Raw genomic sequence first — 57,087 nt, 5'->3', positions numbered from 1 at the left:
GGGGCTGGTTTACCATGAAGGATACCTGTATGAATCTACCGGCCAGTACGGAAGGTCAACACTCAGAAAGGTGCGGCTCGAAACAGGAGAGGTGCTGAGAAGCCTGAATCTTGACAGGCAATTGTTCGGTGAGGGGCTGACAGTTTTAAACGGCAAGCTTTACCAGCTCACATGGCAGTCGCGCGTAGGGTTCGTTTACGATCTGGAATCTTTCAGGCTGCTGAACAGGGTTCACTATGAAACTGAGGGATGGGGCCTTACCAATGACGGTATAAACCTCCTCAAGAGTGACGGGTCACATTATATCTACATCCTTGATCCGCAATACTTCTCCGAAACCGGGAGAATAGAGGTTTATGATAATAACGGCAGGGTTGACGGGCTGAATGAACTGCAGTATATCGACGGGATCATCTATGCGAATGTTTTCGGGACCGATGAGGTGGTTATGATTGAGGCGGCCTCAGGCAGGATTACCGGCGTGATTGATCTTACAGGACTGCTGGACAGAAGATATCATCATCCCAACCTCGACGTCCTTAACGGAGTTGCATGGGACAGTGAAAATGAAAGGCTTTTTGTAACAGGCAAAAACTGGCCAAGGCTATTTGAAATTGAGCTGACCAGGATGCAGGCGAACATGCAATGAATATCCGGGCCGTTGGCCGGGAATTGCTGGTCAGGCTGATCTTCCAATAAGGACTTTAATGCTTTTTGGTATTATATCAAATGTGAACGGACTGTGGCCCAGTGATTCGCCATCAGTCTCAAGGTGTATCAAAGGTTTGCTGTCGATGTAAACCGATCTGCCCCTGTAGGTTTCAACCATTGGGTGTTTGTTGATTGTCCCGTTATACAGTCTTTTTATATTGAGAATAACATCGTGTTTCTTGATCTTGTTTATGACCGTGATATCAAAGAGTCCGTCATCAGGAACTGCATCGGGAAGTGACATCATTCCTCCCCCATTGTATTTGCATATACCGATACTTATATTGAAAATGTTGTTTCGGATTTCGTTCGAATCTATTTTTATAGTCGTTTTGGTGTGACGGTATTTCAGCAGGCTGGTCACTATACTTTTAAGGTATGCCCATGAACCTCCTTTACCGGCTTCCTTAAGCTTGTTGGTTTTGCTTACTACAAGTGCATCAAACCCTATGCCTGCTATATTTACAAAATATCTCCTGTTCTCGGTACTGCCGCTGTAATACTTCACTACACCTGCATCCTGGATGAACCCGTTGTTCATTTTTATTGTGGAGATCGCCTGTTCATAGTCCCGCGGAATACCGAACATTCTTCCCCAGTCATTGCCTGTTCCAACGGTAATCATCCCCAGGGATATTTCCGGTGTAGGATATCTTTTTTGCATGAAGATCCCGTTGACTACCTCATTCATGGTCCCGTCTCCGCCTACCACGATTAAATTCTTAAAACCTTCTTCTATGTGCGAGACTGCAATCTCAATAGCATGCCTGGGCGACGCGGTGAATTCCGCTTTATAGTTCAATCCGGCCTGATCCAGCAACGATGATATCTTTTCCCAGTCTTTCTTCCCTCTTCGTCTGCCCGCATTAGGGTTCACTATAACGAGCCAGGTATTCTCAGATTCTGCTCTCATTTTTATTATTTACAGGGAGCTGCGCTGGTGCCCAGCATATTTAAGCCCTCAAACCTATACTTTTTTTATTTATTACACAAACGCCGGGCTGTTTTCCGTCAGGCAGCAGCAGTAATAATTGAAGGGCCCCATATTTATAAACAAAAACAAAAATGTTATTCTATACCGTGTGGTGACAGGATATTGCTAATGAGTTATTTCCAAGCACAATGTTGATAAACTGTTGAAAAGCCCGGTTTCATTGTTAAAAACTAGGGTTTGGCTAACCTTATCAGTTCTCCTATTTAAGTTGTAATTTTGGTCTTTCTGAGATTTTTTTAACTATCATTGTCCAGTTTTTAAACTACATTATAGAATGGCCAAAATAATTGCACTAGCAAATCAGAAGGGGGGGGTTGGTAAAACAACTACAGCAATTAATCTTTCAGCAAGCCTCGCGGTACTTGAGAACAGGGTTCTGCTCATAGATGCTGATCCGCAGGCAAATGCAACATCAGGTATGGGATTCGATATCCGTACAATTAAAACAAGCATTTATGAATGCCTTATCGATGATGTTGATCCAAACAGCATTATCCTTAATACAGAGGTAGACAGGCTTGACATTATACCTTCACATATCGACCTGGTAGGTGCAGAGATAGAGATGACAAATATGCCGGCCAGGGAGCAGATCCTTAAGTCTGTTATATCCAGGATAGAGGACAGGTATGATTTTATTCTGGTGGATTGTTCTCCGTCACTCGGACTCATAACGCTCAATGCACTTACAGCTTCAGATTCTGTTCTGATCCCGGTTCAGTGCGAGTATTTTGCACTCGAGGGCCTTGGTAAGCTGCTTAACACTATCAAGATAGTGCAGAGCAGACTCAACACATCGCTTGAGATCGAGGGGTTCCTTCTTACTATGTATGATTCGAGACTTAGGCTGTCTAACCAGGTAGTGGAAGAGGTCAAAAAACATTTCCAGCAGATGGTTTTTGAAACGATTGTGCAGAGGAATATAAGACTCAGCGAAGCTCCCAGTTTCGGCAAGCCTGTTCTGCTTTATGATGTGAATTCAACGGGTGCCGTAAATTATCTCAATCTTGCCAGGGAGCTGCTGCAGAACAATGACAAGACAAAAATGAGCGATGCTGAGAAAGTTATAGAGTAGTACTTATAAATAAAACAAGAAAATCAGGATAATGGCTGCAAAGAAGAATGCATTGGGACGGGGCCTCAGCGCACTGATTTCCGAAGAGGAGCCTTCGCGCAGGCGGGAAGGGTTGCCCTGGTATGATGAGATAAGCCTCAGCATGATCGAGGCAAACCCGTTCCAGCCAAGGACCAGGTTTGAGGAGGAGCCTATCCAGGAGCTTGCCTCTTCGATTCGGGAGCTGGGTGTAATCCAGCCCATTATTGTCAGGCAGAAGGATGATGGAAGGTACCAGCTGATTGCGGGAGAGAGGCGTATGAGAGCTGCCGGAGTTGCCGGCCTTGATACAATACCTGCCTGGATAAGGACTGCTGATGACCAGGCATTGCTGGAGATGGCCCTTGTTGAGAATATTCAGAGGGAGGACCTTGATGCCATTGAAATAGCAATAAGTTATCAGCGGCTGATGGAAGAGTGCAGCCTTACCCAGGAAAACCTCAGTCAAAGGGTAGGCAAAAAGAGGTCAACAATATCTAATTATATAAGACTGCTTAGGCTGCCTGCTGAAATACAGCTTGGCATAAAACACCGGCAGATAAGTATGGGCCATGCAAGATCCCTTATCAGTATTGATAACCCTGATGCACAGCTTGAGATTTACAATAAGATAATCTCCAACGACCTCTCGGTCAGGAAAATTGAAGAGATGGTCAGGAAAATGGAGACCACTGAGCCTGCAGATACTACTGATGAAAGGCAGACAAAGAGTGAGCCTGACAGCTATGAAACGCTTCGTGACCACCTGGCAGGATATTTTGGCACCGATGTTCAGTTCAGGAGAAATGAAAAGGGAAAGGGTAAGATAGTCATTCCTTTCAGCTCAAATGATGAACTGGAGCGGATAGTGGGATTGCTTGACAAGCTAAATACTTAAACTCTCACGCAGTACGTTATTGAGAGGTGCCCGAATATTTACCGTTTTGATAACAAGATCCCGAAACTTACATATCTTCAAGCTGGTACTGTTGCTTGCAATTGTATCCGGCCGTCAGGTTTATGCCGGCCATACCGGACATGACAGCCTTGTGGCAGGATCAGAACCCCGGTCACAAACTGCAGCACTGACCCAGGAAGATACCCTTTATACGGGTGTCACAGTTTTTGAAGGTGATGACCGGTTTATTCCCGATCCGCGAAAAGCAGCTATCTATTCGGCGGTTCTTCCCGGACTCGGGCAGGTTTATAACCGCCGGTACTGGAAGGTGCCTATTGTATATGGCGGTTTTGCCGCCCTCTCATGGTATGCGATGTTTACCCATGATGAGTATGCCAGATACAGGAATGCGCATAGTTTTCGTACTGACGGCAATCCGGAGACAATAGATGAGTTTGCAGGTGATTTCAGGTATACCGAAGATGTGCTCAGGAGGTTCAGGGATTACTATCGCAGGCAGCGTGACCGCACCTATATCTGGATCGCGGCCTTTTACGCTCTCAACATTATTGAGGCCACCGTAGATGCTCATTTTTTTGAGTTTGATGTGAGCGAGGATCTTGGGATGAAGGTCAGTCCCGTTATGACATTGCCCGGTCATCCGGTTGCCGGAAAACCGGGATTCAATCCCGGAATGGGAGTCAGGTTCAGTGTGAAATTTTAATATATTTGCAGCAGATAATTGTGAGCCTGATATGAAGAGACTGCTATACATTCTGTTTTCGGCCCTGGCAGTTCTCTCCCTGATATCATTCAATGCACGGGGAGCTGAAGCTGATACTATTCCTGTTCGAACTGCTGTGCATGAAAACGACACTCTGCCGGAAGGCATTATCACCACTGCAGAGGCGACCATACCTGAGATAACTGATCCTGTTGAACTGGATTTTGAGAGTAATCTTGACAGCCTGCTCAACCTCTGGTACGTCAGTAATGCACCCCGCCGGGCCAGGACCGGGCCACTGGCCGACAGCTCGGGTTTTGTCATTCCCTCTTTTCCGGATTCGGTTTATATTGAGAGGCTTGCAAGGCTACCGTCTGTGATTGATCTCTCCTTCAACAATGTTGTAAGGAATTATATCAATGTCTATACCGTCAACCGCAGGGAGCAGATGGAAGTGATGCTTGCCCTGACTGAGTATTATTTTCCGCTTTTTGAGCAGATTTTGGACTATTATGATATTCCGCTCGAACTGAGGTATCTGCCTGTCGTTGAATCTGCCCTCAATCCGAGGGCGGTATCAAGAGTCGGTGCCACGGGCATCTGGCAGTTTATGTTCGGCACGGCAAGGATGTATAACCTGACAATGAACTCTCTTGTGGATGAGCGTCGTGACCCGTATGCTTCGACACATGCAGCCGCGAGGTACCTGAAAGATCTTTTTGGGATATACAATGACTGGACACTTGCTCTTGCCGCCTATAACTGCGGCCCGGGTAACGTTAACAGGGCCATAAGGAGGGCAGGGGGCTCAAGGGATTACTGGAGGATCTACTATTTCCTGCCAAGGGAAACAAGGGGTTATGTGCCTGCATTTATTGCTGCAACATATGCAATGAACTACTACACGGAGCATGCCCTGAGTCCGGCTGACCTGGAACTGCCTCTGTTTACCGATACTGTAATGATAAACAGGAACCTCCATCTTATGCAGGTTGCAGAGGTACTCGATATCCCGGTCAGTATGATAAGGGACATGAACCCGCAGTACCGGCGCGATGTGATCCCGGCAGATGAAAGACCTTTTCCTTTAAGGCTGCCGGCAGGGGAAACAACCAGGTTTGCCGGACTGGCCGACAGTGTTTATGCATATCGGGCAGATCATTACCTGAAAAGGGAGAACCTTGTTGTTACGCCCGGTCGTCCCGGAGTGATGCCTGATCCTCCGGCGGGCCGCTCCCAGGTGAACTATACGGTCAAAAGCGGCGATAATCTCGGATATATTTCACAATGGTTCAATGTCAGGGTGTCTGACCTGAGGCACTGGAACGGTATAACCGGCAACCTTATAAGGACAGGACAGCGGCTTGTTATATACGTGCCTTCAGATCAGACCGGTTATTATAACCAGGTCAATAATCTGAGCTTTGCTGAGAAACAGGCACGGGTCGGCAGGGCTCCATCTGCCAACCGGGCTGATGTTATTGTTGTTAGTGACGATTCGGGAGAATTTCTCTATTATACGGTTCGCCGCGGAGATACTCTTTGGGGTATAGCGAGGCAGTTCCCGGGAGTCAGTGAGCGTGACATACTGAGGCTTAACAGCCTGAGTAACGCCAACCGGATATACCCGGGCCAGCAGCTCAGGATCAAGCCGTCAGGATAGAAGCGCATACTCCAGATACCTGGTTCTTCGCATCTTTGACGGCATTGCTTGGCGGTTATGTCAAAAAGTCGTATGAAAAACCAGGTTAATCCACTTACCGTATTGCTTTTTATCTCTGCCGTACTCATTGTTCTTGCGGCTATATCGCTGTTCTTTCCCCCTGAAGGCATAAAGATCAGCGATGATTTCAGGATCAGGTTTCCCAGCCTGAATTCAGTGCTGCAGCCTGATGTACCTGAGTATGCTGATATATCCCATTTAACGGAACGGTACCGGCCGGATGAAGAGTTTACCGGCGAAGAGCGGACGGTCAGGGATACAACCATACCTGGCACAGAATCCGTTCCCCCTGGTAAAGAGCCTGACCCGCGTAGTGAAGAACCTTCTCCCCCTTCTATAGAGTTTGAACCGCATAGTGAAGAACCTGTCCCGGCTGAAGAGGAACCTGCCCCGGCCGATGAAGGCAGTCTCAGGGAGGTCATATTCCCGCTGGAGTTGCCGGATGATGAATTCAAAGTGCTTGATCCCTTTTTCGGCCAACTTCATAATGCCGGTGAGGGAGGGGGTGCTCTGAGGATAATTCATTATGGCGATTCGCAGATTGAGAACAACAGGATAACCTCTGCATTTAGAAACAGGATGCAGGCAAGGTTTGGCGGAGGTGGCACCGGCATGTTCCCGGTTATTTCACCTGCTCCGCACAATGCATCTGTCAGGGTGGTGACCGGTGGAAACTGGGTCAGGTACACACCATTGGAACGGGCCAGGGAGAGCAGGGAGACCTTCCGTTACGGTTTGCTGATGTCGTTCTGCTCGCTTGAGCCTGCAACAGAAGGCAACACTGAAGGGGCTTTTACGCTCAGGCCAACGGGAATGGGTCCGGCACGCTCGCGTGAGATGGAGATGCTGACGGTTTTTACGGGGTTTAACAGCAGTCCGTTTACTGTTGAGTTGCTGTCGGGGGAGCAGAGAATTGATGCAGACCTGATCTTCCCGTCCGATTCACTTATGTTTGCAAGGTGGCCGCTTCCGCACGGAAGTGCAGAGTATACTGTCCGGTTTGCCGGTCGGGGCAGTCTTCCTGTTTTTTCGGTGTCGATTGATAATTACCGGGGAGTAGGCATTGACAATGTGCCTATGAGGGGAAGCAGCGGACTGGAGTTTTCCCGGAGCAGCCGGGAGCCTATGGCAAAGATGATGGAGTTGCTGAATGTCCGGTTACTTATCTTGCAGTTTGGTGTAAATATTGTTCCGGATATTGCCGATGACTATACATGGTACGAGAACTCACTGGTCAGGCAGATAAATTACCTGAAGTCACTTTCGCATGACATTTCAATAATAGTAATTGGAGTATCTGACATGTCGAGGACAGGGCCCGGAGGATATTATGAATCATTTCCCAATATAGGACTTATCAGGGATGCCCAGAGGCGTGCCGCCTTCCGTTCAGGCGCGGCTTTCTGGGATCTATACGGGGCAATGGGGGGAAAGAACTCCATGCCATCATGGGTGAATGCTGATCCGCCGCTTGGACAGGCTGACCATATTCATTTTACCTTCCGGGGTTCGGCGCTTATTGGTGATCTGCTTTATGATGCATTAATGTATCAGTACGAAGCCTGGCTTGAAAATAAACGGTTCTGAGATGTTGGCCGGCCGGGCCGTTGGAGTCGCAGTTTGAATATTTATTTTTAATTTCGGGCATAACCTGCATGTTGATGGACCTGTTCCCAGGAATTTTAAAATATTCGGAAGAGACACCCATGCTTTTTACACGTCTCTATTTCTGGGGCTTCTTCCTGGTGCTGCTTGTGGGGTACAGCCTGGTATACAAAAAGAAGACCCTGCGCAATGCCTGGCTTTTTGCAATGAGCCTCTTCTTCTATTACAAGTCGGGCGGCTATTTCTTTTCGCTACTGGTCTTTTCCACCATAGCAGATTTTGTTCTGGGACATCTGATTTTCAATGCCGGCAACAGATTTCGGAAACGATTGTGGCTGGCAGCAAGCGTAACAGTGAATTTAGGTCTGCTGGCATATTTCAAGTATGCCTATTTCCTGACCGGACTGGTCAACAGGGTTGCCGGAACCGATCTCGAGGTTGTCAATTTTTTATCACTGCTCTACAACAGGCTGGCCGGCGGAAGTATGGATGTGTCGGTAATTGTGCTGCCTGTGGGAATATCCTTCTTCACCTTTCAGACCATCAGCTATACAGTCGATGTCTACCGGGGCAAGCTCCGCCCGGTTGGCAACATCATTGATTTTGGTTTCTATGTTTCATTCTTCCCCCAGCTTGTGGCGGGGCCTATAGTACGCGCGGCTGAATTCATGCCCCAGCTTTATGCCTCCTTCAAACTTACCATGCAACAGATGGGCCATGCAATTTTTCTGGTGCTGAGCGGACTGGTAAAGAAGATGGTGATATCCGACTATATTTCGGTGAATTATGTTGACAGGGTGTTTGACAATCCGCTGGCATATTCGGGATTCGAGAACATGATGGCTGTTTACGGGTATTCGGTGCAGATATACTGTGATTTTTCGGGCTATACCGATATTGCGATAGGAGTGGCCCTGCTTTTGGGCTTCAGGCTTCCGGTTAACTTCAACTCACCCTACAAGGCTGTAAACATAACGGACTTTTGGCGGAGGTGGCATATTTCGTTATCCTCATGGTTGAGGGATTATCTTTATATCCCTCTCGGGGGAAGCCGGAAAGGGATCTTACGCAGGTATGCCAACCTTATAGTGACTATGCTGCTGGGCGGATTGTGGCATGGCGCAGATCTGAGGTTCATCATCTGGGGCGGACTTCACGGTGTTGCTCTTGCCGTGCATAAGGCCTGGCAGGGGCTGTTCCCCGGCAGCAGGACAGGAACGCGCATGCCGGGTTTAAGGAGGTTCCTTTCGGTTTTCATCACATTCCAGTTTGTCTCCTTCGCCTGGCTCTTTTTCAGGGCTGAAGGCATGTATGAGGTGAATGCAATGGTTTCGCAGATGATCAGCAGTTTCGGAGGCGACCTGGTTCCCGGAATGACCATCGCTCACAGAAACGTCTTTTCGCTTATGGCGGTTGCCATGATAATACACTGGCTTCCTGCCAGGCTGAAGGAGTATTACAGGGGGGCATTCATAAGGTCGCATCTTCTTATCAAGATTGTGGCGGCCGTTTTGATTGTATTTGTAATATACCAGGTACGGTCGGCCGACATACAGCCTTTTATCTATTTCAGGTTCTGACAGACCCTGTCGGTTCTGCTGGTGCAGATGTACGCCTGTTGTACGGTTCCGGACAACAGGCGGGTGCCCGCGGCATTTCTGATATTTGCTTTATGGGCATATATACAGGGATTTATTGATGTTGGCACGAACATTGATCGAAAAGCGGGTAAAGTGTATTGGAGTGTATTGTTACGTCAGTTGATCATGTCGGGGAAGATAATAAAGTATGCCCGGACCGACACGATCCAGAAGAATGATAAAAAATAGTTTTGTATTATGAAGAAGAATGTTTTTGCCCCGATCCTGGTTTGCCTATTTTTGACAGCATTTCCTGTGAGCGCGCAGAATGACGAGGTTCCTGAATCCAGGCCTTTCCAGTTAAGTGTTTTTCCGTTTGTCGGCACAGAGGGTGTAAACAGCCATAAATATGTATATGATGTATCGCTGAACCTGTTTGGTGGGGTAACCGGTGGAGTTGATGGAATTGAATTCGGAGGTTTTTTGAATATCAACAGGTATTCGGTTACCGGACTTCAGGCTTCAGGATTTGGAAACATAACGGGCGGAGAGGTCGATGGAGTGCAGTTTTCAGGTTTTTTTAACCTAAGTGGTTCGAATGTAAAGGGAATACAGGGCGCAGGCTTTCTGAACATTGTAAATGGCGATGCCAGGGTACTTCAGGGTGCCGGTTTTGGTAATATTATTTCCGGTAATTCAAGAGGCTTACAGGGTAGTGGTTTTGCCGGGATTACTTCAGGTAACTTTGAAGGAGTCCAGGCTTCAGGATTTAGCAGTGTTACCGGCGGGAAGCTATCAGGGGTACAGATATCTGGTTTTGCCGGAATTGCCGGAGAAGTTGATGGTGTTCAGGGCTCCGGATTTGCAAATGTGGCCGGCAGGGTTGAAGGTATACAGGTGGCCGGTATCGTTAACGTGGCCGGAAATGTAAAGGGAGTGCAGATAGGTGTTGTGAATATTGCCGACTCGGTTGACGGGTTCCCGATCGGACTGGTAAGTATTGTAAGAGACGGTTACCAGAAGGTTGAATTTTGGGGGGGAGATGCCATGAACCTTGGTATCGGAATAAAGACAGGCGTCAGGCGATTTTATAATTTTTTAACATTAGGGGCTCAATTTTTGCATGACAATACAGTTATTAGTTACGGATATGGTATTGGTTCGGAGTTTATCCTCCGGGATGAGCGCTACCTGAATGTTGAGATTATTTCGCATTACCTTATGGAGAACCGGTGGTGGGAATATGACAGGATCAATGTACTTAACCAGCTTCGGGTAACATATGCCACGGATATTGATAACAGGTGGCAGTTTTTTGCGGGCCCGGTACTGAATGTTCAGGTGGTAAGAGCGGGCAGTGAAGGAAACAGCGGGACCAGGGTTGCACCATACCATATCTTTGAGTTTAGCAGCAGGCATACTGACACCTGGGTTTGGGCAGGCATAAACGCAGGATTCAGGTTTTGGTAGTTTTTCATAATTTAGGTTAAGTTTTAGGTTTACAGATGGGTTAATTTGGTTCGGTGGGGGAGTACGGAAGTGCTTCCCCACCGATATTTTCAGGGGGGTGCAGATGGTTACAGATAGTCAGCTTCACCTTTGCTTCCCCCGGTGAACGGGGCGACGGCCCGTTTGTAAATGCCCTGCACCCATGCGATTGCCATGCCGTAATTGGTTACGGGAACCCCGGCGTCGGCCGCCTGCCTGATCCTGTTAATGAGCTGCCTGCGTGTTATCACGCATCCCCCGCACTGTATTACCAGCGCATAATCAGTTACCGGGCGGGGCCACTCAGCCAGTCCACCGACCACATCAAACTCCAGCTTTTTGCCGGTAAAGGTGCTTATCCACCTGGGAATCTTGACCCGGCCGATATCATCGCACGACACATGGTGGGTACATGATTCAAGTATAAGGATGCGGTCACCGTCTTTCAGGCCTGATATTGCAGGCGTTCCTTGCAGATACAGCTCAAAGTCTCCTTTCTGCCTTGCAAGAATGATGCTGAAGGATGTCAGCATGATATCAGGTGGTATAGAGGCATCCGCTTTTACAAAGATCTGGCTGTCGGTTATAGCAAGTTTGGGTCTTATACCTGTTTTTCTCAGGAAGGCATCAACCTCCCTCTCCTTGAGGACCACTGCCACACAGTCATTGTCAATTATATCGCGGATAGCCTGTACCTGGGGCAGGATAAGTCTTCCTGCCGGTGCCTGTACATCTATGGGTGTAATGAGAAGGACGATGTCACCATGGCTCAGAAGATCGCCAACCAGTCCCGCGCTTTTCCATGCCGACCCGGGAATTGACGACCTTATTGCTGAGATTATCTCTTCAGGGTAATTGCTGTCAACACTGCTGAACTCAATTACACCGGTCCCGGTATATTCTTCAATCCGGTCTCTTGTTCCGGATGAAAGCTTTTCAAGGTCGGACTTGCTGTGCACAATTATGAAAGGCAGCAGGAGCTTCCTGAATTCTTCCACCAGTCTCTTTTCCGGTTCTTCAAAGTTGTTCCGTGTAATGACCAGGATTGCAAGGTCGACAGTTTGAAGGGTATGCAGGGTTTTGGCGATGCGTTTTTCTCCAAGTTCGCCGGTGTCATCCGATCCGGCCGTATCAATAAGAACTACTGGTCCGAACCCTGTAATCTCGAATGATTTCCTGACCGGGTCGGTCGTTGTGCCTGCTACTTCACTTACTATTGCTATTTCGTGACCCGCCAGCATGTTTATAAGGGTGCTTTTACCGTTGTTTCTCCTCCCGTATATGCCAATATGGGGCTTGGTGTCTTTTCCTCTCTGCATGGTATACCTGGTTATTATAATGCTAAATTAAAGTTTTTTACGATTTTTCGATGCCTGCCGGCAGTAATTAACTTTCCGGATAGATACGGTTTTAGTATTTTTACATTATAGCAGGATTCAAAATTATGGTTGTTATGGAATATTATCCTGAGAAAATAGCATTGTCAGTTAAATCTGCAAAGCTCCTGCGTCGCCTGTTAAATGAGAATCCGCGACTGAAAAGGATCTTTTCGGAATCGACTACCGAGGATGAGGCAAAGAGATCAATACGTATCTGGGCTGAAGAGGTGCTGGGCACCAATGCTGATGCCCTGTCATATTACAAAAAGGAAAAAGAGGGGCTGGAGGCTTACGGCAGGCTGCGCTGGCATGACCTTGCTGCTATACGGATCCTGGATTATCTTGACAATGCAGGCCGGGAATTTCCGAATCCATACAGGAGTGGGGAGATCACGATAAGTGATCCATTCAACCTTATATGGCTTGGGGCCAGGAACGGTACAGGAGGAGCCAAGCCCCTTTTCTTTGAGGATATGATCAATCTTTTCAGGCAGCTGACGGGACAGCTTCCCAGGGAACGACCCGACAAACAGAAGGTGGAAAAGTGGATGAAGCGCTGGAGGCACGGACTGGAACAGGAGATAATCAAGGAACGCGGGGAGAACAGGGAAAGGATCATAAGAGTGCTGGTGGAGAGGATTGAAAGCTGCGAGCAGGGTGATTCCAGGTATTTTTTCGAGGAGGGATTGAGTTACGACGAGAAGGTTGAAAAAGTTAAAGAATGGTGGTCCGACTATATGTTTCACCTGAGGTTTGCTGTCAGGTCACCAGCACTGCTTAACGAGCTGCTGGACCATTCTCTCGATCTTGACACACAGAAACTGCTTGAAAGAGCTGAGAAAAAGGGTATACCTTTCTTTGTCAATCCCTATTATATATCCCTGCTGAGTACCAGGTCCCCTGGATTTACAGCCGGAGCGGATCTTGCAATAAGGCACTATGTGATATATTCCAAACCGCTGATTGACCAGTTCGGAAACATTGAGGCATGGGAGAAGGAGGATAAGGTTGAACCCGGCAAGCCGAATGCTGCAGGATGGATGCTTCCTTCCCGCCACAATGTGCACCGGCGGTATCCTGAAGTTGCCATTATGATACCTGACACAATGGGCAGGGCCTGCGGGGGACTATGTGTATCCTGCCAGAGGATGTATGATTTTCAGAGGGGCAATCTTAACTTCAACCTTGACAAGCTGAAGCCCAAAGAGACCTGGGATGAGAAGCTGAAAAGGCTGCTCGATTACTACGAGAGTGATACACAGCTAAGGGATATCCTTATTACCGGTGGAGATGCACTGATGAGCCGCGACAAGTCTCTTGAAAAGATACTCGACCAGGTTTATGAGATGGCTGTCAGGAAGAGGGAGGCCAACAAAAAGAGACCTGACGGTGAAAAGTATGCCGGGATAGTTAGGATAAGGCTTGGTACCAGGCTGCTGGCCTATCTGCCCCAGAGGGTTACTCCCCACCTTCAGCAGATTCTCGCTGGCTTCAGGAGGAAGGCTGCGGAAGCGGGCATAAAGCAGTTTGTCATACAGACCCATTTTGAAAGCCCCATGGAGGTGACACCTGAAGCCGAAATTGCTGTAAGGAGGCTGATAGATGCCGGATGGATGGTTACCAACCAGCTTGTATTTACCTCCGCTGCATCAAGGAGGGGTCATACTGCCATGCTGAGAAAGGTGCTGAACGACATCGGTGTGATAACCTATTACACATTTTCGGTAAAGGGATTCCTTGAAAACACATTTAACTATGCCACCAACGCGCGTGCCGTTCAGGAGCAAAAAGAGGAGAAGTATATAGGTATCTTACCCGGCAGTTACCGTGAGAGGATCAGGAGTCTCTCTGACGAACCGGAGAGGATGAAGGAGAACCTTGAATCTATCAGGGAAGAAAACGGTATTCCGTTCCTTGCGACTGACAGGAACGTGATCAACCTTCCGGCTGTCGGCAAGAGCATGACGTTCAGGACTGTAGGCATAACAAGGTGGGGGCGCCGTATACTCGAGTTTGACCATGATCACAACCGCTGGCACAGTCCTATTATAAACAAGCTCGGGAAGATGATAATAATAGAGAGTAAACCCGTGGGTGAGTATCTTCATCAGCTTGAGGACATGGGTGAGGATATTAAGGAATACCAAAGCATATGGGGATATTCGGTAGGTGAGACCGAACCGAGGATGCCGCTCTTCGAGTATCCTGAATACCCTTACAGGATCACAGAGGAGATATCAAACCTTGAGATCGGGTAACACAATTACTGGTAAATATATTATGACCGGCTGAACAAAGCCAAGGGCAGGTTTGTTTAATTCATAAAGCCCGCATGAAAACCTCATCAGCCTTCAGCAGACAAAACGGTATTCGTATTAAAACCGTTTTTGCTATACTTGCCCTAACCTCTGCAATGGCTTTTTCCGGGATTGCCCAAATCAATCACTTTACCCGCGAAGGGACGATCTCTTTTTTTTCTTCCGCACCGCTTGAAAATATAGAGGCTGTAAACGACAGGGTGCATGCCATTCTTGACAATGGATCCGGAGAGATCGCCGTAAGAATGAGGATTGAGGACTTTCAGTTCAGAAGGTCTCTCATGCAGAAGCATTTCAATGAAAACTATATGGATTCGCATGATTATCCCGAAGCCCGCTTTGAGGGATACATACAAGGTTTTGATGAATTTACCGATAATGCGTATCCTGATGAAGTAACAGTTGCCGGAAATATGACCATCAGGGGTGTAACCAGGGAGGTGGTGGTTAAAGGATCGTTCAGAAGGTCGGGCCCCCATTATGTGTGCCATGCAGTTTTTCCCATAAGGCTCGAAGATTATAATATCAGAATTCCCAGGATGCTGGTCCGTAACATAGCCGAAGTGGTTGAGGTTACAGTGGATTTAAGGCTGGCCCCTTTAAACTGACCATCAATATGAAGACATTAGCTGTATTAACCTTGATGCTGACTGGTTCAATGGTCATGGCCCAGATAACCGATGACATGTTTGATCAGCTGGGGGGATGGGATGATACTGTAAGCCTGCCCATTAAAACTTTCAGGAGTACCCGGGTTGTCAATATGCAATCGGTTGAAAATCCTTATGCCGGCGAACTTGTATTTACTGTTGGACACCGTTTCGGGAATGTTCGTTCGGGTTTCTACGATATGTTCGGGCTGGATATTGCAACTATAAGGCTGGGACTGGATTACGGCATAAATTCATGGCTGGCTGCAGGTACCGGGCGCAGTACATTCCAGAAAACCTGGGATGGTTATCTAAAGGCGAGGTTAATCACACAGGAAGGAAGGCTCAGTTATCCTTTCAGCCTTACATATTACGCCGCCGCCTCGCAGCCGACAATACGAAACATCTACCCCGAAGAATATGACAATTTCATTGACAAAATGAGTTTTGTTCATAATCTGATGGTGAGCAGGAAATTCTCAGAGCTCTTTTCACTTCAGATCAGTTCTATTTTCTTAAGAAGCAACTATATGCCTGAAACCATGGGGCCGGTCAACCATCTTTCATTGGGAGCAGCTGCACGGCTGAGGCTGACCCCCATGACACACCTTAACATCGAATATATCCACCCGGTCGTTAAGGATGGTGTCAACCGCACCAACCCACTCTCAGTAGGTTTTGACATCGAGACCGGAGGTCATGTCTTTCAGCTCTTCTTCTCCAATACACAAGGGATATCAGATAAGGCCTGGCTTGTAAATACAAATAGGCAATGGCAGGATGGGGATATGTTTTTCGGGTTTATGATTACCCGTGTTTTTTATTTATGATGTTTTGCGGTGCATTTTAACGATATGTGAAATAAAAATATAATTTATGGAAAGAAGGGAGTTTTTGCTAAGAACCATGAAGGCGGGTGCCGCAGTTATAATTCCCGTCACTGTTGTGTCGTGCAGCAAGGATGATAATAACGATCCTGACCCGCCTGGTGGTAACGGGAATGGAAACGACATAGTCATTGACCTGGCTGACCAGGACTATTCGTTGTTAAATACAGCAGGCAATGCCATTATTATCAATAATATAATCATTGCCAACACCGGGGATGACCATTTTGTGGCATTGTCTTCGGTATGCACCCATGCCGGCTGTCAGATAACCTACAACCACTCAAACGGCAATTTTCCCTGTCCGTGTCACGGGTCGGTATTTTCTGCAGATGGTGCGGTAGTCACAGGGCCTGCGACAACTGCGGTAAGAAGCTATTCAATTACCCGGGACGGGAGTGTGCTCACTGTTGAACTTTGATAAAAGGAACCCGGGAAATCCGGCAATGCAGACCGGTTTTTGGTTTAATCCTGATTGATGTTCTTATCGGGACAATTTTACGCTTGATTTTCCTGAGCTTAAGGCTTTAAGGGAGGCGGCAAGAAGAAAAATGAACACTTCGCCCGTAACGAACCAGAATCGTGAGATGACTGAGAATGTTACTGCACCCTGGGGTTCCATCCCCCCGGCGACCAGGAATGAGACCAGGATTCCTTCCCTGACACCCACTCCGGCCGGCAGGAATACCACCACAAAACCGTAAGTCATGGCTGCGGGCCAGGCAAGCGCTGTAAGGGGGCCCGCAAATCCGGCAGTTCCCGGGCCCGCAATTCCGTGTAATGAAAGCAGCAGCAGCCAGAACCCGGCTGACCAAAGGAGCCAGAAAATCAGTACAGGAATGCTGACCCGCATAAAGAAAGAGAATTTCATCGGCCTGAAACTGAACTCCTTTTTCAGCACTTTTTCCAAAGCCCACCCGGAGTTCCTGTGGAACCACCCTGAGAAAAGCAGGAATGACAACAGCAGCAGTCCCCCGAAAATAACGACACCGATCCATGGCCTCTGCAGGAGAAAGAATGTAGGCGGCAGGCTCAGTATCATACCCCACCATACAAACAACAATTGCTCCTGCAGTGATGCAAGCGAGAGTTGCTTCATATGCGGTTTGTTGGAGCTGATGTATGATGCACGGCCCAGTACGACCCAGAACTTCCCGGGGATATATTTTGAGAAAATGTACAATCCGTGCGATATGACCGCCCTGAGGGTTCCTTCCTGATAACCCTCCTGCCGCATGGCAACTGCCCAGCTCACTCCCCCTGTCACAAAGCCTGCAAAAAGCAGAAGCAGAGAAAGCGTAAGCAGCAACGGGTCAGGGGACAGGCCCCTGAAGACAATATACTCGGCACGATAAAGGTACCAGGCAAAGAAGAGCAGCGACAGGTAGAGCAGGATACGGAAAAGCCTTTGCATTTTTCAAAACTAAAGAAAAAAATTAAAACATTATCAACCGGGCAGGTCGTCGAGCGAGAATCCCATTTTGAGGAGGTTTGAAGGTTTAAGTATCCCGGCCAGCCGTTCCCGGTCGATAAGCCGGAGTTCGTCGTTTGCCGCGTAAATGTCGATACCCTTCTCCTTCATGAGCACTGCAAGCTGCCCGGCGCTGTTATAGCCGATGAAAGGGACAAGCGCGGTGGTTACCGAGGGACTGGCGAGAAGCCTGGCTTCGGACACCCGCCCGTCAATGGCCAACTGTTCGAAAAGCTTGCCGGTCATTGATTCTGCCGCTGCGATAAGCAGCTTAAGGCTTTCTATCATGGCATGCCCGATCAGGGGTATATATGCGTTAAGGTCAAGGCAACCCGATGCGGCAAGCGAGGTTATGAGCTGGTCGTTGGAATATACTTTGCGGGAGGCGCTTATCACAAATTCGGGAATGACGGGGTTGACCTTACCGGGCATTACCGAGCTTCCGGCCTGCAGCCGGGGCAGGGTAACCTCGCCGCTGCCTGCAACGTCGGATGCCAGCAGGCGCAGGTCGGAGACCATCTTTTCAAAATTGACTGCGCAGGACTTGATGATGGCGTGCACCTCGACAAGGCTGTCGTGGTTCGATGTGGCATCGGGCATGTTCTCGCTACGGGCAACGGGCAGTCCGGTCAGCCTCTGCAGTTCGGGCACCACTTCCATGATAAAGTACCTGGGCACGGCAATACCCGTACCTGCTGCACTGCCTCCCAGGTTAACGGTTTTTATCCTCTCGATGCATTTGGACACCCTCCACCAGTCTCTCGACAAAGCTTCGTTATATGCACCCAGCAACATTCCCCAGGATGAGGGCACAGCTGCCTGCATCTGCGTGTAGGCGATGCGGATACTCGAGCGGTGAAGGGTTTCTGCCTTTTCTACCGAGGCCCGAAGTTTGTTTATACACTCTTCGAGTTCCAGGAGAAGCTTCATTACCGCCACCCTGAGTGCAGTGGGCACCACATCGTTGGTGCTCTGGTAAATATTGGCGTGTTCAATGGGATCGACCAGCGTGTAATTCCCCGGAAGGGAACCCATCCTGACAAGCGCGGCATTGGCTATTATCTCGTTGACATTCATGTTTATGCTGGTGCCGGCGCCTCCCTGTATTGCAGGTACTATGAAATGGCCGAAATGCTTGCCGGCTGCTACTTCGGATGCCGATGCCTCGAGGTTGTCAAGGATCTCTTCGCCCACTGTGGCGACGGTTTCAGGCATCCTGCCGTATTTTCCGGCCGCGGCCCTGATGAAGGAACGGCATGTACGGTAACATGCAAGCTTGGTAAGTCCCATTGCACTGTACCATTCGGCATGGAATGGCACCTGGCAGGGGAAGTTATCAGCCGCCCTCGCAGAGTGAATGCCGTATAGGGCATCCCGGGGCAGCTCTTTTTCGCCGAGAAAATCCTTTTCGGTTCTCATATAGTCTGTTTTTCCGGTAACCGGATCGTCCGTTGCCGTCCTACCTTGAGATAGGCTGGGAGTAAGATGTCACGTCTTCTGCTGTTATATCCTTGTCGCACAGTATTATAAGTCTCTCCAGTACATTCCTGAACTCCCGTATGTTGCCGGTCCATGTTATCTTCTGCAGTTCGGCGATGGCCTCTTCGGTAATGATCTTCTTCTGCATGCCGTATTCACCGCATATCTGTTCGTTGAAATGCTCGGCCAGCAGAGGTATGTCTTCTGTCCGCTCGTTCAGCGTAGGCACGTTTATCAGGATCACGCTCAGCCTGTGGTAGAGGTCTTCCCTGAACCGGTTTGCAGCGATCTCCTCTTTCATGTTCTTGTTGGTGGCTGCTATCACCCTGACATCTACCTTTATATCCTTGTCACTGCCTACGGGGGAGAGACGGTTTTCCTGGAGCACCCTGAGTACCTTTGCCTGTGCCGCCAGGCTCATGTCGCCTATCTCGTCGAGAAAGATGGTGCCATTGTTTGCCTGCTCGAACTTGCCCTTTCTGTCCTTGTGGGCAGAGGTGAAGGCGCCCTTTTCATGCCCGAACAGCTCACTCTCTATCAGCTCGGAGGGGATGGCAGCACAGTTGACCTCTACGAAGGGTTGTGACGCACGGTTGCTCTTTTCATGCAGCCACCTGGCAACCAGCTCCTTGCCAGTTCCGTTCCTGCCGGTTATCAAGACCCTGGCATCGGTGGTGGCAACACGGTCGATCATCTCTTTTACCTTGCGCATAGGCGGGGATTCTCCCACCATATCGCAGGTCTTGCTCACTTTTCTTTTGAGTGCCCTGGTCTCTGTTATCAGCTCGGATTTGTCGAGGGCGTTCCTGATGGTTATCAGAAGCCTGTTAAGGTCAAGTGGCTTTTCAATAAAATCGTAGGCGCCTTTCTTGATAGCTTCTACCGCAGTATCGATATTGCCGTGGCCGGAAATCATGATTACCGGTATATCGGTGGCCTCATCCATGATCTTGTCAAGCACTTCAATTCCGTCAATACCCGGCATTTTAATGTCAAGCAGTACAACGTCATATTTGTTCTTCCTGCAGAGTTCCAGGCCCTCTTCACCATCGGCCGAGAGGTCAATGGTGTGCTTTTCATATTCCAGCACCTCCTTCAGGGAGTTCCTGATGCTTTTTTCATCATCGATAACAAGGATGTTTGCCATAGTATACTGTTATTGCAAAAGGCCGGGGCATCAAACAGCTTCTATGCCGACAGTATCTTTCTTTCGATGATTTCCGATACAGCCCCCTCTTTGAGTGAGTAATCGGACTGGATCATTGTCTGTATGCCCAGGCGTCTGACGATAAAATTAACAAAAATGGCGGCAATAACAATCATTTCAACTCTCATGGGGTCCATTCCCTCCATTTCCAGCCTTTCGGCGGAATTTGACTCCAGAAGCCGCCTGTACAGCTTATGGAAATCTTCCGGATCGATGCTGAAAGCAGGTGAATTAGTTTCGGGAGAGGTCTGAGTGGCTGATGCCAGAAGCGCTTTGAAGGTATCGAAACTTCCTGATGAGCCTATGAGTATTTCGGGTTTGTGTTCCCGGGCGGCTTTCAGAAAACATTCCAGTGAATTTTCGAAGTGGTTCTCAAATAATCTTATCTCTTCTTCCGTTACCGGGTCGGAGGGCCTGAACTGTTCGAGCAGCCTTGCCATTCCCAATGGGAAACTTTTTTTCCAGTAGATCTTCCTGCCGTCTGCTATGATCAGTTCATTGCTGCCTCCGCCTATATCAAGCACAAGGTGTTTGGTGTTACCCATATTGACGGCCTGCCTTACACCCCGGTAGATAAGTTCGGCCTCTTTGTCGCCCGATATCACCTGTATTCCTATATTGAACCTTTCATAAACCAAACGTACAAACTCAAGTCCGTTACCGGCCGAGCGGATTGCCGATGTTGCATATGCAAAGATATGTTCAGCCTGATAGTCGTGTATATACTTCATGTGGCTCTCTATGGCACTCAGGCCCCTGTTAAAAGCCTTTTCGCTGATTAAGCCTTTTGTTATACCGTCTTCACCCAGCTTGACAGGCTCCTTACGGCTGAGCAGGATTTTCCTGGTGTTGTTTGCTGCTGTCTGTATGATCAGCAGGTTGAAAGTATTTGTACCAAGGTCGAGAATTGCGTAGATCATTTGTGCCCGTTATAGTGATTTATCAAATATATTAAACAAAAAACCGGCTGATTGGTTCATAACTGCCGGTTCACTGTTTCTATCTGATCCATGAGGTCCCGGACTGCATTCAACCGGTGTACCTGATCCATTTCCACAGCTCTTTGTAATTGACTTTTTTACCGTACATAAGAATGCCGGTACGGTATATCTTTCCTGCCAGCCAGGTGGTAAAAATAAAAGTGACAACAAGGAGGCCGGCCGACAGAGCCACTTCCCAGAACGGCACGCCAAAAGGTATCCTTGCCATCATTATTATTGGCGATGTAAAGGGTATTATTGAGAACCAGAAAGCGATCGGTCCGTAGGGGTTCATTATGGCGTTCATCATCACAATGATGGAGATGATCAGGGGAATTGTTATCGGCAGCATGAACTGCTGGGTGTCTGTTTCGTTGTCAACCGCCGATCCAATTGCAGCAAAGAGCGAAGCATACAGAAGGTAACCCCCCAGGAAGTAGAACAGGAATGAGAGCAGCATGACACTGAAGTTGATCGACGAAATTGATGCGAACATTTCGCCGAACCTGTCATGAGCATCATCTGTAACCGGCTGTGATTGCTGCAGGGTGCCTGAAGTAAAAAGCTCCTCAGCAACCACGGTTTCTGATGAAGGGGTGCCAATGTCAGGAAAGAAAAGCTGCTGTGACGCTACTACCAGCACAACGCTGAGAATTACCCAAAGCAGGAACTGGGTCAGCCCCACAAGTCCGATACCCACGATCTTACCCAGCATCAGCTGAAAAGGCCTGACCGAAGATACAATGATTTCAACCACCCGGCTGGATTTTTCCTCAATGACGCCTCTCATTACCTGGGCACCAAAAAGGAAGATGAAGAAGTAGATAAGGAAGCCGCCGACATACCCGACTATCATGGCCAGTTCTGAATAGCTCTCTTTCTCACCACCGTCGTCCTGCCAGATAATGGTCCTGATACTGACACGGGTTTTGACCGACTCCAGTATCCTGTCGATATCTTCAATATCATATGCTGCAAGCTTTTGCCTTTCAAGCTCCTTTTCCAGTGCATTGGCGATATGCATTCTTACATTCATGCCTGGCTGGCGGTCGGACATTAGCTGCACCGCCGAAGGGGTGGATGCAATTATATGTGCTATATACAGCACGGCATAATAATCTGTGTCGTCAAATTTTTCGCGCAGTTCTTCGACAGTTGTGTGTTCCAGGTATTCAAATCTGAGGTAATCGGTTTCCGGCAGCTGGCCGATAAAGAGCTTTGAGCTGTCAATAACTGCAACAACCCTGACCTCCCTGTCCTCCAAAGTTGCAAACCAGGCCGGACCCACTATTACCGCTGCAAACAGGATGGGTCCGAGTATGGTCATGATAATGAATGACTTTTTCCTGACCCTGGTCAGGTACTCCCTTGCAATCACAATTGAACTTTTGGATGTCATCTCAGGAGGGTTTAATTGTTTACCTTAGTTTTCTGCTGGCTGACCAGATCTATGAAAATATCGTTCATCGACGGGATCTCCTCTGTGAATGAGGTTATGTGAAAATGGGGCATTAACAGCTTCAGCAGCATGTTGTCAGTACTTTTGCTGTGCACCTTGATCCTTGCGTGGTGCCCGCCCGGCCCCCCGGTAAGTTCCAGCACCTCGTAGGCGGGACTGAGAATATCGTAAAGCTTTTGAGCATCACCTTCAAATCCTATCCTGTAGATATCAAGTTTGAACTGATTTCTGATATGGTTAACGGATCCTTCGATGACCGACTTTGAATTGTTGATAAGGGTGATGTGGTCGCACAGCTCCTCTACAGAGCTCATGTTATGTGTTGAGAAAATAATCGTGGCACCCCGGTCTCTTATCCCGTTTATTTCATTCTTGAGCAGGTTGGTATTGATAGGGTCAAAACCGCTGAATGGCTCATCAAAGATCAGCAGCTCCGGTTCATGGAGGATGGTGATGATGAACTGTACTTTCTGCTGCATACCCTTGGAAAGTTCCTCAACTTTTTTATTCCACCAGCTCTGGATTTCAAACTTTTCAAACCAGTACCTGAGCCGTTTCATGGCGGTTTTTTTATCCAGCCCCTTGAGTCTGGCGAAATAGAGTGCCTGCTCTCCGACCTTCATCTTTTTGTACAGTCCCCTCTCCTCAGGCATGTATCCGATGCGGTAAATGTCGCCAGGCTTGAGGCTGCGGCCGTTCAGCCTGATCTCACCCGTATCGGGTGCAGTGATCTGGTTGATTATTCTTATAAGGGTTGTTTTGCCGGCACCATTGGGTCCCAGCAGTCCGTAGATACTCTTTTCAGGTACCGACATGCTGACGTTGTCGAGAGCGCGGTGATTTACGAAGCTTTTTGATACCTCCCTGGCAGAGAATAATTCCATGATTTTACCTGTCTGTAAGTTGAAATGGCAATATTATCCTGACCTGTGCCGGCCGAAGATGAATGCAAAATTTAAAAACAGTATAAATATAGTATCGTTATTCAAAATAGCTCTTCATCCTCTCGAAAAAATTTTTATCTTCTTTGCTGGGATCAGGTGTAAAGTTGTTTGACTCTCTCAATTTCTCGATTGCCTGCTGCTCTTCCTTTGACAGGTTTTTGGGCACCCATACGTTTATATTGACAAGCAGGTCACCCTTGCCGTAGCCGTTAATATCAGGCAGCCCCTTGCCCCGCAGCCTCAGTATCTTGCCCGGTTGGGTTCCCGGTTCAACCTTGATCTTCACTTTACCTTCAACGGTTGGTATCTCTACAGGCACTCCCAGTGCCGCTTCAGGGAAGCTAAGGTACAGGTAATATATAAGGTCATTACCGTCTCTTATCAGTTCAGGATGTTTTTCCTCCTCGATGACCACCAGCAGGTCGCCGTTGACGCCTCCTCTCCGGGCTGCATTACCCTTGCCGCCGACCGACATCTGCATGCCTTCTGCAACACCGGCAGGAATATTGAGCTTTACCACTTCAGTCTCTTTTACGATACCCTCTCCGTAACACGACGGGCACTTGCTTGTTATGCTCTTGCCTTCGCCGCCACAGGATGGGCAGGTTGTGGTAGACTGCATCTGTCCGAGAAACGTGTTGGAGATTCTGGTAACCTGTCCGGCGCCATGACATGTAGAGCAGTCACTGAAAGCGGTACCGTTTTGAGCCCCGGTGCCTTCACATACTTTGCATGCCACATATTTGGTTACCTTTATCTTCTTCTCCACACCGGCGGCAATATCTTTCAGGCTGAGTTTCACTTTGACCCTCAGGTTCGAGCCCTTATTAACCCTGCGGGCTCGCCTTCCACTGGAAAATCCGCCGAAACCACCGAAACTGCCGCCAAAAATATCGCCGAAATGGCTGAATATATCCTCCACTGTCATGCCGCCTCCGCCAAAGCCGCCTGCATCTCCCTGAACTCCGGCATGTCCGTACTGGTCATACCTTGCCCTCTTTTGTTCGTTGCCAAGCACCTCGTAGGCCTCTGCAGCCTCCTTGAACTTTTCCTCGGCGGTTGGGTCTCCCGGATTTTTGTCGGGGTGATACTGCAGCGCTTTTTTCCGGTATGCCGACTTTATTTCTGCCTGGCTGGCATTGCGTTTAATATCGAGTATTTCGTAATAATCTCTTTTTGCCATTGATCTGCCTGGATTTTAAACTTGATTCTAAAACGCTATTCGCCCACAACAACTTTGGCGTACCTTATTACCTTGTCATGAAGCATATACCCTTTCTCTATCACATCAACAATTCTGCCCTTCTTTTTTTTATCGTCAACCGGGAATTTTGTCACTGCCTCATGCATATCGGTATTGAACTCATCTCCCAGGGCCTCGATCTCTTTCACACCTTTTCTTCTGAGATAGTCCTTCAGCTTGGTATAAATAAGCTCCACCCCCTTTTTGATGGCTCCGATCTCATTCGTGCCGTCAAGATTCTGCAATGCGCGGTCAAAATCGTCCATTACAGGCAGGAGTCCGGTCAAAATATCCTCTCCTGCAAAACGCACAAGGTCAGACTTTTCCTTAAGTGTCCGTTTCCGGTAATTATCAAATTCCGCTGCCAGCCTCAGATACTTGTTCTCGGTCTCCCTGAGCTTCTCTTCAAGTACGGCTACATCAGCATCTTCAGTAACCGTTTCACCTGCATTTCCTTTATCAACAGGTATCCCGGGATCTTTCTCCTTACCGGCAGCTTTCCCCTTACCGGTCTTAACACCTTCCTTCTGTCTCTTCCCGGTGGTCTTTTTCTTTACCATTTCTTTTACACGTTTATTATTAATAAGCGAACCTACTGCCAAGCAAATACCGGGCCATATCCCGGTAACCGACATTTTGGCATAGGGGGAGTGATCCATTAACGGGTACCGGACAATATTTCCCGGTGCCGGTCGGCGATCTATTTATAAATTGTTAAGGGTGACGGCATCCTGCCCGGTTAGAAGTCCGGTCAGTGCTTCTGATATATCGTCGCCTCTCAGGTTTCTGGCAATTATCATGCCATTGCCGTCTATAAGCCAGCTTGCAGGTATGCTCCTTACCTGGTAAAGCGCAGCGGTTTCGGAGCTCCATCCCAGAAGGTCACTGACATGGTGATCCCACCCGAGATTATCATCTTCAATACCTTTGATCCAGGACTCCCTGTTGGTGTCGAGTGAAACAGAAAACAAACTGAAGCCGCTGCCGTTGACAAACTCCTTGTCCCTGAAACGCTCCCAGGCCTCTACCTTTGCAGGATTACTCCTGCGGCATGGTCCGCACCACGATGCCCAGAAATCGAGCATTACCACGTTGCCCCTCAGTGAGGAAAGTGTAACCGTTTCTCCGTCCGGAGTTAACAGCTCTATGTCGGGAGCGGTGTCGCCTATCCTGTTCCCCGTGTTGCCGGTAGGCTGAACAGTGGCAGCATTTTCAGGTGAAGTGCCTGTAGTTCCGTTTTTCCTGCCTGTCAGCCACAGAGCAAGTATTATAACCAGTGCTGCGAGAGCAGCAAATCTAATAATGCGCATTTTATAATCAGTTTAATTATAAGGATTACATTCTGGGTAAGAATAACAATTAACCGGGGGAGATGTTCAGGCGATCCTTTTAATTCTGGCGCCTAAGGCATTGAGCCTTTCATCAATTCTCTGGTATCCCCTGTCGATCTGATCAATATTATTGATGACGCTTGTGCCCTCGGCCGACATGGCCGCTATGAGCAGGGCAACGCCGGCTCTGATATCGGGCGAGACCATATTTGTAGCCCGGAGCCTGAACTGTTTGTTAAGGCCAATGACCGTTGCGCGGTGAGGGTCACAGAGTATAATCTGGGCTCCCATATCCATCAGCTTGTCAACAAAGAAGAGACGGCTTTCAAACATTTTCTGATGTATCAGCACACTCCCTTTTGACTGGGTGGCTACCACCAGGAAGACGCTGAGCAGGTCAGGGGTAAGTCCCGGCCATATGGCGTCGGCGATTGTCATTATAGAACCGTCAATATATGTCTCAATCTCATAGTGGGACTGTGAAGGTATAAATATATCATCACCCTGTCTTTCAAGTTTTATTCCAAGCCTGCTGAAGGCATCGGGTATTATACCAAGATTGTCGTACGACACATTTTTTATGGTAATTTCCGATTCGGTCATTGCTGCCATGCCGATAAAGGAACCTATCTCTATCATATCGGGCAGAACCGTGTGTTCTGTGCCGCCAAGGCTTTCAACTCCTTCAATTGTGAGGAGGTTTGATCCCACACCGGATATCCTGGCACCCATTCGGTTCAGCATTTTGCATAGTTGCTGAAGGTAAGGTTCACATGCGGCATTGTATATTGTAGTTGTTCCCTTTGCAAGGACCGCCGCCATCACAATATTCGCTGTTCCGGTTACCGATGCCTCATCAAGAAGCATATAGCATCCTTTCAGATCTTTGCCCTCGACCCGGTAAAAGTCCTTCCTTACATCATATTCAAATTTTGCACCAAGTTTTATGAAGCCCGTAAAGTGGGTGTCAAGCCTCCTGCGCCCTATCTTGTCGCCTCCCGGTTTGGGCATATAGGCCTTGCCAAACCTTGCCAGTAGCGGGCCTATTATCATGACCGATCCGCGAAGGTTGGCAGCCCTTGCCCTGAAATCGTCAGAAAGAAGGTATCCGGGATTTAAATTGCACGCCCTGAATTCGTAGCGGCCTTCACCGGTTTTTTCGACCTCTACGCCAAGCTTTTCGATAAGCTCAATAAGCCTGATCACATCAAGGATTTCGGGAATGTTGCCGATGGTGACCTTCTCGCATGTAAGAATTGTTGCAGAGATGATCTGGAGCGCTTCGTTCTTTGCACCCTGGGCAGTCAGTTCTCCCTTTAGGGGGTACCCGCCCCTGATTTCAAAAGATGCCATAACATGACAGATTTTTAAACAGGCAAAAGGAAACCCTGTCCCCGTGCTGCCGGGTTTTTAAGGGCCGGCTTGAGGGGCTTTTCAAAAAACCCTGATACTATTGCTTTTGCTGTTGCCTGGGATTGTATTTTCGCTGTGTTTTTTTCTTCCTGGTGCGGGACAGTATTTCCCTTGACTCGGACAGTTTAATCTCAGATCCCCTGTCAATAAGTCCCCTGCTAAGCTCCCTGAGATCATTGTATATTATCTCATCGGTAACCTGGCTCCTGTTCCAGGTCAGGTAGCATTTCTTCATATGATTGGCAATCATGTGCACAAGTGCCTCTTTCTTCTCTCCTTCTTCCATCTCTGTTGCAGTCTTGATCATTTGCTCCAGGAGCCTGCCGTAATGTTTATACCTGATCGGATAGGTATGGTAAGGAACCGGTTTGGGCTTTTCAGTAAAAGTTGAAGGTTTGGGAGGCTCATACGGGTAATCGATGTCCAGGCTGAAATTGGACATGATGGCAAGGTGGTCCCACAGCTTGTGCTTGAAATCATTGATATCCCTCAAATGCGGGTTCATGTTCCCCATTATGGAAATAATGGATCGTGCCGCCTTGTTCCGTTCTTCACGGTCTTCTATTGTCCCGATATGCTTGATCATATTATGGATATTCCTGCCGTATTCGGGAATAGCCATCTTTTCCCTGCTCGTGTTGTAGTCGTCGGCCAGGTTTGCCTGGGTCGGGCCTGTTTGGTTATTCTTCTCTTCCATTGGTTAAAGATGATTGTTCTGCAAAATTACTAAATATCCGGTGAAAAAAAGGCATTTAGCAGTTAATTTACGTTTTTGGGAATGACCGGGAGTGGTACCGGTATCATACTGTGACCTGTCAGCCGGAGATTATCCTGAGTTTTGCAAATTTTAGCAGGAGTTGCTTTTGCCCTGCTCCATCAAAACTGACCGTTGCCCTGACATTGGGAGGATGGCCCTCGAGAGCCGTTATCCTTCCCTTCCCGAAGCGGGCATGTTCGACGGCCATTCCGGGACTGAGCTCCGTTTGACCGCCATTTGCGTTATCCCGTGGTGCTTCGTTGCCGCCAACCGGCGGCTGACTGTCTGAAGGCCGGTCCAGGGGAAGCGGTTCCTGGTGGCTGCCGGCGTGAACTCCGGTTGTTTTGCTGTTTCCTGCTTTAGCTTCATCAGAGCGGATCCTGCGTAATCTTCTCATCGGGTTTTTCAGGGGAGGAGTCCCCGCCGGGGTTTGTTCACCCGGCTTATGAGGGTTCAGATTTTTTCGGGGTTTACCGGGTACCCGCACCCTGCCGGTGCCGGCATCTGAATTGCTGCCTGTAATCCCTTCAGGGTATTCCAGGAAACGGCTGTCGATTTCCGACAAAAACCTGCTTGGCCGGCACATTACAGGCATTCCCCATCGGTAACGTGTTTGTGAGTGCGACAGGGTAGCGGTGGCTTCTGCCCTTGTGAGGGCTACATAAAAGAGTCTCCGTTCCTCTTCCAGTCCCGTCGGCGATGAGCTGGAAAAATGGTTCGGGAAGAGCTCCTCCTCCAGTCCGCCTACAAATACATGCCTGAACTCAAGTCCTTTAGCAGAATGCACCGTCATAAGTGTCACCTTGTTACGGTCGTCGGGTTTTTCGTTATCCTGGTCGGTCAGCAGCGACACGTTTTGCAGGAAGGCGGCCAGTGATGCATCCTCACCTTCTGCCATCTGCTGTTCGGTAAACTCCCTGACCCCGTTCAGCAGTTCCTGTATGTTTTCGTATTTGGCGATGTTTTCGGGTGATTTCGGATCAAAAAGATCCTTCAGGATACCCGATGAGGAGGCAATCTCACGCGCAGCCTGCCATGCATCGGCCGATCCGGCAATCCGGGTAAAGCCGCTTATCATTGAACTGAATGCGGCAAGCTTTGCCAGGGTGCCCCGGTTATAGCCCAGGGCTCCGGAATGCGGGCCGGGATCGGCTGTAACATCAAAGGGGATGAGCCCGTTTTCATTGCAGTACCTGTTGAGCCTGTCGGTTGTGGTCCTGCCAATTCCCCTTGCCGGGTAGTTTATTATCCTGTAGAAGGATTCGATGTCGCGCCTGTTCACGGTAAGCCTGAAATATGCCAGCAGGTCTTTTATCTCCTTGCGCTGGTAGAACGAGAGGCTTCCATAGACCTTATAGGGAATTCCCCTGCGGCGAAGGATCTCTTCAAATATCCTCGACTGTGCATTTGTCCGGTACAGAATGGCGAAATCGCTGTATTTGCCGTCACCCGTGGCCGATTTTTCCTCAATGAGCCGTGCAGCAAGAGCACCCTCTTCATGATCTGTGGCACACTGGGCAACCGTAATCTTTTCACCGTCGGCATTTGCCGACCACACCTTCTTGGTGATCTGGTTACGGTTTTTTGATATCAGGCTGTTGGCGGCCTCCACGATCGTTTTTGTAGAGCGGTAGTTCTGCTCAAGCTTGAACAGTTTGTAACCGGGGTAATCCTTTTTGAAATTGAGTATATTCTCAATGCGGGCCCCCCTGAATGAATATATGCTTTGGGCATCATCGCCCACAACCGCAAGGTTCCCGTGACCCGAGGCAAGTTTGGCAACTATAAGGTACTGGGCAAAGTTCGTGTCCTGGTACTCATCAACCAGGATGTACCTGAAGGCGTTACTGTACTTTTCGAGCACTTCAGGGTTGTCCCTTAAAAGGATGTTGGTGTTCAGCAGCAGATCATCGAAATCCATTGCATCGGCAGTCCGGCACCTTTGCAGGTATCTTTTGTAGATCTCTGCGATCATCGGCCTGCGACTCCGGCTGTCCTCTGCCGTGAGTGAAGAATTTGAAGCATATGCCTGCGGTGTTACCAGGTTATTCTTGACAAACGATATTCTGCCGTACACCTCGCCGGGCTTGTATGTCTGCTCGTCAAGGACCATATCCCTGATGATCGATTTTATTACGTTGCGCGAATCCTGTGTGTCGTAGATGGTGAAATTTGAGGAATAGCCGGTATGCTTTGCTTCTGCCCGCAGTATTCTGGCGAACACAGAATGGAATGTCCCCATCCACAGGTATTTGGCGTTACCGGTCCCGACAAGATCTGCTATGCGCTCCTTCATCCCGGCGGCAGCCTTGTTGGTAAATGTAAGTGCAAGGATGGAATGTGCCGGCACCCCCCTGCTGAGGAGCCATGCAATTCTGTATGTCAGGACACGGGTTTTGCCCGATCCGGCGCCGGCAATGATTAGTGCCGGCCCCTCGGCATCGGTTACGGCCTCTCTCTGGGCTTTATTAAGGTCATTCAGAAAATCTGTCACCAAACTGATTTTTTCCGGTAATAAATATTTACGGTTCCGGTGCGGTGCATTACGCAGCAGGAAGCTGTAAAAGTACCCTGTTGGTTTATTATCTCCAACTAAGGCGTAGTTCATTTATCAACATATTGAGGTTTTCAAAAGAATTGATATTTTTGGGAGCCTGTAATATAATATACAGACCATGCAGTCAGTTTAAATAAGGCCGGGAACTGTACCGGAATAATAATTTCACGCACTATGTTTGCAATCCGCCTGCCGTGGCTGAGATTTTTTACGTGCCTGCTTCTGGTATTCCCGGCAGGGATACAATTTGGCGGTGCCCAGATAACATCATCGGGGTACTCAACCATTGTGGCTGGCGGGTATGATGTTGAGTATCCGGATACTGTTCTAAAGGACAATATATATGTTTTCTGCAACGAGAATGGCACTCTTTCCGCTTCGCTTCCAGGCGCCGGGTCACCGCTCGGGTTTGAATGGTCAAGGTATGATTCGCTTACCGGGGAGTATGGCGCCCCGTTCAGGTCTGACAGCGGCAGCTCCTCAACGGCCGGCAACCTTGAAAGCGGGGGCTACCGGGTCAGGATATTCGATGGAGAGGATATTGATACCGTTTTCAGGGCATGGATCTTCGTTAACAGTCCCCTTGCCGGGGTAGATGAAGAGGCAACAGTCAGCCGGTGCGAGGCACTTGACATGTTCGGTACGGTTGGGATAGAGATATTCAGGTACCATGATCCATTCAGCGGCGAGGCTTATGAACTGCCGGGCGAATTTACCCCGGTGTGGACCGCCGATCCGTTTGTATCTGTTCCAAACAGGCTGCAGACCAGGGTTTGGAGCCCTCCTCCCGTGACAACCGCTTACACCTTTGAGATCAGCTATTACGAGTGCAGGTCGAGCTACACTGTCACTGAAGAGCCGGTAACCACGAAAGCTGAATTTACGGTTGACCCGGAAGAGGAAGAAGCCCCCCTGGAGGTGACCTTTGATGCCAGTGCGTCACTCAATGCTGCCGAATACAAATGGTACATGTTTTACCATCCCGATACAACAGACCTGGATATTCCTGATTACCGTGCAGAGGACCCGGTCCATACATATTATATTCCCGGCGAATACCAGGTCGGACTCATGACCATATCGGAGTATTTCTGCGAGAATCTTTTTATACTCCCCGATCCTGTTAAGGTGTTGCCCTCTGAGCTGGAGGTTCCAAATGTCTTTTCGACCGGCACGGGCTCTTCTCATGAGTTCTTCATGGTTATGGCGGTTTCGCTTCGTGAATTCCGGGCCATTGTATATAACCGGTACGGAAGGAAGGTATTTGAGTGGACCGACCCTGAAGAGGGGTGGGATGGCCAGATAGACGGCACCCCTGCATCGCCGGGGGTCTATTACTACATAGTTACCGGTGAGGGCTGGGACGATATTGAGTACGAATTTACCGGCCCCCTCTACCTGTTCAGGAACCGGTAGTGAACTGCAATTGTAACTTTCCTTTTTTATTCCGGTTAACCTGCAAACTTCGTTCAGAAGTTTGCGACATGACTTGACACCAATCAAAAAAATGGAAGATGTCCTGTCATGTCTGCTTCCCCTGACGCGGACCGGGAGTGACGACCTGGTATACATGTATGCGGCATTATGCCGTTTCCGTTTTTGCATTGCCGCTGATTGTAATTAACTTTGCTACTGTCGGTTCAATTAAAATATGATATTATGGATGCACTTATCAGTGGAATAACCGGAGAAAACCTGTTTATTGTTCAATACCTGCTGGGTGTGCTGGTGGTGTTCGCGGTGCTGCTGGTGCTTGTATTTGTACTGGGCAGGGTTGCGGGCATGTGGGCAGGGGAAGAGAGCCTGGAATTCGTCAGGCGTTTAAGAAAGAAGCTCAAAGTACCCTTTGTACTGTTATCGGTTTTCCTTTCCCTTGTAGTGCCTCTCTCCTTCTTCGACCATCAGTTGAGGCACACCGGAGCAATAAGTCACCTTACATCGGTAATGGTTATCGTTTTTGTGTGCTGGATACTCATCCAGTCGGTACACCTGGTTAAATTTTTCCTGTTGCGCAGGTTTGATCTTGAAAAGAAGGATAACCTGCAGGCAAGGAAGATATACACCCAGTTCAGGGTACTCGAGAATATAGTGATCTTCCTGATTGTGCTGGTGGGCGTCTCCCTGGTGCTGATGTCTTTCGACAGTATAAGGAAGATAGGTGTAAGCCTCATAGCATCGGCCGGAGTGGCCGGTATAATAATAGGCTTCGCGGCGCAAAGGGCCATCGGGACGATACTGGCAGGCATCCAGATTGCAATCAGCCAGCCTATCAGACTTGACGATGTGGTGATAGTCGAGAACGAGTGGGGAAGGATAGAGGAGATCAACCTCACCTATGTTGTTGTAGCAATATGGGATAAGCGCCGGCTGGTTTTGCCGACAACCTATTTTATTGAAACGCCGTTCCAGAACTGGACACGCACCACTGCTGAGATCCTGGGTACGGTATTTATCTATGCAGATTACACCCTGCCTGTCGATGCCGTGCGTGAAGAACTTGACAGAATTCTGGAAGGGAACCCGCTTTGGGACGGCAAGGTGAAGGTGGTACAGGTGACCAACGCAACCGAAAGGACTGTGGAGATCAGGGCGCTGGTAAGTGCAGTCGATTCGGGTACTGCATGGGACCTGAGGGTGCAGGTACGTGAAAAACTGCTTGCTTTCCTGCAGGAGAAGTATCCGCAATGCCTGCCAAAGGCCAGGGTCCTGCTCGACCCGGAGAAGGCGGACGACAATGCCGCTTCAGGGGCCGGAGTTTGACCGCGACCGGATGTGACAGCCAATAATCCTGAAATTACTGAAAAAGGCTGCCCGGTTAAAGGCAGCCTTTGCTTTATGCGGTTATGTCGGTGCGGGGTGTTGTCGGCTTCCCCGAAAGGGGATCCCCGGCCCCGATGATACTATTCTTCTTCCTGCTCGGCTTCGTAGGCTTTGAGCAGCTTCTCCTGGAGGTCGCCGGGGACAGTTTCGTATTTGGCCATCTTCATGGTGTAGGTGGCGCGGCCGTTGGTAAGTGAGCTCAGAGCCGTCGAGTATTTGGCCATCTCTGCCAGGGGCACCCTGGCCTTGATCTTTTCGAAGCCCTTCTCGCTGGTCATACCCTCGATCATGGCACGGCGGCCCTGCAGGTCGCTCATCACATCACCCATCCTCTCAGAGGGAACAAGCACCTCTACATCGTAGATAGGCTCAAGGATGCGGGGAGCCGCATTTTTGAAGGCCTCCCTGAAGGCGTTACGGCCTGCCAGCTTGAAGGATATCTCGTTGGAGTCGACAGGGTGCATCTTACCGTCGTAAACAGACACCCTGATATCACGGGCATATGACCCCGTGAGCGGCCCCTCTTCCATCTTTTCCATGATGCCCTTGAGTATGGCGGGCATAAAGCGGGCATCGATCGATCCGCCTACGATGCAGTTGAAATAGACCAGCATGCCTCCCCATGGAAGCTTATGCTCCTCCTTGCCCCTCACGGAAACATTAATCTCCTTGCCGTCGACCTTGTACTTGACAGGGTCGGGCATATCCTCGGCATATGGCTCGATCACCATATGCACCTCGCCGAACTGTCCGGCGCCACCCGACTGCTTCTTGTGACGGTAGGTAGCCTGGGCTGTTTTGGTTATGGTTTCGCGGTAGGGGATCTTCGGGGTAATGAAATCGGTCTCTATCTTGAAGATGTTGTCAAGGTGCCATTTCAGGATGTTGAGGTGATACTCGCCCTGACCGTATACAATTATCTGCTTCAGTTCCTTGGAGTACTCAATCACGATGGTGGGATCCTCGTCGTGCATTCTTGAAAGGGCTTCGCCCAGCTTTTCGTCGTCCGATTCGCTCTTTGCCTTGATGGCGGTCCGGAATTTGGGCTCGGGGTAGACGATGGGCTCAAACTCGACCGGTTTGCCGGGAGCGGTTAGGGTATGGTTTGCCTTGGTATTCTTAAGCTTTACTGTTGCACCGATGTCGCCGGCAACCAGCTTGCTCACCTTGTTGCGCGTCTTGCCTGCAACAACAAGCAGCTGAGAGAACCTCTCCTTTGATGAGTTATTGGTGTTTACAAGGTCCATGCTTTCGGTTATCTCGCCCGACATTACCTTGAAAAAATTGATCTCGCCGATATGCTGCTCAAGGCTTGTCTTGAACACGAATACCGAAGCGGGCCCGGAGGAGTCACATTTCACCTGGTCGCCATCTTTTGTAACGGCGGGTGCCGTTTCGTGCGGGCCGGGAGCAGCGGTGGCAATGAACTCAAGAAGCCTGCCGACACCCATGTTCTTTTTTGCAGATATGCAGAGAACAGGAAACATGTTCCGTGAGCTGATTCCCAGCTTTATGCCTCTGAGCATCTCCTCCTCGTCAAGTGTACCCTTGTCGAAAAATGTCTCCATCAGGTTCTCATCATTTTCTGCTGCAGCCTCGATAAGCTCGTTGCGGAGCTCTTCGGCACGGTCTGCCTGGTCGCCCGGAATATCAGAAATTTCAGGGTTGCCGCCATCGGCCGGGTAGTTGTACATCTTCATCTTAACAACATCGATAAACGAGTTGAACCCTTCGCCGGTGCTGACAGGGTACTGCACAATTACCGCCTTGCTGCCGTAACTCTGCTTGAGAGTCTCCACGACTTTTTCGAAATTGGCCTTGTCATGATCCAGCTGGTTTACTGCCACGATGACAGGTTTTTCATGTGATTCGAGGTGCCTGCCCTGTATCTCGGTGCCTATTTCAACACCATGCTGCCCGTTAATCAGCATCAGGGCCGAATCTGCCGGTCGCAGCGCTGTAATCAATCCCCCGCTGAAGTCATCAAGTCCGGGAGTATCTATTATATTGATCTTTTTTTCGGCGTACTCAGTGTACAATACTGTAGCAAATACCGAGTTCTCGTTCTCGTGCTCGATCTCGTTGTAATCTGAGACAGTATTCCTGCTTTCAACCGCGCCCCTCCTTTCAATTACTCCTCCTTCAAAAAGCATGGCCTCCACCAGAGTTGTTTTCCCTGATTTGGGATTTCCGCAAACCACAATGTTGCTTATCTGGTCGGTCTGGTATGTTTTCATATCTGTCGTGTTGTTTAATTGGATTATATAATGCTTTGTCTGTGTTAATGTCCTGATCTGTAATGATAAATGACCTGCAGGTTGCAAGCGGGACCCCAAAAGTAATAAATTTTTATGCAAGATTCAATTATCGGTTATCAATATGTCTATTATGGGAATATGTTAAGTATTGTTAAGCTTTGCGCCCCTATTGCCCATATTTGATAATTTTGCTGTTAACATATATTGATTAGCTGATCAGGGCTTCTGTGTTCCGTACCGAAAGTGATAACATTATGCAGGCATCTGTATTCAGGCCAACAGTTTTATCAGTCCGGACTTTGCTGGCCCTGGCTTTTACATCCTCATGCACCTATGATCAATTGTGGGAAAAACACGACAGGGGCGAATTTGTGCTTGTTACAAACAGTGGCGGTACCGACATCGCTTATTCACCATTATCGGGGGTTGAAATTATAACCGACAGGGGGTTTGCCTTCAAGGACCTTAACGGTAACGGGAAGCTTGACCGGTATGAGGACTGGCGGCTTTCGCCGGAAGAGAGGGCCAGGGACCTTGCTTCCCGGCTGAGCATACAGGAGATAGCGGGACTGATGCTGTACAGCGGGCACCAGTCCGTTCCGGCACGCTCATCGAGGTTTGCAGTCAATACCTACGGGGGGATCAGTTTTGAGGAGAGCGGCGCCGACCCCTGGGATCTGTCCGATCAGCAGAAACATTTTCTCAAGTACGACAATCTCAGGCATATACTGGTGACCTTTGTGCAAAGTCCGGAGACTGCTGCCAGGTGGAACAACAGGGTGCAGGGATTCGTTGAAGGTTTAGGACACGGAATACCCGCCAACAACAGCTCCGATCCGCGGCACGGCACTGTTGCAAGCGCCGAATTTGATGCCGGTGCCGGTGGTGATATATCGATGTGGCCTGGTGCACTCGGACTTGCTGCAACCTTTGACCCTGACATTGTATATGAGTTCGGCAGGGTAGCTTCAATTGAATACCGGGCACTCGGACTTGCAACGGCACTTTCGCCGATGGCTGACCTGGCAACCGATCCGCGGTGGAGCCGTGTGAGAGGCACATTCGGTGAGGACCCTGTTCTTGTAACAGATATGACCAGGGCATATATAGACGGTTTCCAGTCCACCATAACAGCTACCGGCAGTGGCTGGGGAAGGGAAAGCGTGAATGCGATGGTGAAGCACTGGCCCGGCGGGGGCACCGGAGAGGGCGGAAGGGATGCCCATTATGCCTTCGGCAAGTATGCGGTCTATCCGGGCAACAATCTCGAAGAGCAGCTTAAGCCTTTTGTTGAGGGGGCTTTCAGGCTGGAGGGGGGTACCAAACAGGCATCTGCCGTAATGCCCTACTATACCATCTCATGGCAACAGGATACTGTCTATGGAGAGAATACAGGCAACGCTTTCAGCAGGTACATCATTACCGACCTGCTGAGGGAGAGGTACGGATACGGGGGGGTGGTCTGCACTGACTGGGGTGTTACGCGTACTGCCACGGCAGTTGACCAGTTCGGGAGTGCCGGCTGGGGAGTGGAGGAGCTGTCAGAAGCCGAAAAGCACTACAAAGCCATAATGGCCGGGGTAGACCAGTTCGGGGGCAACAACGATGCGGGTCCGGTGATAGAAGCCTATTTTATGGGTGTAGCCAGGTACGGCGAGGACCAGATGCGCCGCCGTTTTGAAAAATCTGCAAAAAGGCTGCTGCTTAACATGTTCCGCACAGGGCTTTTTGAGAACCCCTACGTTGACCCGGATGAGACAAGGCGGACTGTTGGTAATCCTGAATTTATGAAGGCAGGCTATGATGCACAGCTGAAATCGGTTGTAATGCTCAAGAATTCGGGTGGTGTACTGCCTGCCGGTAAAGAAGCCACTGTATACATACCCGGGCGTTTTATCCCCTCAGGGATGAACTGGTTTGGAATGACAACCCCTGAGCGTCATGAGTACCCGGTAAGCCTTGAGATTGCCGGGAAGTATTTCAGGGTCACTTCTGATCCTTATAATGCAGATTATGCATTCGTTTTTATTGAGAGCCCTGACCGGGGAAGAGGGTACAGCAGGGATGACGTCAGTACAGGCGGGAACGGTTACATCCCGATAAGTCTGCAGTACGGGCCCTATACCGCTATCCATGCCAGGGAGGAAAGCATCGCCGGGGGTGATCCGTTGGAAAATTTTACCAACCGTTCCTACCGGGGTAAAACAGTGACTGTAAGGAATACGGCCGATCTTGACCTTGTCAGGCAGACACGCCACAAGATGGGTGACCGGCCGGTGATAGTAGTTATGAATATGTCTAATCCAACCGTTTTCAGCGAAATTGAGCCGCTTGCCGATGCCATTGTTGTTCACTTCGGCGTTCAGGATCAGGTCCTGATGGATATCCTTTCGGGGAAATCTGTGCCACAGGGGCTTCTGCCCCTTCAGATGCCGGCAAATATGCGCACGGTTGAAGAACAGTTTGAGGACGTCCCCCATGATATGGAAGTTTACCGCGACAGCGAAGGAAATTATTACGGTTTTGCCTTTGGAATGGATTGGAACGGACCGATTGCCGATGAACGGACCCTGAGGTATCCGTTAAAATAAATCGATTTTCACTGAAAATTTGTTGACCGGAAAAACTTTTTTATTACCTTTGCAGACCTTCGGAAGGGTACCGTACTAAGTACATTCCCCTTAAACAGTTTCTGTTATACAGGGTTACTCTATTTTCGAATTTACTGATCACCTGGCAAGCCTGTTTGCAGCATACATAATATTATATATTGTGTGGCGGAGACAGGATGATCAGATTGTTGCCTGATTGGACAGACAAGGTTGAAGGGATGTGGATTGCCGGAAGAACAGCGCCGGTTTAACCGGGCAGGGGAGAAGGCTGACATCGTGCAGATGTAATACCGCCTGCAAACAGGGGAGAAGCGAAGGAAAATATTAATTAATGATTCTTGTTTTTGCAAAAAAAAGTATACCTTTGCACACCCGTTTAATAAAATGTTTATAAATATTTGAATTAATCTCTATGCCTACAATTCAGCAGTTAGTAAGAAAAGGAAGGACCAGGCTTACCGAAAAGAAGAAGGCTCCTGCTCTGGATGCATGCCCTCAAAGAAGGGGTGTTTGCGTGCGCGTATATACTACCACACCGAAAAAACCCAATTCGGCCATGAGGAAAGTGGCCAGGGTAAGGCTTACCAACGGGAAGGAAGTGAATTCATATATCCCCGGTGAGGGTCATAACCTGCAGGAACACTCTATTGTACTGATCAGGGGCGGCAGGGTCAAGGATCTGCCCGGTGTGAGATACCACCTGATTCGCGGTGCACTGGACACCTCAGGGGTAGAGGGACGTACGCAAAGAAGGTCAAAATACGGCACAAAGAGGCCAAAGGTTAAAAAATAAAATAAAATCAGCATAAGCAGATGAGAAAGTCAAAACCAAAGAAGAGAATCCTGCTTCCGGATCCGAAATATGGAGACATTGAGGTTACCCGGTTTGTAAACAATATGATGTATCAGGGTAAGAAGAGCCTTTCATTCAATATCTTTTACGATGCAATGGATATCGTAGAGAAAAAGACAAAGGAATCAGGCAAACCACCTCTCGAGGTTTGGAAGAAAGCACTTGAGAACATTACCCCCATGGTAGAGGTTAAGAGCCGCAGGGTTGGAGGAGCCACTTTCCAGGTACCGCAGGAGGTAAGGTCGGAGAGAAAGGTTTCTATCAGCATGAAGAACATGATCCTTTTTTCGCGCAAACGTGCCGGAAAAACCATGGCCGACAAGCTGGCAGCTGAGATAGTGGCTGCATTTAATGAGGAAGGCGCCGCTTTCAAAAGAAAAGAGGATATGCACAGGATGGCTGAGGCGAACAAGGCTTTTGCCCATTTCAGGTTCTAAAGGGACCGGACAACAGAAGCAGAGAGATTGTATAATATATAAATGGTAAAGAATCTAAAACATACGCGAAACATCGGTATTATGGCCCACATTGATGCCGGTAAGACCACCACCACGGAGAGGATACTGTTCTATACCGGGATAACTCACCGTATGGGCGAGGTGCATGACGGCGCTGCCACAATGGACTGGATGGTTCAGGAACAGGAGCGGGGCATTACCATTACCTCTGCAGCAACTACAACATTCTGGAAATACAATAATGAAGATTACAAGATAAATATTATAGATACACCCGGCCATGTCGATTTTACTGTAGAGGTTGAGCGGTCGCTCCGTATACTGGATGGGGCCGTTGCCGTTTTTTGTGCAGTAGGAGGTGTCGAGCCGCAGTCCGAGACCGTATGGAGGCAGGCGGACAGATATAAGGTGCCACGTATTGGTTTTGTTAACAAAATGGACCGCTCGGGAGCCGACTTCCTGACAGTGGTGTCGCAGATACATGAGAAGCTTGGAGCGAACCCTGTTCCCCTGCAGTTGCCAATTGGCTCTGAAGAGAACTTCAGGGGTGTTGTCGACCTGATCGAGATGAAGGCCGTGATCTGGCATGCGGATAAGCTTGGCGTCACCTATGAAATGACAGGCATACCCGATGATTTGGAAGAAGAGGCACAGGAGTGGAGGGGCAGGCTGATCGAATCGGTAGCCGATGCCGACGACACCATTCTTGAGCAGTACCTTGAAGATCCCGGATCAATAACAAATGAGCAGCTGATAGCTGCCATCAGGAAAGCAACCATAGGCATGAGCGTTGTACCGGTAATGTGCGGTGCCGCTTTCAAGAATAAGGGAATACAGCGCCTGCTGGATGCTATTGTAGCCTTTTTGCCGTCACCGGTCGATATTGATGCTATAAAGGGCATCAACCCCCGCAACGACGAAACGATTGAAAGGAAGCCCGACCATACGGAGCCTATGTCAGCCCTGGCGTTTAAGATAGCTACCGACCCGTTTGTAGGGCGTCTTGCGTTTTTGAGGGTCTACAGCGGACGTATAGTGGCCGGGAGCCATGTTCTGAATGTTCGTACAGGCAAGAAGGAGCGGATTACCCGGCTGTACCAGATGCATGCAAACAAGCAGATTCCTAAGGAGTTTATCGAAGCGGGTGATATATGTGCTGCAGTAGGATTCAAGAATCTGCGGACAGGCGATACTCTTTGTGATGAGAAAAAGCCCGTACTTCTGGAATCGATCACTTTTCCCGAACCGGTAATCGGAGTGGCAATAGAGCCTAAAACTCAGGCTGACATTGACAAGTTGGGTATAGCTCTAAACAAGCTCTCTGAGGAGGACCCCACATTTAAGGTGAGGTATGACGAGCAGTCCGGCCAGACACTGATAAACGGTATGGGAGAACTGCACCTTGAGATACTGGTTGACAGGCTTAAGCGTGAATTCAAGGTTGAGTGCAACCAGGGTGCGCCCCAGGTGGCCTACAAGGAAGCTATAACCATGCCCGTTGAACACAGGGAAGTGTTCAGGAAGCAGACAGGGGGCAGGGGTAAGTTTGCCGACATAATAATAAAAATATCTCCTGCTGATGAGGGGCATACCGGACTTCAGTTTATTGATGAGGTCAAGGGAGGCAATATTCCAAAGGAATACATACCCTCGGTTCAGAAGGGGTTTGCAGAGGCTATGCAAAACGGTGTACTGGCAGGATTTCCTGTCGAGAGCCTCAAGGTTGAGCTTGTTGACGGGTCATATCACAATGTTGACTCAGACAGCCTGTCATTTGAAATTGCTGCTAAACAGGCTTTCAGGCATGCACTGCCGAAGACAAAACCGGTACTGCTGGAGCCGATAATGAAAGTTGAAGTTGTTACCCCGGAGGAGTACATGGGAGATGTAATATCAGATTTCAATAAAAGAAGGGGCAACGTCGAAAAGATGGAAGGAAAAGCAGGCGCCAGGATAATTCGTGCCAGGGTGCCGCTTGCCGAACAATTCGGTTACGTTACCGTGCTGCGCACACTCACATCGGGAAGAGCCACTTCAACAATGGAGTTTTCACATTACGAAAAGGTTACAGACGCTATAGCGAAAAAAATACTGGAAAGCTCAACCGGGCGAAAAGAATCAGCATAACCAACAAATAAAATGAGCCAGAAAATACGAATAAAACTGAAATCATACGATCACAACCTGGTGGACAAGTCGACCGAAAAGATCGTTAAGACCGTAAAGACAACGGGAGCAATCGTGAGCGGGCCGATCCCGCTGCCCACCCACAAGAGGATATTCACGGTTCTGCGTTCGCCGTTTGTGAATAAGAAATCCAGGGAGCAGTTTGAACTGAGTTCATACAAGCGCCTGCTTGATATATACAGTTCAACTCCCAAAACAATAGATGCACTGATGAAACTGGAATTGCCCAGCGGAGTTGAGGTTGAAATAAAAGTGTAATTTTTTGTAAACAGAGATAAGATGTCCGGATTAATTGGAAAAAAGATAGGCATGACCACGGTGTTTGATGAGGACGGGAGGAGTACACCCTGTACGGTTATTGAGGCAGGCCCCTGTGTCGTCACACAGTTAAAGACGGTGGAGAAGGACGGCTATGAGGCTGTTCAGCTTGCCTTTGACGAGAAGAAGGAGAAGTCATGCAACAAGCCCATGCTAGGGCACTTCAGGAAGGCAAAAACCACCCCTAAAAAGAAACTTCATGAGTTTTACAATTTTAAGCAGGAGGTGGAGCTTGGAGATGTAATTACTGTTGACTTGCTGAAGAATGACACCTGGCTCGATATTACCGGGTTGTCAAAAGGAAAAGGATTTCAGGGTGTTGTGAAAAGGCACGGTTTTGCAGGAGTGGGACAGGCTACCCACGGACAGCACAACAGGATGCGTGCGCCCGGATCGATCGGAAGTTCGTCATATCCCTCGCGTGTATTCAAAGGAATGAGGATGGCCGGAAGGATGGGCGGCGAAAATGTTATGATGATATCCCTCAGGGTCATAAAGATAATACCCGAGAGCAATCTTCTGCTGGTCAGGGGATCAGTTCCGGGTGCGAAAGGTTCATATTTAATTATTCAGCAATAAGATGGAGTTAGCAGTATATAATATCAAAGGTGAAGAGACAGGCAGGAACGTAAGCCTGGATGATGGCATCTTCGGAATAGAGCCGAATGATCATGCTATTTATCTTGATGTGAAGCATTACATGGCCGGCAAAAGGCAGGGCACTCACAAGACCAAGGAGCGTTCGGAGATTACCGGCAGTACCAAGAAGATCAAAAGGCAAAAAGGGACAGGCACTGCACGTGCAGGTGATATCAAGAGTCCCATTTTCAGGGGCGGTGGCCGTACATTTGGTCCTCAACCGCGTGATTACAGCTTCAAGCTGAATAAGAAGGTAAAAAAGCTTGCGAGGAGGTCAGCTCTTGCATACAAGGCCAAATCCGACAAGATCAGGGTTATTGAGGACTTCAGCCTGGAGGCGCCCCGCACAGCCGAATATGCCGCATTCCTCAGCAATCTCAAGGCTAACGGTGAAAAATCACTGCTGGTGCTGAATGAACAGAACAACAACATATATCTGTCATCTCGCAATCTGCAGGGCGCAAAGGTCATCACCGCGTCAGAACTGAATACATATGACATCATGAACGCATCGGTACTTTTAATTGCCGAGAGCTCTGTCGATATCCTGGATAACATGTTAAGCAACCGGAAACAGTAATAATCATGGAAATTATAAAAAAACCGATCATTACCGAAAAAATGACCAATCTCGGCGAGAAGCTGAACAGGTATGGTTTTATTGTAGATAAGAAGGCCAATAAAATACAGATAAAAAAGGCCGTGGAAGAGATGTATGATGTGCGGGTAGATGCGGTAAACACCATTATTTACGGAGGCAAGTCCAAATCCAGGTATACCAAGACCGGGATGATACACGGCAAGACAGGATCATTCAAAAAGGCGATTGTAACTCTTGCCGAGGGTGAAGTGATTGATTTCTATAGTAATATATAGTGAACAGGGAAGGCGTTTTCTTCTCCGAAAGGGGGATAATAATAACAGAATAGAGTTTCTACAAAAATGGCAGTACGTAAATTAAACCCGGTTACCCCGGGGCAGAGGCACAAGATAAAATCGACTTTCGAGCATATCACCACTGGAAAGCCCGAGAAGTCGCTCCTTGCACCGCATAAGAAGTCGGGCGGGAGGAACAACCAGGGCAAGATGACAATGAGGTATCTGGGCGGCGGCCATAAGCGCCGTTACCGGGTCATAGACTTCAAAAGGAACAAGGATGGAATTCCTGCCGTGGTAAAAACTGTTGAGTATGATCCCAACCGTTCGGCGAGGATCGCACTTGTGGTTTATGCTGACGGCGAAAAAAGGTATATAGTTGCGCCGGCAGGATTGAAGATTGGACAGACAATCATGTCTGGGAAGGATGTGGCGCCGGAGATAGGAAACACACTGTTCCTTTCGGATATACCCCTTGGTACGGTAGTTCATAATATTGAGCTGCAGCCTGGCAAGGGCGCGGCAATGGCAAGAAGCGCAGGTTCATATGCCCAGCTTACCAGCCGTGAAGGAAAGTATGCCATTATCAAGCTTCCTTCGGGCGAGATGAGGATGGTACTTGTTACCTGCCGTGCTACAATCGGGTCGGTATCCAATCCTGACAATGCACTTGAACGTTCCGGCAAGGCCGGCCGCAGCCGCTGGCTGGGACGCAGGCCGAGGGTGCGGGGTGTTGTGATGAACCCGGTTGATCATCCGATGGGTGGCGGGGAAGGACGTGCTTCAGGCGGACACCCCAGGTCAAGAACCGGATTGCCTGCAAAGGGTTACAAGACCCGTTCGAAAAAGAAGGCTTCAAGCAGGTATATTGTAGAGAAAAGGAAAAAATAAACTGATAATAAACGATCACTATGACTCGCTCACTGAAGAAAGGACCATTTATTGATTACAAGCTGGATAAAAGGGTTACCGACATGAACAAGTCGGGCAAGAAGACAGTTATCAAGACCTGGTCGCGCCGTTCAATGATATCGCCCGATTTTGTCGGCCATACGATTGCCGTTCACAACGGGAACAAATTCATTCCCGTATATGTTACCGAGAACATGGTGGGGCACAAACTCGGCGAATTCTCTCCCACCCGGATGTTCCGGGGTCACGGAGGAAAAAGGAATAAATAGGATTATACAACATTCATTATAATTTTCAGAGATGGGATCCAGAAAACAACAACGAGCTCAGCAGATAAAGGAGGATAAGAAAAGCAGGTATTTTGCAGTGTTGCGCAATTGCCCAACTTCTCCTCGTAAGATGAGGCTGGTTGCCGACTTGGTAAGGGGTGAGGAAGTAAACAAGGCTCTTGACACCCTTAAGTACAGTTCAAAGGAAGCATCCCGGAGGATGGAAAAGCTTCTGCTATCAGCTATTGCCAACTGGCAGATAAAGAATGAGGGAGTGCGTATTGAAGATACAAACCTTGTGGTAAGCGAGGTAAGGGTTGACCAGGCAAGGACCCTCAAGAGACTGAGGCCGGCTCCGCAGGGCAGGGCTCATCGTATAAGGAAACGCTCCAACCATGTTACCGTGGTGCTGGACAAAGTTGAACAACAACCGACAGAAGTCGACACAAAATAATAGTCAATGGGACAAAAAGTTAATCCGATAAGTAACAGGCTGGGCATAATCAGGGGGTGGGATTCCAACTGGTATGGAGGCAACGATTATTCTGCCAAGCTGGTTGAGGACCACAAGATCAGGCAGTATCTCAATGCAAGGCTTGCCAAGGCGAGTATTTCAAAAATTATAATCGAGCGTACGCTCAAGCTTATTACGGTAACCGTGAATACTGCCAGGCCCGGGATAATTATCGGGAAAGGCGGTCAGGAAGTTGACAAACTCAAGGAGGAGCTTAAGGAGATCACGCAGAAGGAAGTGCAGATCAATATTTTTGAGGTTAAGCGCCCCGAACTTGACGCTACAATAGTAGCCAACAACCTTGCGAGGCAGATTGAGGGTAAGATATCCTACAGGCGTGCCATCAAGATGGCAATCGCCTCGACCATGCGAATGGGCGCTGAAGGAATTAAGGTGCAGATAAGCGGCAGGCTTGGCGGAGCAGAGATGGCAAGGTCGGAAATGTACAAGGAGGGACGGACGCCCCTGCATACCCTTAGGGCCAATATTGATTATGCACTCAGCGAGGCTCTGACCAAGGTTGGAATGATCGGTGTTAAGGTGTGGATATGTAACGGAGAAGTTTACGGAAAACGCGACCTGTCGCCGAATCTCGGAGCAGGCGGACCTGCAACCGGAGATAAGCCCAAGGACAGGGGAGGTTTTAAAAGAAGGAAAAAATAGTTTATTAATATAGAATAAGATATTGTACCAATGTTACAGCCAAAGAAAACGAAATACAGACGGCAGCAGAAAGGCAAGATGAAGGGCAACGCACAGCGTGGCAACCAGCTGGCATTCGGCTCTTTCGGGATAAAGGCACTTGAGGAGTCATGGATCACGAGCCGTCAGATTGAAGCTGCCAGGCAGGCGGTTACCCGTCATATGAAAAGGGAGGGGCAGATCTGGATCAGGATATTTCCTGACAAGCCCATTACCAAGAAACCGGCAGAGGTCCGTATGGGTAAGGGTAAAGGTGCTCCCGAAGCTTTCGTTGCACCGGTTACTCCCGGCAGGATAATAATAGAGGCGGAAGGTGTGCCTATTGAAGTCGCCAGGGAGGCTCTCAGGCTTGCAGCCCAGAAGCTGCCTATTACCACGAAATTCGTTGTGCGGCGTGATTTTGAGCACAAACCCAATTGATATAAAGAATAATAGAACATGAAGATTAAAGAGATAAAGGAGTTATCCACCAGCGAAATAGAGGAACGGATCGACACTGAGAAGAGCCTCCTGCTCAAGCTCAGGATGAACCATACGGTATCGCCGCTTGACAATCCTCTTAAAATACCGGCTACCAAAAGGAATATTGCCAGGTTGAAGACTGAATTGCGTCAACGTATGTTAACAGAGAAACAGAAAAGTTAGTTATACCAATGGAAAGGAAACTTAGAAAAGAACGGGTCGGTGTTGTTATAAGCAACAAAATGGATAAATCCATATTAGTTACCGTTAACCGCAGGGTTAAGCATCCGATTTACGGAAAGTTTGTAAAGAAATCGACCAAGCTGATGGCTCATGATGAGCAGAACAGCTGTAATATTGGTGATACTGTCAAGATAATGGAAACAAGGCCTATGAGCAAGGATAAATGCTGGAGGCTGGTAGAAATAATTGAAAGAGCTAAATAACGATGATACAACAAGAGAGCAGATTAGGCGTAGCTGACAACTCAGGGGCCAAAGAGGTCCTTTGCATCAGGGTTCTTGGCGGAAGCGGAAAGAAATATGCAAGAGTAGGCGATAAGATAGTTGTTACTGTTAAAAGCGCTATTCCCTCAGGTGAAATCAAGAAGGGAACAGTAACCAAGGCCGTCGTTGTCCGCACCAGGAATGAAATACGCAGAACCGACGGATCCTATATCCGGTTCGATGACAACGCGGTAGTTCTTCTCAACAACGTTGGTGAAATAAGGGGTACCCGTATATTCGGACCCGTCCCGCGTGAGCTTCGCGATAAATATATGAAGATAGTTTCGCTTGCGCCGGAAGTATTATAGTAAAACATTAAATAACAATTCTGATGGGCAGAAAATACCATATAAAGAAAGGTGATACGGTTTATGTTATCTCTGGTGAAGCCAAGGGGCAACAGGGAAGGGTTCTCGATGTGATTACAAAAGAAGGGAAGGCCATTGTTGAAGGTGTCAACATGGTGGCCCGGCACACGAAACCAAATGCAAAGCACACACAGGGTGGAATAATCAGGAAGGAAGCGCCTGTCAATATTACCAACCTGATGCTGGTGGACCCTTCAACAGGCAATCCCACAAAAGTGGGCCGCCGGGTAAATGATAAAAACAAATTGGTACGTTATTCTAAAAAAACGGGGGAGGAAATCAAGTAATGGACTACAAGCCTTCACTTAAAGAGAGATATTTCAATGAGATTGTGCCTGCGCTCAAAAAGGAGTTCAAATACAAGACTGTTATGCAGGTGCCCAGATTGCAAAAGATCGTAATAAACCAGGGAGTCGGTGATGCGGTAGCGGACAAGAAGCTGATCGAAACGGCACAGGTTGAACTTACTGCCATAGCTGGTCAGAAAGCCGTGCAGACGGTCTCAAGGAAAGACATTTCAAACTTCAAGCTCAGGCGCGATATGCCGATCGGGGTGCGTGTTACACTTCGCAGGGAGAGGATGTATGAATTCCTGGAGAGACTTATAGCAGCCGCCCTGCCAAGGATCAGGGACTTCAGGGGAGTAAGCGCCAAGCTCGACGGACGTGGCAATTATACACTGGGCATAGCCGAGCAAATTATTTTTCCGGAAATAGATATTGACAAGATCAATAAAATACTTGGAATGGAGATCACCTTCGTAACCACTGCCGCTACAGATGAAGAGGGGTATGCATTGCTCAGGGAGTTTGGGATACCATTCAAGAACGTAAAAAAGGATTAGAATATGGCAAAAGAGTCAATGAAAGCGCGTGAAAAGCGCCGTCAAAAACTTGTGGACCGTTACGCCGAGAAGCGGGCCCAATTGAAAGCAGAAGGTGATTATGTCGGGTTGAGCCGCCTGCCGCGTAACAGCAACCCTATCCGTCTTCATAACCGGTGCAAGCTGACAGGAAGGCCCAAGGGTTATATACGGCAGTTCGGTGTTAGCAGGATTACTTTCAGGGAGATGGCATCAAAGGGCCTTATTCCCGGTATAAGAAAAGCTAGTTGGTAATTAATTATTAAAATAATAACAGAGATGACAGATCCGATAGCAGATTATCTTACGCGGCTGAGAAATGCCATCATGGCAAAGCATAAGATCGTTGAGATTCCTGCTTCCAATGTAAAAAAGGATATAACCAAAATTCTTCATGAGAAGGGTTATATTCTTAACTATAAATTCCAGGATGACGGGGTGCAGGGTATCATTAAGATTGCCCTGAAGTATCATCCTGAGACAAAGCAGCCGGCCATTAAATCGCTTCGCCGTGTCAGCCGGCCTGGTCTGAGGCAGTACAAAGGCAGGGATGACCTTCCCAGGGTGCTTAACGGACTGGGCATTGCTATAATGTCGACATCCCAGGGAGTTATGACCGATAAGGAAGCCCGTAAGAAGAGTATCGGCGGTGAAGTAATGTGTTACGTTTATTAACTGGAGGATTATAAATGTCAAGAATAGGAAATTTACCGGTAGAGATACCCGAGAAAGTAACTGTATCAGTCGACAAGGATAATCTTGTAACCGTAAAAGGACCGCTGGGCGAGCTGACTGAAAAGCTTGACAGCCGGATAACCGTAAAGGTAGAAGAAAACCAGGTAATTTTTTCGCGGTCGTCGGAAGACAACCAGTCAAAATCGATGCACGGTTTGTACAGGTCCCTTGTGTATAATATGGTTGAAGGGGTGTCAAAGGGTTATGAGATCAAACAGGAACTTGTTGGCGTTGGTTACAGGGCTGAAGCTAAAGGCCAGGTGCTGGAGCTTAGTCTCGGATATTCTCATGACATCTTTTTTGAGATTCCATCTGAGATAGCGGTTGAAGCCAAAACTGAGAGGCGCAGCAACCCGGTCATTACCCTGAAGGGAATAGATAAGCAGCTTATTGGCCAGGTTGCAGCCAAAATAAGATCATTCCGCAAACCTGAACCCTACAAGGGCAAGGGAGTTAAGTTCGTGGGAGAGCATATAAGGAAGAAGGCCGGCAAATCTGCAAGTGTATAATTTTTTCAAAACAGGTATTTAATCATGGCTTTAACTAAGCTTAAAAGAAGAAAGCGGATAAAAATGAGAATCCGCAGACATGTTTCAGGGACCCAGGAGCGGCCCAGGATGTCGGTTTTCCGCAGCAATAAAGGTATTTATGTTCAGCTGATTGACGATCTCAACGGGAAAACACTGGTTGCCGCAGACTCAAGGGAAAAGACCGGTGAGGATGCCAAAAAGGTGGCCAAGGCCGAGGATGCCAAAAAGGTGACCAAGGCCGGGGATGCCAAAAAGGTGACCAAGGCCGGGGATGCCAAAAAGGTGACCAAGACTTTACAGGCAAAACAAGTTGGTAAACTCATTGCCGAAAAGTCACTTGAAAAAGGTATTTCGACAGTGGTATTTGACAGAAACGGCTATTTGTATCATGGCAGGGTAAAAGCTTTGGCTGATGCCGCCAGGGAAGCAGGATTAAAATTTTAATTATGTCAACAACAATAAGAAAAGTAAAGACCAGTGACCTGGAGCTTAAAGACAGGGTCGTAAGCATTCAGCGAGTCACCAAGGTAACAAAGGGAGGCCGCACATTCAGTTTTTCCGCCATAGTGGTGGTTGGGAATGAAGATGGAATAGTGGGATACGGTCTTGGTAAGGCCAATGAGGTGACAACTGCAATTGCAAAGGGTATTGACGATGCCAAGAAGAACCTGGTAAGAGTGCCGATACACAAAGGCACGATACCTCACGAGCAGGTGGCCAAGTATGGCGGCGCCAGGGTTTTTCTGAAGCCAGCTTCACACGGAACCGGTGTAGTTGCCGGAGGTGCGATGCGTGCAGTGCTTGAAAGTGTCGGGGTAACCGACGTGCTGGCCAAGTCAAAGGGATCTTCCAATCCTCACAACCTTGTCAAGGCAACCTTTGAAGCACTTATGGAGTTGCGTGATGCACATACGGTTTCTGAACTCAGGGGGATACCATTGGACAAGGTTTTTAACGGTTAGAAATTAATATATCATGGCAAAGATTCGGATTACACAGGTAAAGAGCAGGATCGGCAGTAACCAGAGTCAGAAGAGGACCCTGGACGCTTTGGGCCTGAAAAGGATAAGCAGCAGCATCGAAGCTGAATCGACGCCCCAGGTATTGGGCATGGTTGAGAAGGTGCGTCATTTGCTTAAGGTCGAAAAGATAAAATAATTAATCATTGTTTCAGATATGGATTTGAGTAATTTAAAACCTGCAAAAGGTTCGGTAAAACGCAATAAGAGGCTTGGACGGGGCGAGGGTTCCGGCAGGGGCGATACGGCTACCAAGGGGCATAAGGGTCAGAAATCCCGCTCCGGATACAGCAGGCAGGCAGGATTCGAGGGAGGACAGATGCCGCTTCAGAGGCGTGTTCCCAAATTCGGGTTCAAGAATATAAACCGCAAGTCCTACAAAGGGATAAATCTCGGTTTATTGCAGGGTCTCGCAGACAGGACCGGGGCAACATCAATTGATGTCCAGACACTGGTCAGCGCCGGTTTTGTGTCGCGTAATGACATGGTTAAAATTCTTGGGAACGGTACCCTTGATGCTAAATTGGAAGTGAAGGCCCACGCATTTTCCAGGTCGGCCCAGGAAGCAATTGAGAAATCAGGTGGCACTGCGGTAAAAATATAATCTACATGAAGAAATTCATTGAAACCATAAAGAACATTTTCAAGATTGAAGATCTGCGCTCAAGGATTCTTTATACTCTGGGGATATTGCTTATCTATCGTCTTGGCTCGTTCGTTGTACTGCCGGGGATTGATCCTTCAGAACTGGCTGCAATGAAGATGCAGACCGCTGACGGAATACTCGGGCTTCTGGACATGTTTTCGGGAGGAGCCTTCGCGAATGCTTCAATATTTGCACTTGGTATCATGCCGTACATATCGGCATCGATCGTAGTGCAGCTTCTCGGTATAGCAATTCCATATTTCCAGCGGCTGCAGCGCGAAGGCGAGAGCGGACGAAGGAAGATCAACCAGATTACCAGGTATCTTACCGTGCTGATACTTATTTTCCAGGGGCCTGCTTACCTGACCAACTTACGGGCACAGGTGCCACAGGCGTTTGTTCTGGAGGGAGCCATGTTCTGGGCCTTCCTGGTCATCATTCTTATATCGGGTACCATGTTCGTAATGTGGCTCGGAGAGCGTATTACCGACAAGGGAATTGGCAACGGTATTTCCCTTATTATAATGGTGGGTATCATTGCAAGGCTTCCGTTTGCCCTGGCTGCCGAATTTTTTGCCAAGCTTGAGCAGCAGGTTGGCGGGGGACTTATAATGTTCATTGTTGAGATGGTGGTGTTGTTTTTCGTATTTATGGGAGTTATCCTGCTGGTTCAGGGAACCAGGAGAATCCCCGTGCAGTATGCAAAACGGATCGTTGGTAACAAACAGTATGGAGGTGTGAGGCAGTATATACCGCTCAAGGTGAACTCTGCCGGGGTGATGCCGATTATTTTTGCCCAGGCACTCATGTTCATTCCACTTACATTGTCAAGTTTTGCACCCACCGAAACGATGACAGGTTTTGCAGCGGCTTTCAGTAATTTTACAGGTTTCTGGTATAATTTCACCTTTGCAGTCCTGATTATATTGTTTACATATTTCTATACGGCCGTCACGGTAAACCCCTCGCAAATGGCTGAGGACATGAAACGTAACGGAGGCTTTATACCAGGTGTCAAGCCCGGGAAGAAGACTGTTGAATTCCTTGATACCATAATGTCAAGGATCACACTGCCCGGCTCAATATTTCTGGCAATTGTTGCAATTATGCCCGCATTTGCCATGCTGGCCGGTGTTAACTCACAATGGGCACAGTTTTATGGTGGTACATCACTGCTTATTATGGTTGGTGTCGTTCTTGATACCCTGCAGCAGATTGAAAGTCACTTGCTGATGAGGCATTATGACGGCCTGATGAAAACAGGCAGAATAAAGGGAAGAAGCGGCGGAGGCGGCATCTGACCTGATAATACAAGTTCTTTGATGTTAAATGACAAGAGAAGGGAAGCGATAGAGATCATGCGGGAGTGCAACCTCCTTGTGTCACGAACACTTGCTGAGGTTGCTGCAATTATTGAACCCGGAGTGACCACCCTTGAACTTGACCGTATAGCAGAAAAGTTTATTATTGATAACGGGGCAGAACCCGGGTTCAAGGGATACAACGGGTTTCCCAAAACTCTCTGCACATCGGTCAATTCACAGGTCGTACATGGGATACCATCCGATTATGTGCTGAAAGAGGGTGAGATTGTTTCTATCGATTGCGGTGTCAGGATGAGAGGATATTACGGCGATACCGCCTATACCTTTGCAGTTGGGGAGATTGACACTCGTGTTGCCGAATTGTTGCGTACAACCTATGAATCCCTTTACAGGGGAATTGAACAGGCTGTTGCCGGGAAAAGAGTTGGCGATATAGGTTATGCTGTTCAATTACATGCCGAATCTGCCGGATTCTCTGTGGTAAGGGAGATGGTTGGGCACGGAATAGGTGAAAACCTGCATGAAGATCCTGAAGTTCCAAATTACGGGAAGAGGGGACGCGGTTCCCTTCTGAAGGAGGGTATGGTAATATGCATAGAGCCTATGATCAACCTTGGCGGGAGGACTATCGTGCAGGAGGCAGACGGGTGGACCATACGCACGCGGGACAACAAACCGTCAGCACATTACGAGCTTCCGGTTGTTGTGTCCAAAGGCTCTGCTGATATCTTGTCTACATTTGAGTATATAGAAGAAGTTTTATTAACCAAAAACAACGGGTTACCATGGCAAAACAGAAAGCCATAGAACAGGACGGCACCATTATTGAGGCCTTATCGAATGCGATGTTTAAGGTTGAGCTTGAGAACGGCCACACAATAATTGCACATATTTCCGGGAAGATGCGGATGCATTATATAAAAATCCTTCCCGGCGACAAGGTCAAGGTTGAGATGTCACCCTATGACCTTACAAAAGGAAGAATTTGTTACAGGTATAAATAATATAAAATCAATTTGTTATGAAGGTCAGAGCTTCAGTCAAGAAGAGAAGTGCGGAATGCAAGATAGTCCGCCGCAAGGGACGGCTTTATGTAATAAACAAGAAGAATCCCAAATTCAAGCAAAGACAGGGATAAATCAGCGTTATCCCGGCCTGCATGTTGGGACTGGGAAAGTGCGGGGGATGTTACCTTGTTATAACAATGCAATAATTTTTAAATAATAAATAAACTATGGCAAGAATTGTCGGTGTAGATTTACCAAAAAACAAAAGGGGTGAGGTTGGGCTGACCTATATATACGGAATAGGCCGCAGCACCGCACAACAGATTCTGGATGAGGCTGGTATTGACAGGAGTATTAAGGTAAAGGACTGGGATGACAGTCAGCTGTCAGGTATCAGGAACATCATCAACGAGAAGCTTAAGGTAGAGGGAGAACTACGCTCCTCAGTACAGATGAATATAAAGCGTTTGATGGACATTGGGTGCTACAGGGGTATCCGTCACCGTATCGGGTTGCCGGTGCGTGGACAAAGCACCAAGAACAATGCAAGAACCCGTAAGGGCAGAAAGAAAACCGTTGCCAACAAGAAGATGGCAACCAAATAAACAGTTAAGTAAATATGGCTAAGAAAACAGGTACATCTAGAAAAAGGGTCGTCAAAGTTGAGCCCGTAGGTCAGGCTCACATACATGCTTCATTCAACAATATAATTGTTACCCTTACCAATAACAACGGACAGGTAATAGCCTGGTCATCTGCCGGCAAGAACGGATTCAGGGGCTCCAAGAAAAATACTCCCTATGCCGCACAGGTTTCTGCAGCTGATTGTGCCAAGAAGGCGTATGACCTTGGCCTGCGTAAGGTAAAGGCTTATGTCAAGGGACCGGGTTCGGGCCGTGAGTCTGCCATAAGGACAATCCATACGTCGGGGATTGAGGTTACCGAGATAGTTGACGTAACCCCGATGCCTCACAACGGTTGTCGTCCGCCCAAACGCAGACGTGTATAATTGGAATTGATTGAGAAAATAAAATAATCTGTTAATAGAAATGGCAAGATACAGAGGACCAAGAACCAAAATTGCAAGAAAGTTCGGAGAACCGATATTTGGAGCCGACAAAGTGCTGGAAAAGAAAAACTATCCGCCCGGGATGCATGGTAATACGCGGAGACGTAAAAAGACTTCCGAGTACGGGGTCCAGCTGCAGGAGAAGCAGAAGGCCAAGTATACATATGGTGTGCTGGAACGTCAGTTCAGCAATCTTTTCAAGAAAGCTTCCCGTTCAAAGGGAATTACCGGGGAGGTTCTGCTGCAAATGCTTGAATCAAGGCTGGATAACGTGGTATTCAGAATGGGGATAGCCCCTACAAGGGCGGCTGCCCGCCAGCTTGTTTCTCACCGGCATATCACGGTTAACGGCAAGGTTGTTAATATTCCCTCCTATACAGTAAAAGGCGGTGATTATGTTGGGGTAAGAGAGAAGTCGAAATCTCTTGAAGCCATAACCGAATCACTGGACGGAAGAAAACGCAATGCATATTCCTGGATTGAATGGGATGCTGATCATATGAGAGGCAGGTTTTTGAATATGCCTGAACGGGAAGATATTCCTGAAAATATAAAAGAACAATTGATTGTAGAATTGTACTCAAAATAAAATTGTAATGGCAGTATTAGCATTTCAAAAACCGGAACAAGTTATAATGCTCGAATCGACCGATACTATCGGGAAATTCGAATTTCGTCCTCTCGAACCCGGATATGGGATTACAATCGGGAATGCGCTTAGAAGAGTGTTGCTCTCATCACTTGAAGGATATGCGATCACTTCGGTTAAAATTGCGGGTGTTGATCATGAATTCTCTACCATCACAGGTGTTCTTGAAGATGTTACCGAGATAATCCTGAATCTGAAGCAGGTAAGATTTAAAAAGCAGATTGAAGATACCGAGGGGGAAAAAATATCTGTTTCAGTCAACGGTCAGGAGGAGTTCAAGGCCGGTGATCTTTCAAAGTTCCTGAGTGGTTTTATTGTACTGAACCCTGATCAGGTAATCTGCAGGATGGAACCAGAAACTAAGCTTCAGCTTGAGCTGAGTATTTCCAAGGGACGCGGATATGTACCTTCAGAAGAGAACAAGCCCGCAGAGACTGAGTTCGGGCTGGTCGCAGTGGACTCCATTTTTACACCCATAAAGAATGTCAAGTATTCGGTTGAGAACTTCAGGGTAGAGCAGAAGACTGATTATGAGAAGCTGATATTTGAGATACATACCGATGGTTCGGTCCATCCCAAGGAGGCTCTTAAGGAGGCTGCCAAAATTCTGATTTACCACCTTATGCTGTTCTCTGACGAGAAGATCACACTCGAAACAGATGAGAAGTTCGCCAATGAGGAGTTTGATGAGGAGGTACTTCACATGAGGCAGTTGCTGAAATCCAGGCTGGTTGATCTTGATTTGTCGGTACGGGCCCTTAATTGCCTGAAGGCCGCCGAGGTTGAAACGCTTGGCGACCTGGTCAAGTTCAATAAGAACGATCTGCTGAAATTCCGGAATTTTGGGAAGAAGTCCCTTACAGAGCTTGATGAGCTTCTGGAATCGATGAATTTGAATTTCGGCATGGATATTTCTAAGTATAAATTAGACAAGGATTAATAAAAATGAGACACAGAAAGAAGTTAAATCATTTGGGGAGGACCAGTTCTCACAGGAAAGCCATGCTGGCCAATATGGCTTCTTCACTAATCCTTCACAAAAGGATTACAACAACCGTTGCAAAAGCAAAGGCATTAAGGATATATGTGGAACCGCTTATTACAAGATCAAAGGAGGATTCCACTCACTCAAGAAGAGTGGTTTTCAGCTATCTGAAAAACAAATATGCCGTTTCAGAGCTGTTCCGTGAAGTGTCTCCAAAAGTCGCTGAACGGCCGGGCGGTTATACAAGGATACTGCGTACGGGTAACCGGTTGGGCGATAATGCAGAAATGTGCATCATCGAGCTTGTGGATTATAACGAGAATATGCTGGAAGCTCAGAAAGATAAGAAGGCAACGACCAGAAGGAGCAGAAGGGGCCGCAGGGGCAAGGGTGCAGGAGCCGATGAAACCGCGGCTGTAAAGGCGCCTTCGGCCGAAGAGCAAAAGCAGGAAGAGACTGTAGTTCCGGAAGCGGCTAAGAAAGAAACTCCTGCAGCGGAAGAGGTTAAAGAGGAGCCTGCAGCAGAAGAGGCGAAAGAAGAGCCTGCAGCAGAGGAGAAGAAAGAGGAGCCTGCAGCAGAAGAGGCGAAAGAAGAGCCTGCAGCAGAGGAGAAGA

At 48.4% G+C, this 57,087-nt stretch carries 63 protein-coding genes; 48 read left to right on the top strand and 15 right to left on the bottom strand.

Annotated elements, in window-relative coordinates:
- Positions 1 to 679: 679 nt before the first annotated feature.
- A complete protein-coding gene (locus EA408_09100) occupies positions 680 to 1,624 on the bottom strand; it encodes a diacylglycerol kinase family lipid kinase (GenBank protein ID TVR71492.1) in 945 nt (314 codons plus the stop codon).
- Positions 1,625 to 1,979: 355 nt separating this feature from the next.
- On the opposite strand from EA408_09100, the gene EA408_09095 reads away from it, so the two are divergent.
- The 8 genes from EA408_09095 (at position 1,980) to EA408_09060 (ending at position 10,798) form a co-directional block, all read left to right on the top strand.
- Complete coding sequence (locus EA408_09095) at positions 1,980 to 2,780, top strand: ParA family protein (GenBank protein ID TVR71491.1); 801 nt, start codon at positions 1,980 to 1,982, stop codon at positions 2,778 to 2,780.
- A gap of 31 nt (positions 2,781 to 2,811) precedes the next feature.
- Positions 2,812 to 3,696 carry a ParB/RepB/Spo0J family partition protein gene (locus tag EA408_09090; GenBank protein TVR71490.1) on the top strand — a complete coding sequence of 295 codons (885 nt, stop codon included), beginning with the start codon at positions 2,812 to 2,814 and terminating at the stop codon, positions 3,694 to 3,696.
- A gap of 91 nt (positions 3,697 to 3,787) precedes the next feature.
- Complete coding sequence (locus EA408_09085) at positions 3,788 to 4,420, top strand: hypothetical protein (protein ID TVR71489.1); 633 nt, start codon at positions 3,788 to 3,790, stop codon at positions 4,418 to 4,420.
- A 31-nt stretch (positions 4,421 to 4,451) separates the two neighbouring features.
- On the top strand, positions 4,452 to 6,083 hold the full coding sequence (locus EA408_09080; protein ID TVR71488.1) for a LysM peptidoglycan-binding domain-containing protein: 1,632 nt from the start codon (positions 4,452 to 4,454) through the stop codon (positions 6,081 to 6,083).
- Between the two features lie 72 nt (positions 6,084 to 6,155).
- Positions 6,156 to 7,730, top strand: coding sequence for a hypothetical protein (locus EA408_09075; GenBank protein ID TVR71487.1), 1,575 nt, complete (start codon positions 6,156 to 6,158; stop codon positions 7,728 to 7,730).
- 74 nt (positions 7,731 to 7,804) lie between these two features.
- Positions 7,805 to 9,328: an MBOAT family protein gene (locus EA408_09070; GenBank protein ID TVR71486.1), complete on the top strand. Its 1,524-nt coding sequence runs from the start codon at positions 7,805 to 7,807 to the stop codon at positions 9,326 to 9,328.
- Between the two features lie 27 nt (positions 9,329 to 9,355).
- Positions 9,356 to 9,577: a hypothetical protein gene (locus EA408_09065; GenBank protein TVR71485.1), complete on the top strand. Its 222-nt coding sequence runs from the start codon at positions 9,356 to 9,358 to the stop codon at positions 9,575 to 9,577.
- 9 nt (positions 9,578 to 9,586) lie between these two features.
- Positions 9,587 to 10,798 (top strand): hypothetical protein, encoded by a 1,212-nt coding sequence (locus tag EA408_09060; protein ID TVR71484.1) that lies wholly within the window; start codon positions 9,587 to 9,589, stop codon positions 10,796 to 10,798.
- 107 nt (positions 10,799 to 10,905) lie between these two features.
- On the opposite strand, the gene hydF is transcribed toward EA408_09060, so the two are convergent.
- Positions 10,906 to 12,135 carry a [FeFe] hydrogenase H-cluster maturation GTPase HydF gene (hydF, locus tag EA408_09055; GenBank protein ID TVR71483.1) on the bottom strand — a complete coding sequence of 410 codons (1,230 nt, stop codon included), beginning with the start codon at positions 12,133 to 12,135 and terminating at the stop codon, positions 10,906 to 10,908.
- Positions 12,136 to 12,260: 125 nt separating this feature from the next.
- Here hydF and EA408_09050 point away from each other — a divergent pair, with 125 nt between their 5' ends.
- The 4 genes from EA408_09050 (at position 12,261) to EA408_09035 (ending at position 16,471) form a co-directional block, all read left to right on the top strand.
- Positions 12,261 to 14,453, top strand: a complete 2,193-nt coding sequence (locus EA408_09050) for a KamA family protein (protein ID TVR71482.1) — start codon at positions 12,261 to 12,263, stop codon at positions 14,451 to 14,453.
- A gap of 74 nt (positions 14,454 to 14,527) precedes the next feature.
- Positions 14,528 to 15,121: a YceI family protein gene (locus tag EA408_09045; protein ID TVR71481.1), complete on the top strand. Its 594-nt coding sequence runs from the start codon at positions 14,528 to 14,530 to the stop codon at positions 15,119 to 15,121.
- A gap of 35 nt (positions 15,122 to 15,156) precedes the next feature.
- Positions 15,157 to 15,993: a hypothetical protein gene (locus tag EA408_09040; protein ID TVR71480.1), complete on the top strand. Its 837-nt coding sequence runs from the start codon at positions 15,157 to 15,159 to the stop codon at positions 15,991 to 15,993.
- 46 nt (positions 15,994 to 16,039) lie between these two features.
- On the top strand, positions 16,040 to 16,471 hold the full coding sequence (locus tag EA408_09035) for a Rieske (2Fe-2S) protein (GenBank protein TVR71479.1): 432 nt from the start codon (positions 16,040 to 16,042) through the stop codon (positions 16,469 to 16,471).
- A 63-nt stretch (positions 16,472 to 16,534) separates the two neighbouring features.
- Here the strand turns inward: EA408_09035 and EA408_09030 are convergent, their stop codons facing one another.
- The 12 genes from EA408_09030 to EA408_08975 form a co-directional block, all read right to left on the bottom strand.
- Positions 16,535 to 17,464, bottom strand: coding sequence for a hypothetical protein (locus EA408_09030; protein ID TVR71478.1), 930 nt, complete (start codon positions 17,462 to 17,464; stop codon positions 16,535 to 16,537).
- A 33-nt stretch (positions 17,465 to 17,497) separates the two neighbouring features.
- On the bottom strand, positions 17,498 to 18,940 hold the full coding sequence (locus EA408_09025; GenBank protein TVR71477.1) for an aspartate ammonia-lyase: 1,443 nt from the start codon (positions 18,938 to 18,940) through the stop codon (positions 17,498 to 17,500).
- Positions 18,941 to 18,980: 40 nt separating this feature from the next.
- Positions 18,981 to 20,147, bottom strand: coding sequence for a sigma-54-dependent Fis family transcriptional regulator (locus tag EA408_09020; GenBank protein ID TVR71476.1), 1,167 nt, complete (start codon positions 20,145 to 20,147; stop codon positions 18,981 to 18,983).
- A 41-nt stretch (positions 20,148 to 20,188) separates the two neighbouring features.
- Positions 20,189 to 21,127 carry a phosphatase gene (locus EA408_09015; GenBank protein TVR71475.1) on the bottom strand — a complete coding sequence of 313 codons (939 nt, stop codon included), beginning with the start codon at positions 21,125 to 21,127 and terminating at the stop codon, positions 20,189 to 20,191.
- 109 nt (positions 21,128 to 21,236) lie between these two features.
- Entirely contained in the window at positions 21,237 to 22,586 is a 1,350-nt protein-coding gene (locus EA408_09010) for an ABC transporter permease (protein ID TVR71474.1), read from the bottom strand.
- An 11-nt stretch (positions 22,587 to 22,597) separates the two neighbouring features.
- Positions 22,598 to 23,530: an ATP-binding cassette domain-containing protein gene (locus EA408_09005; GenBank protein TVR71473.1), complete on the bottom strand. Its 933-nt coding sequence runs from the start codon at positions 23,528 to 23,530 to the stop codon at positions 22,598 to 22,600.
- 97 nt (positions 23,531 to 23,627) lie between these two features.
- Positions 23,628 to 24,773: a molecular chaperone DnaJ gene (gene dnaJ, locus EA408_09000; protein TVR71472.1), complete on the bottom strand. Its 1,146-nt coding sequence runs from the start codon at positions 24,771 to 24,773 to the stop codon at positions 23,628 to 23,630.
- Between the two features lie 35 nt (positions 24,774 to 24,808).
- Positions 24,809 to 25,393, bottom strand: a complete 585-nt coding sequence (gene grpE, locus EA408_08995; GenBank protein TVR71533.1) for a nucleotide exchange factor GrpE — start codon at positions 25,391 to 25,393, stop codon at positions 24,809 to 24,811.
- A gap of 144 nt (positions 25,394 to 25,537) precedes the next feature.
- Entirely contained in the window at positions 25,538 to 26,143 is a 606-nt protein-coding gene (locus EA408_08990) for a TlpA family protein disulfide reductase (protein ID TVR71471.1), read from the bottom strand.
- Positions 26,144 to 26,209: 66 nt separating this feature from the next.
- The gene (gene murA, locus EA408_08985; protein ID TVR71470.1) at positions 26,210 to 27,517 is read right to left on the bottom strand and encodes a UDP-N-acetylglucosamine 1-carboxyvinyltransferase; all 1,308 of its coding nucleotides are present in this window, start codon (positions 27,515 to 27,517) and stop codon (positions 26,210 to 26,212) included.
- Between the two features lie 97 nt (positions 27,518 to 27,614).
- Positions 27,615 to 28,274, bottom strand: a complete 660-nt coding sequence (locus EA408_08980) for a DUF4290 domain-containing protein (GenBank protein ID TVR71469.1) — start codon at positions 28,272 to 28,274, stop codon at positions 27,615 to 27,617.
- Between the two features lie 118 nt (positions 28,275 to 28,392).
- Positions 28,393 to 30,828: an ATP-dependent DNA helicase gene (locus EA408_08975; protein ID TVR71532.1), complete on the bottom strand. Its 2,436-nt coding sequence runs from the start codon at positions 30,826 to 30,828 to the stop codon at positions 28,393 to 28,395.
- A gap of 237 nt (positions 30,829 to 31,065) precedes the next feature.
- Here EA408_08975 and EA408_08970 point away from each other — a divergent pair, with 237 nt between their 5' ends.
- Together EA408_08970 and EA408_08965 are read left to right on the top strand one after the other, a co-directional pair.
- Positions 31,066 to 32,307 carry a hypothetical protein gene (locus EA408_08970; GenBank protein TVR71468.1) on the top strand — a complete coding sequence of 414 codons (1,242 nt, stop codon included), beginning with the start codon at positions 31,066 to 31,068 and terminating at the stop codon, positions 32,305 to 32,307.
- 366 nt (positions 32,308 to 32,673) lie between these two features.
- Positions 32,674 to 33,651 carry a mechanosensitive ion channel family protein gene (locus EA408_08965; protein TVR71531.1) on the top strand — a complete coding sequence of 326 codons (978 nt, stop codon included), beginning with the start codon at positions 32,674 to 32,676 and terminating at the stop codon, positions 33,649 to 33,651.
- A 140-nt stretch (positions 33,652 to 33,791) separates the two neighbouring features.
- On the opposite strand, the gene EA408_08960 is transcribed toward EA408_08965, so the two are convergent.
- A complete protein-coding gene (locus tag EA408_08960) occupies positions 33,792 to 35,948 on the bottom strand; it encodes an elongation factor G (protein TVR71467.1) in 2,157 nt (718 codons plus the stop codon).
- Between the two features lie 275 nt (positions 35,949 to 36,223).
- Here EA408_08960 and EA408_08955 point away from each other — a divergent pair, with 275 nt between their 5' ends.
- The 34 genes from EA408_08955 to EA408_08790 form a co-directional block, all read left to right on the top strand.
- On the top strand, positions 36,224 to 38,560 hold the full coding sequence (locus EA408_08955; GenBank protein TVR71530.1) for a glycoside hydrolase family 3 protein: 2,337 nt from the start codon (positions 36,224 to 36,226) through the stop codon (positions 38,558 to 38,560).
- A 433-nt stretch (positions 38,561 to 38,993) separates the two neighbouring features.
- Entirely contained in the window at positions 38,994 to 39,374 is a 381-nt protein-coding gene (locus EA408_08950) for a 30S ribosomal protein S12 (protein ID TVR71466.1), read from the top strand.
- Positions 39,375 to 39,394: 20 nt separating this feature from the next.
- The gene (locus tag EA408_08945; protein TVR71465.1) at positions 39,395 to 39,871 is read left to right on the top strand and encodes a 30S ribosomal protein S7; all 477 of its coding nucleotides are present in this window, start codon (positions 39,395 to 39,397) and stop codon (positions 39,869 to 39,871) included.
- 42 nt (positions 39,872 to 39,913) lie between these two features.
- Positions 39,914 to 42,019, top strand: a complete 2,106-nt coding sequence (gene fusA / locus EA408_08940) for an elongation factor G (GenBank protein ID TVR71464.1) — start codon at positions 39,914 to 39,916, stop codon at positions 42,017 to 42,019.
- A 12-nt stretch (positions 42,020 to 42,031) separates the two neighbouring features.
- Positions 42,032 to 42,337, top strand: coding sequence for a 30S ribosomal protein S10 (locus EA408_08935; protein TVR71463.1), 306 nt, complete (start codon positions 42,032 to 42,034; stop codon positions 42,335 to 42,337).
- Positions 42,338 to 42,358: 21 nt separating this feature from the next.
- On the top strand, positions 42,359 to 42,976 hold the full coding sequence (locus EA408_08930; GenBank protein TVR71462.1) for a 50S ribosomal protein L3: 618 nt from the start codon (positions 42,359 to 42,361) through the stop codon (positions 42,974 to 42,976).
- Position 42,977: 1 nt separating this feature from the next.
- Positions 42,978 to 43,616 carry a 50S ribosomal protein L4 gene (locus tag EA408_08925; GenBank protein ID TVR71461.1) on the top strand — a complete coding sequence of 213 codons (639 nt, stop codon included), beginning with the start codon at positions 42,978 to 42,980 and terminating at the stop codon, positions 43,614 to 43,616.
- A 5-nt stretch (positions 43,617 to 43,621) separates the two neighbouring features.
- Complete coding sequence (locus EA408_08920; GenBank protein TVR71460.1) at positions 43,622 to 43,912, top strand: 50S ribosomal protein L23; 291 nt, start codon at positions 43,622 to 43,624, stop codon at positions 43,910 to 43,912.
- 66 nt (positions 43,913 to 43,978) lie between these two features.
- Complete coding sequence (locus tag EA408_08915; GenBank protein ID TVR71459.1) at positions 43,979 to 44,803, top strand: 50S ribosomal protein L2; 825 nt, start codon at positions 43,979 to 43,981, stop codon at positions 44,801 to 44,803.
- Positions 44,804 to 44,823: 20 nt separating this feature from the next.
- Positions 44,824 to 45,093: a 30S ribosomal protein S19 gene (locus EA408_08910; protein ID TVR71458.1), complete on the top strand. Its 270-nt coding sequence runs from the start codon at positions 44,824 to 44,826 to the stop codon at positions 45,091 to 45,093.
- A 31-nt stretch (positions 45,094 to 45,124) separates the two neighbouring features.
- Positions 45,125 to 45,547 carry a 50S ribosomal protein L22 gene (locus tag EA408_08905; GenBank protein TVR71457.1) on the top strand — a complete coding sequence of 141 codons (423 nt, stop codon included), beginning with the start codon at positions 45,125 to 45,127 and terminating at the stop codon, positions 45,545 to 45,547.
- 6 nt (positions 45,548 to 45,553) lie between these two features.
- Positions 45,554 to 46,270: a 30S ribosomal protein S3 gene (locus EA408_08900; GenBank protein TVR71456.1), complete on the top strand. Its 717-nt coding sequence runs from the start codon at positions 45,554 to 45,556 to the stop codon at positions 46,268 to 46,270.
- Positions 46,271 to 46,300: 30 nt separating this feature from the next.
- Positions 46,301 to 46,729, top strand: a complete 429-nt coding sequence (locus EA408_08895) for a 50S ribosomal protein L16 (GenBank protein ID TVR71455.1) — start codon at positions 46,301 to 46,303, stop codon at positions 46,727 to 46,729.
- Between the two features lie 18 nt (positions 46,730 to 46,747).
- The gene (locus EA408_08890; protein TVR71454.1) at positions 46,748 to 46,954 is read left to right on the top strand and encodes a 50S ribosomal protein L29; all 207 of its coding nucleotides are present in this window, start codon (positions 46,748 to 46,750) and stop codon (positions 46,952 to 46,954) included.
- 8 nt (positions 46,955 to 46,962) lie between these two features.
- Complete coding sequence (locus EA408_08885) at positions 46,963 to 47,217, top strand: 30S ribosomal protein S17 (GenBank protein ID TVR71453.1); 255 nt, start codon at positions 46,963 to 46,965, stop codon at positions 47,215 to 47,217.
- Positions 47,218 to 47,219: 2 nt separating this feature from the next.
- Positions 47,220 to 47,585, top strand: a complete 366-nt coding sequence (locus EA408_08880; protein ID TVR71452.1) for a 50S ribosomal protein L14 — start codon at positions 47,220 to 47,222, stop codon at positions 47,583 to 47,585.
- 23 nt (positions 47,586 to 47,608) lie between these two features.
- Positions 47,609 to 47,932, top strand: coding sequence for a 50S ribosomal protein L24 (locus EA408_08875; GenBank protein TVR71451.1), 324 nt, complete (start codon positions 47,609 to 47,611; stop codon positions 47,930 to 47,932).
- Positions 47,932 to 48,489: a 50S ribosomal protein L5 gene (locus EA408_08870; GenBank protein TVR71450.1), complete on the top strand. Its 558-nt coding sequence runs from the start codon at positions 47,932 to 47,934 to the stop codon at positions 48,487 to 48,489. Before EA408_08875 ends, EA408_08870 begins: the two co-directional genes overlap by 1 nt.
- 3 nt (positions 48,490 to 48,492) lie before the next feature.
- Entirely contained in the window at positions 48,493 to 48,762 is a 270-nt protein-coding gene (locus EA408_08865) for a 30S ribosomal protein S14 (GenBank protein TVR71449.1), read from the top strand.
- Positions 48,763 to 48,786: 24 nt separating this feature from the next.
- A complete protein-coding gene (locus EA408_08860; protein TVR71448.1) occupies positions 48,787 to 49,182 on the top strand; it encodes a 30S ribosomal protein S8 in 396 nt (131 codons plus the stop codon).
- Positions 49,183 to 49,196: 14 nt separating this feature from the next.
- Positions 49,197 to 49,751, top strand: coding sequence for a 50S ribosomal protein L6 (locus tag EA408_08855; protein ID TVR71447.1), 555 nt, complete (start codon positions 49,197 to 49,199; stop codon positions 49,749 to 49,751).
- 24 nt (positions 49,752 to 49,775) lie between these two features.
- Entirely contained in the window at positions 49,776 to 50,216 is a 441-nt protein-coding gene (locus EA408_08850) for a 50S ribosomal protein L18 (protein TVR71446.1), read from the top strand.
- Between the two features lie 2 nt (positions 50,217 to 50,218).
- On the top strand, positions 50,219 to 50,734 hold the full coding sequence (locus tag EA408_08845) for a 30S ribosomal protein S5 (GenBank protein ID TVR71445.1): 516 nt from the start codon (positions 50,219 to 50,221) through the stop codon (positions 50,732 to 50,734).
- A gap of 13 nt (positions 50,735 to 50,747) precedes the next feature.
- The gene (locus EA408_08840; GenBank protein ID TVR71444.1) at positions 50,748 to 50,930 is read left to right on the top strand and encodes a 50S ribosomal protein L30; all 183 of its coding nucleotides are present in this window, start codon (positions 50,748 to 50,750) and stop codon (positions 50,928 to 50,930) included.
- A gap of 18 nt (positions 50,931 to 50,948) precedes the next feature.
- Positions 50,949 to 51,395: a 50S ribosomal protein L15 gene (locus EA408_08835; protein ID TVR71443.1), complete on the top strand. Its 447-nt coding sequence runs from the start codon at positions 50,949 to 50,951 to the stop codon at positions 51,393 to 51,395.
- Positions 51,396 to 51,400: 5 nt separating this feature from the next.
- Positions 51,401 to 52,738: a preprotein translocase subunit SecY gene (gene secY / locus EA408_08830; GenBank protein TVR71442.1), complete on the top strand. Its 1,338-nt coding sequence runs from the start codon at positions 51,401 to 51,403 to the stop codon at positions 52,736 to 52,738.
- A 21-nt stretch (positions 52,739 to 52,759) separates the two neighbouring features.
- Positions 52,760 to 53,569, top strand: a complete 810-nt coding sequence (map, locus tag EA408_08825; protein TVR71441.1) for a type I methionyl aminopeptidase — start codon at positions 52,760 to 52,762, stop codon at positions 53,567 to 53,569.
- Complete coding sequence (locus EA408_08820) at positions 53,548 to 53,766, top strand: translation initiation factor IF-1 (GenBank protein TVR71440.1); 219 nt, start codon at positions 53,548 to 53,550, stop codon at positions 53,764 to 53,766. The genes map and EA408_08820 overlap by 22 nt, the downstream gene beginning before the upstream one ends.
- A 17-nt stretch (positions 53,767 to 53,783) precedes the next feature.
- On the top strand, positions 53,784 to 53,900 hold the full coding sequence (locus tag EA408_08815; protein ID TVR71439.1) for a 50S ribosomal protein L36: 117 nt from the start codon (positions 53,784 to 53,786) through the stop codon (positions 53,898 to 53,900).
- A 96-nt stretch (positions 53,901 to 53,996) separates the two neighbouring features.
- A complete protein-coding gene (locus tag EA408_08810) occupies positions 53,997 to 54,374 on the top strand; it encodes a 30S ribosomal protein S13 (protein TVR71438.1) in 378 nt (125 codons plus the stop codon).
- A 14-nt stretch (positions 54,375 to 54,388) separates the two neighbouring features.
- Positions 54,389 to 54,778, top strand: a complete 390-nt coding sequence (locus tag EA408_08805) for a 30S ribosomal protein S11 (protein TVR71437.1) — start codon at positions 54,389 to 54,391, stop codon at positions 54,776 to 54,778.
- 40 nt (positions 54,779 to 54,818) lie between these two features.
- Entirely contained in the window at positions 54,819 to 55,427 is a 609-nt protein-coding gene (locus EA408_08800; GenBank protein TVR71436.1) for a 30S ribosomal protein S4, read from the top strand.
- A gap of 7 nt (positions 55,428 to 55,434) precedes the next feature.
- Positions 55,435 to 56,427: a DNA-directed RNA polymerase subunit alpha gene (locus EA408_08795; protein ID TVR71435.1), complete on the top strand. Its 993-nt coding sequence runs from the start codon at positions 55,435 to 55,437 to the stop codon at positions 56,425 to 56,427.
- A 5-nt stretch (positions 56,428 to 56,432) separates the two neighbouring features.
- Positions 56,433 to 57,087 (top strand): 50S ribosomal protein L17 (locus tag EA408_08790; protein ID TVR71529.1); only part of this gene is annotated, 655 nt, incomplete at its 3' end.

This window comes from Marinilabiliales bacterium, assembly GCA_007695015.1.
Classification (GTDB): Bacteria; Bacteroidota; Bacteroidia; order Bacteroidales; family PUMT01; genus PXAP01.
The sequence above is the reverse complement of the archived record's forward strand: the minus strand, read 5'-3'. Positions and strand labels throughout refer to the sequence as shown.

Bases quoted from the DNA above. Each gene is read 5' to 3' on its own strand.
- EA408_09015 (TVR71475.1), bottom strand. From the start codon at position 21,127: ATGATCTACGCAATTCTCGACCTTGGTACAAATACTTTCAACCTGCTG.
- map (TVR71441.1), top strand. From the start codon at position 52,760: ATGTTAAATGACAAGAGAAGGGAAGCGATAGAGATCATGCGGGAGTGC.
- EA408_08835 (TVR71443.1), top strand. From the start codon at position 50,949: ATGGATTTGAGTAATTTAAAACCTGCAAAAGGTTCGGTAAAACGCAAT.
- EA408_08855 (TVR71447.1), top strand. From the start codon at position 49,197: ATGTCAAGAATAGGAAATTTACCGGTAGAGATACCCGAGAAAGTAACT.
- EA408_09095 (TVR71491.1), top strand. From the start codon at position 1,980: ATGGCCAAAATAATTGCACTAGCAAATCAGAAGGGGGGGGTTGGTAAA.
- EA408_09065 (TVR71485.1), top strand. From the start codon at position 9,356: ATGTACGCCTGTTGTACGGTTCCGGACAACAGGCGGGTGCCCGCGGCA.
- EA408_08915 (TVR71459.1), top strand. From the start codon at position 43,979: ATGGCAGTACGTAAATTAAACCCGGTTACCCCGGGGCAGAGGCACAAG.
- EA408_09080 (TVR71488.1), top strand. From the start codon at position 4,452: ATGAAGAGACTGCTATACATTCTGTTTTCGGCCCTGGCAGTTCTCTCC.
- EA408_08930 (TVR71462.1), top strand. From the start codon at position 42,359: ATGTCCGGATTAATTGGAAAAAAGATAGGCATGACCACGGTGTTTGAT.
- dnaJ (TVR71472.1), bottom strand. From the start codon at position 24,773: ATGGCAAAAAGAGATTATTACGAAATACTCGATATTAAACGCAATGCC.
- EA408_08795 (TVR71435.1), top strand. From the start codon at position 55,435: ATGGCAGTATTAGCATTTCAAAAACCGGAACAAGTTATAATGCTCGAA.
- EA408_08890 (TVR71454.1), top strand. From the start codon at position 46,748: ATGAAGATTAAAGAGATAAAGGAGTTATCCACCAGCGAAATAGAGGAA.
- EA408_08880 (TVR71452.1), top strand. From the start codon at position 47,220: ATGATACAACAAGAGAGCAGATTAGGCGTAGCTGACAACTCAGGGGCC.
- EA408_08845 (TVR71445.1), top strand. From the start codon at position 50,219: ATGTCAACAACAATAAGAAAAGTAAAGACCAGTGACCTGGAGCTTAAA.
- EA408_08910 (TVR71458.1), top strand. From the start codon at position 44,824: ATGACTCGCTCACTGAAGAAAGGACCATTTATTGATTACAAGCTGGAT.
- EA408_09090 (TVR71490.1), top strand. From the start codon at position 2,812: ATGGCTGCAAAGAAGAATGCATTGGGACGGGGCCTCAGCGCACTGATT.
- EA408_08950 (TVR71466.1), top strand. From the start codon at position 38,994: ATGCCTACAATTCAGCAGTTAGTAAGAAAAGGAAGGACCAGGCTTACC.
- EA408_09025 (TVR71477.1), bottom strand. From the start codon at position 18,940: ATGAGAACCGAAAAGGATTTTCTCGGCGAAAAAGAGCTGCCCCGGGAT.
- EA408_08900 (TVR71456.1), top strand. From the start codon at position 45,554: ATGGGACAAAAAGTTAATCCGATAAGTAACAGGCTGGGCATAATCAGG.
- murA (TVR71470.1), bottom strand. From the start codon at position 27,517: ATGGCATCTTTTGAAATCAGGGGCGGGTACCCCCTAAAGGGAGAACTG.
- EA408_08980 (TVR71469.1), bottom strand. From the start codon at position 28,274: ATGGAAGAGAAGAATAACCAAACAGGCCCGACCCAGGCAAACCTGGCC.
- EA408_08920 (TVR71460.1), top strand. From the start codon at position 43,622: ATGGAAATTATAAAAAAACCGATCATTACCGAAAAAATGACCAATCTC.
- EA408_09020 (TVR71476.1), bottom strand. From the start codon at position 20,147: ATGGCAAACATCCTTGTTATCGATGATGAAAAAAGCATCAGGAACTCC.
- fusA (TVR71464.1), top strand. From the start codon at position 39,914: ATGGTAAAGAATCTAAAACATACGCGAAACATCGGTATTATGGCCCAC.
- EA408_08895 (TVR71455.1), top strand. From the start codon at position 46,301: ATGTTACAGCCAAAGAAAACGAAATACAGACGGCAGCAGAAAGGCAAG.
- EA408_08885 (TVR71453.1), top strand. From the start codon at position 46,963: ATGGAAAGGAAACTTAGAAAAGAACGGGTCGGTGTTGTTATAAGCAAC.
- EA408_09050 (TVR71482.1), top strand. From the start codon at position 12,261: ATGGTTGTTATGGAATATTATCCTGAGAAAATAGCATTGTCAGTTAAA.
- secY (TVR71442.1), top strand. From the start codon at position 51,401: ATGAAGAAATTCATTGAAACCATAAAGAACATTTTCAAGATTGAAGAT.
- EA408_08965 (TVR71531.1), top strand. From the start codon at position 32,674: ATGTGGGCAGGGGAAGAGAGCCTGGAATTCGTCAGGCGTTTAAGAAAG.
- EA408_08850 (TVR71446.1), top strand. From the start codon at position 49,776: ATGGCTTTAACTAAGCTTAAAAGAAGAAAGCGGATAAAAATGAGAATC.
- EA408_08960 (TVR71467.1), bottom strand. From the start codon at position 35,948: ATGAAAACATACCAGACCGACCAGATAAGCAACATTGTGGTTTGCGGA.
- EA408_08860 (TVR71448.1), top strand. From the start codon at position 48,787: ATGACAGATCCGATAGCAGATTATCTTACGCGGCTGAGAAATGCCATC.
- grpE (TVR71533.1), bottom strand. From the start codon at position 25,393: ATGGTAAAGAAAAAGACCACCGGGAAGAGACAGAAGGAAGGTGTTAAG.
- EA408_08815 (TVR71439.1), top strand. From the start codon at position 53,784: ATGAAGGTCAGAGCTTCAGTCAAGAAGAGAAGTGCGGAATGCAAGATA.
- EA408_08840 (TVR71444.1), top strand. From the start codon at position 50,748: ATGGCAAAGATTCGGATTACACAGGTAAAGAGCAGGATCGGCAGTAAC.
- EA408_08955 (TVR71530.1), top strand. From the start codon at position 36,224: ATGCAGGCATCTGTATTCAGGCCAACAGTTTTATCAGTCCGGACTTTG.
- EA408_08990 (TVR71471.1), bottom strand. From the start codon at position 26,143: ATGCGCATTATTAGATTTGCTGCTCTCGCAGCACTGGTTATAATACTT.
- EA408_09075 (TVR71487.1), top strand. From the start codon at position 6,156: ATGAAAAACCAGGTTAATCCACTTACCGTATTGCTTTTTATCTCTGCC.
- EA408_08935 (TVR71463.1), top strand. From the start codon at position 42,032: ATGAGCCAGAAAATACGAATAAAACTGAAATCATACGATCACAACCTG.
- hydF (TVR71483.1), bottom strand. From the start codon at position 12,135: ATGCAGAGAGGAAAAGACACCAAGCCCCATATTGGCATATACGGGAGG.
- EA408_08970 (TVR71468.1), top strand. From the start codon at position 31,066: ATGTTTGCAATCCGCCTGCCGTGGCTGAGATTTTTTACGTGCCTGCTT.
- EA408_08820 (TVR71440.1), top strand. From the start codon at position 53,548: ATGGCAAAACAGAAAGCCATAGAACAGGACGGCACCATTATTGAGGCC.
- EA408_09005 (TVR71473.1), bottom strand. From the start codon at position 23,530: ATGGAATTATTCTCTGCCAGGGAGGTATCAAAAAGCTTCGTAAATCAC.
- EA408_08865 (TVR71449.1), top strand. From the start codon at position 48,493: ATGGCAAAAGAGTCAATGAAAGCGCGTGAAAAGCGCCGTCAAAAACTT.
- EA408_08800 (TVR71436.1), top strand. From the start codon at position 54,819: ATGGCAAGATACAGAGGACCAAGAACCAAAATTGCAAGAAAGTTCGGA.
- EA408_09010 (TVR71474.1), bottom strand. From the start codon at position 22,586: ATGACATCCAAAAGTTCAATTGTGATTGCAAGGGAGTACCTGACCAGG.
- EA408_09070 (TVR71486.1), top strand. From the start codon at position 7,805: ATGGACCTGTTCCCAGGAATTTTAAAATATTCGGAAGAGACACCCATG.
- EA408_09035 (TVR71479.1), top strand. From the start codon at position 16,040: ATGGAAAGAAGGGAGTTTTTGCTAAGAACCATGAAGGCGGGTGCCGCA.
- EA408_08875 (TVR71451.1), top strand. From the start codon at position 47,609: ATGGGCAGAAAATACCATATAAAGAAAGGTGATACGGTTTATGTTATC.
- EA408_09060 (TVR71484.1), top strand. From the start codon at position 9,587: ATGAAGAAGAATGTTTTTGCCCCGATCCTGGTTTGCCTATTTTTGACA.
- EA408_08810 (TVR71438.1), top strand. From the start codon at position 53,997: ATGGCAAGAATTGTCGGTGTAGATTTACCAAAAAACAAAAGGGGTGAG.
- EA408_08945 (TVR71465.1), top strand. From the start codon at position 39,395: ATGAGAAAGTCAAAACCAAAGAAGAGAATCCTGCTTCCGGATCCGAAA.
- EA408_09045 (TVR71481.1), top strand. From the start codon at position 14,528: ATGAAAACCTCATCAGCCTTCAGCAGACAAAACGGTATTCGTATTAAA.
- EA408_08870 (TVR71450.1), top strand. From the start codon at position 47,932: ATGGACTACAAGCCTTCACTTAAAGAGAGATATTTCAATGAGATTGTG.
- EA408_08905 (TVR71457.1), top strand. From the start codon at position 45,125: ATGGGATCCAGAAAACAACAACGAGCTCAGCAGATAAAGGAGGATAAG.
- EA408_09100 (TVR71492.1), bottom strand. From the start codon at position 1,624: ATGAGAGCAGAATCTGAGAATACCTGGCTCGTTATAGTGAACCCTAAT.
- EA408_09030 (TVR71478.1), bottom strand. From the start codon at position 17,464: ATGCAAAGGCTTTTCCGTATCCTGCTCTACCTGTCGCTGCTCTTCTTT.
- EA408_08805 (TVR71437.1), top strand. From the start codon at position 54,389: ATGGCTAAGAAAACAGGTACATCTAGAAAAAGGGTCGTCAAAGTTGAG.
- EA408_08925 (TVR71461.1), top strand. From the start codon at position 42,978: ATGGAGTTAGCAGTATATAATATCAAAGGTGAAGAGACAGGCAGGAAC.
- EA408_09040 (TVR71480.1), top strand. From the start codon at position 15,157: ATGCTGACTGGTTCAATGGTCATGGCCCAGATAACCGATGACATGTTT.